Source organism: Novosphingobium sp., assembly GCF_036803765.1.
GTDB lineage: Bacteria > Pseudomonadota > Alphaproteobacteria > Sphingomonadales > Sphingomonadaceae > Novosphingobium.
In genome coordinates this window covers 1-57,671 of record NZ_DAIRTS010000006.1, presented here as the reverse complement: position 1 = coordinate 57,671, position 57,671 = coordinate 1, and the positions used below count along the sequence as shown (strand labels likewise).

Genomic DNA, 57,671 nt, shown 5'->3' with positions numbered 1-57,671 from the left:
CATGGTGGCCTCGTAGCCCATGCCGCAGCCGATGTTGATGAAGTTGGGATTACCCACGGCCTTGCCGGCGGCGGTGTTGACCAGCACGATGTCGAGCGGCTGGAGATCGTGGCCGATCCGAGCGAGTTCCGCCTCGACGTCGGCCGCGGTTGCCACGTAGCCGTCGGGGAAATGACGGAAATCGAGCTTCACGCCGCGCTGGAAGCACCATTCGAGCGGCACTTCGTCGATCGTCATCGCCGGCTTGCCGCCGTCCTGCGTCGGGTGGAAGTGCCACGGCGCATCGAGGTGCGTGCCGTTGTGTGTGGTCAGCGTGACCTTCTCCGCCGCTGCAAATCCTGCCTCGTCGGGCAGGTCCTGCGCGGTGACGCCGGGGAAGAAGTGCCCCAGCTCGGTCACGGTCTCGCCATGCGTCTGGTATTCGATATGCGGACGCATGAACGGCGGATCGGTGATCACGTCGTTCTCGAGCATGATCGACAGGTCGACGAAACGACGGCTCATGCGCAGGTACCTCCCAGCGTCTCGGCAAACCAGTCGGACAACAGGTCGAGGCCATAGGCCATGTTGTCGGCACCGACGTGCTCGACACCGCCCTCGCGGCGGGTGAAGATCACCTTCTCGCGGCGCGGCGAATTGACCAGCTGGTCATAGAGATCATCGGCATAGCCGACGCTGATCTGGCGATCTTCCGCGCCATGGGTGACGAGGAAGGGAACCTTGATGCGGTCCATGTGGCCATTGAGGTTCATGTCGGTGCTGCGCTCGAGGAAGTCTTCCATCGTGTCGGCACCGAAAGCCCACATCACGTGCGCCCAGTAATGCGGCACAGGGTTTTCGCCCTCGCGCTTCATGCGCTTGTCCTGCACTTCGCGCCAGTTGTGGTTGGCACCCCACACCGCGCCCGACGCAAACCGCGGCTCGTAGGCGACGGCGCGCGGCGCGAAGTGGCCGCCGAGCGAGATGCCGGTCATGCCGATACGCGCCGGGTCGACTTCGGGCTGCTGCTCGAGCCAGTCGACCGCCTTCGACGCCCAGTTTTCGCTATTCGGGTCGACCGGCAGGTTCTGCAGGCGCAGCGCCTCGCCCGAGCCGGGCTGGTCGACGCAGAGCGTGGAAATGCCGCGGCGAGCCAGTTCCTGCGGCAGCTTGGTCCAGTAGAGCAGTTCCTTGCAGCTATCGAGGCCGTTGCAGAACACCACCACCGGCTTGCGGCCTTCGCCGGGCGCACGGGTGAACAGCGCGGGCATCGTGCCATTCGCCAGCGGCACTTCGACGCGCTCGCGATTGATTGCGCCCAGCTGCGTCGATTTGTCGAACGCGGCGCGCGCCTTGGCATAGGTTTCCTTGCGCCCCGGATGGCCGTGACCCTGCATGCGCTCCGCCGTGAACAGATAGAGCGAGGCACGCTCCAGCTTGTTCGAGGCGGAGAACATGCGGCCCTTGGCTTCGTCCTCCCCGGCCAGGTCCAGCAGCTTCTGGCCCATCTCGGCCCAGCGCGCCATGAACTGCGGCGTACCGGCATCGGCGCCGCTGGCCGCGGCATCACGGATCGGCTGGCACATGTCGATCACCTCGCCGATGCGGCCGCCGCTTTCGAGCGCGATCGCAACGGAGAGGTTCCAGATGTAGTTCGGGAAGTATTCGAAAAGAGCCATGGGATCCGTCAGGGTCTGGAGGAGAAGAGAAGCGCGTGCCGTGTCAGGCGGCAGCGGCCTCGAACAGGCCGGGGTTGGGCGCGGGATGCGGCAGCGTCTGCGGACCGCCGGTGCCGATGCCCCACTGGTCCATCACCAGCGGCGCGGGCACGTGGACCTTGTATTCGTGCGCGTCGAAATCGACCTCTTCCAACTCCGAGGTGTATTCGGTCACGAAGCCGCCCGGGGTGACGAAGTAGCTGAAGGTGTTGTTGCCCGCCGTGTGGCGCCCCGGACCCCAGCCGATGTCGATGCCCTTGAGCTTGAGGCGGTGCGCGCCGCGCATCATGTCGTCCACCGAGAGCATGTCGTAGGCGACGTGATTGAGGCAGGCCGGCCCAGGCAGGATGGCGATGCGGTGATGCGCCGAGCTGCAGCGCAGGAAGCACATGAAATCGCCGAGCCAGTCGGAGATCTTGAAGCCCAGAACATCGGTGAAGAACTTGACCATGTCCTGGTGCTTGGGGCTGTGCAGCACGATGTGGCTGATCTTGACCGGCAGGCCTTCCCAGCGGGCCAGCTCGCGCGCGGCGCCGGTGGCGACGTCGCTCGAGACTTCGAACTCGAGGCCGTCGGGCGAGAAGAAGCGGAAGCCGTAGCCGCCGCCGGGGCTCGTCAGGTCGCGGGGTGCATGGACCACGCGGCAGCCTGCGGCCTCGACCTTGGCGAAGAGCGCGTCGACGTCGGCGCGGGTGTCGGCCGACAGCGCGATCACGTCGATGCGGTTGGCCTCGGCCTTGCGCAGCTGGACGACATGGTGCTCGTCGTCACCGGCGGCCTTGAACCAGGCCATGTCCTCGGTCTCGCCGACCGGGTCGAGACCCCAGACATCGGTGTAGAAAGCCTTTTCGGCGTCGAACTCGGCCACACCGTAGCCCACGTAGCGAATGTCAGTAACGCGGCTCATGCGCGAACTCCTTGGATAAGATCGGATCAGATGGGTTGCGAGACGACGGCGAACATTTCTGCCGTGGCCTTGTGATTGTCGATCGGCGGTCCCTCGCCGATCTGGCCCTTGCAGATGGCCAGGCTGGATTCGACGATGTAGCGGCAGCGCTCGAAGCGGCGATCGCGGTAGGCGGTCAGCGCGGCGTCGACGTCCGCCGCCTTGCCGAGCTCTTCCGCCAGGACGATCGCGTCCTCGATCGCCATCCCGGCCCCCTGCCCCAGATGCGGCGTCGTCGCATGGACGGCATCGCCCAGCAGGCCGACGGCGCCCTTGTGCCACGGCCCGTCGACCAGCATGCCCTCGAGCGGGCGGTAGACCACGCCGTCGTCGTCGGTGATCGACTCGCCCAGCGCGCGGATCTGCTCGGAGCAACCGGCGAGCTTGCCGCGCATCGCCGCGGCGAGGCCCTCGCGCGGGTAGCGCGGGTTGCCCGGCTCGGGCGTGGTCACGAACATGTACATCGTGTCCGCGCTCATCGGCACGAGCCCCGCGCCGATCGGCCCGTTGTAGACCTGCAGCGCGTCGAGATCGGCCGGACGCGGGAAATTGTAGCGCCACACCGCCTGGCCGGTGAACTGAGGCCCGGCGATCTCGGGGAAGAGCGTACCGCGAACCTGGGAGTAGACCCCGTCGGCACCGATCACGAGGTCGTAGTGACCCTTGGTGCCATCGGAGAATGCGACGCCGACGCCATCGGCGGCGCTTCCGCCATCCGCAGGCAGGTCCGTGACCGTGACGCCGAGGCGCAGCGTCGCGCCGAGGTCGCGCACCGCGTCACCGAGCACGCGCTGCAACGCGCGGCGGCCGATGCCGACATTGGCCGGACGCCCGTCGACGAGGCGAGGCGACGGGACGCGCGCGACCTTCGTGCCGTTGGGCAGGAAGATCTCGACTGCATCGAAACCGCAGGCCGCATCGATGAACTGGTCGATGAGGCCCAGCTGTTCCATCGCGCGGACCACGTTGGCCTGCTGGATGATGCCGACGCCATAGACCGACCATTCGGGATCACGTTCTACCAGCGTCACGGCGTGGCCGGCACGACGAAGCGCCACGGCTGCGGACAGGCCGCCGATACCGGCGCCCACGATCAGGATGTTGCAATTGTCCATGGTTCATGCCGGACGGACCCGGCTCTCTCCCGAAGATTGTGATGGGCCCTATGTATGCCCCGCCCGTTCATCAACAAAACCATTTGTTTGGATCGAAGATCATTCACGAAGGAAATGGATTAGGACGGTTCACCCCGCCCGGTCGATCAGCGCAAGTCGACAGGTCAGGCTGCAGGCGAACCGGATGTTAACCCATGTTGCTGCAAGCTGCTGTACGGGCGGCTGCGTCTGTCCCCGTAATGAACGGTATGACTTCATTCACTAATGTCCGCGCATATTCCCGGCGGATTAGGCCATAGGGGCAGGGAATATGGCGATGCGGGCTGCGCGTGCCTGGCGTTGGTTTACACAAGTCGGCAGCGATCCCGCTTTGGCCGTGGCCCAGTCGATCAACCTGCGTCGGCAGGTCCCGCTGCTCTACGGCCTGCTGCTGATCAACTCGCTCGCCGTCGCCATCACGCATCGCCAGACGGCGCCGGCGACACTGACCATCAGTGCACCGGCTTTCCTGTTCACGATCACCATCATCCGCATGGTCAAATGGCTGCGCGAGGCCCGCAAGGGTCCGCCCACGCCGCTGCAGGCGCGCCAGCAACTGCGCACGATCACCGCGGTCGCCGGGCCGATCGCCCTCGCTTACATCGGCTGGTCCCTGGCCCTTGCACCCTATGGGGGGCCGTTCGAGCAGGCACACGTGGGGCTTTACATCTCCACGACGGTGATCGGCTGCATCTTCTGCCTCATCGTTCTGCCGCAGGCCGCGCTGATCGTCGCGCTCGCGGTGCTGCCCGCGTTCATCATCATGTGCCTCGTGCGCCAGCAGCTGACCTTCGTGACGCTCGGCATCAATGTCGCGCTGGTGCTCGTGGTGCTGCTGCGCGTGCTGTTCAACACCTTCGAATACTTCCGCCAGCAGATCCTGGCGCGCACCATGCTGGCCCGCCAGCACGAAGAACTGCAGCGGCTCAACGAGGAGAACCGGCTGCTCGCGCTGACCGACAGCCTGACTGGCCTGCCCAACCGGCGCCGCTTCTATGCGGATCTCGACGCCTGGACCGCCAGCCCGGACTTTCCCCCCTTTGCGGTCGCCGTGCTCGATCTCGACCGGTTCAAGCCGGTCAACGACACCTTCGGCCACAAGATCGGTGACCGGCTGCTGCAGGAAATCGGCACGCGGCTCCAGGCGAGCGCCGGTGCCGCCGCCCATGTCTATCGCCTCGGCGGCGACGAATTCGGGCTGATCGACTTCAACCCGGCCGCGTTCGACAAGACGTGCGAGCGCGTGCTTCAGCAGATCGGCACGCCAATGCGGCTGGGCGAAGTCGTGCTCTGCGTGGGCGGCTCCATCGGCATCGCGCATTTCCCCGAGGCGGGCGCGGGCGCGGCGGACCTGTTCGACCGGGCCGACTATGCCCTCTATCACGCCAAGCACGTCGAGGGCGGCGGGGTCTGCCTGTTCACTGCCGAGCTCGATACCGCCGTCCGTGCCGAGCAGGCCATCGACGTTGCATTGCGCGCGTGCCGGTTCGACGACGAGATCTCGATCATGCTGCAACCGATCGTCGAGCTGGCCACCGGGCGCCTGCAGGCGGTCGAGGTCCTCGCGCGCTGGACCAATCCGCATCTCGGCGAAGTATCGCCCACGAAGTTCATCCCGATCGCCGAACGCTCGAATGCCATTCACGGCATCACCCGCACGGTGTTCCGCAAGGGCCTCGACGCCGCGCGGCAACTTCCCGCCAATATCGAGGTGTCGTTCAACATCTCGGCCTGCGACCTCAATTCTGCGACGACGCTCGCCTTCATCCGCAGCGAGATCGAGGCCGCAGGCGTCGACCCGCGTCGCATCTGGATCGAGGTCACCGAGACCGCGGTGATGCGCAATGCCGAAGCCGCCGCGCAAGTCCTCCAGGCCTTTCGCGACCTCGGAGTCCGCGTGGCGCTCGACGATTTCGGGACCGGCTATTCGAGCCTCGGCTATGTGCAGCGCCTGCCGCTCGACAAGGTAAAGATCGACCGCAGCTTTGTCGCCGATCTCGACCGCGCCGGTGGCGGCACCGTCACAATCGCGGTCGTCACGCTGTGCCACACCATCGGGCTGCAATGCGTTGCAGAGGGGGTCGAGACCGAAGCGCAGCGCGCACAACTGTTCAAGGCGGGCTGCGAACAGGCCCAGGGCTTCCTGTTCAGCCGGCCGGTCGAACTGGCGGAATTGCGCACCCAGTATCCGGTCGTCGGCCACCGCATCGCCCATTCCGCGGCCGCCTGAGCGCTTGGCGCGGCCCGATGCGGCGTAAATTTCGGGCGATCCGCAGGTGGGCCGGACCCAACCGGCCACTTGCGGCTTTTGGGGACAGACAGCAGGCTGCAAACGCGTGCTGCTCCCCGAACATCGCCACAGGAGTTTTGCATGACCACCGATCTCGTCGCGGCCGCCCGCCAGCGACACACCGTCAAGGCCTATCAGCCCGGCCGCCGCATCAGCGACGAGGATTTCGCCTCGCTGTGCGAACTCATCCGCCTCAGCCCGTCCAGCGTGAACCTGCAGCCGTGGCATGTCGTCATCGCATCGACCGACGAGGGCAAGGCCCGCGTAGCCAAGGCGGCAGAGGGCGACTACAGCTATAACGGCCCCTCGATCCGCGCCTGCTCGCACGCCTTCGTCTTCGCCAGCCGCGTTAACGCCGACGAGGCCTTTCTCCAGCAGTTGCTGGACCAGGAAGAAGCCGATGGTCGCTTCGCGGCCGACCCGGAGGCGTTCAAGAGCCGCCAGCGTGCCGCTCGCAAGCTCTATACCGACATCCACAAGTTCGACACGCGCGACCTGCAGCACTGGATGGACAAGCAGGTCTATCTCAACCTTGGCCAGTTCCTGCTCGCCGCCGCAGTGCTCGGTCTCGACGCGACGCCGATGGAAGGCGTCGACCTCAAGGTGCTGGATGCCGAACTGGGGCTGCGCGAAAAGGGCTACACCAGCCTGTTCGTGGTGACGGTCGGGTATCGCGACGAAGAAGGCGATTACAACGCCAAGCTGCCCAAGTCGCGCCTCCCGCTCGAGACGATCACCACCATGCTGTGATCACCAGGCCCGTCAGATAGAGTTGATGTCGACGACGGTGGGGATCGTATCGTTGAGCAAGGTCACGACTTTGCGCGCGATGCGCCACGCCCCCCCCTCGTCGACGAGACGGTAGAGATAGCGCCCGAAGAAGCAGTCGCTACGGTTCATGCGAACATCGTGGCGATGGCAGGTGAAGGCCGCCGACACCTCCGCCACGCCTTCGGCCGCCTCGAGCACCAGGACATTGGTGACCTGGTGGACGACGCGCGGGAGCGGCTCCGACGCCACCGAAAGCCCGGACGTCAGGCGCATGACGCGGTCTTCGAGATTGCGGCGCCCCTTGTAATAGATCAGCGATAGCTCGCTATCGGGGTCCTGCGTCGTCGTGGTCTCGTCGCGCCAGGCCGGCATCCAGAATTCGACATCGGCCGTGAACAGCGCCAGCCAGTCGGCGAACCGGCCGGTGTCGAGCAGCAGCGCCTCGCGGTAGAGCAGGTCCTCGGCATCGGCCCGGGTGAGCGTCGCGGTCATGCGTCGTCTCCGCCGGCCATGCGCGCGGCCCATGCTCTATAATAGCTGTGATATAGCGTTTCGTCGCAGAGCTGCGCATCGGCCAATACGCTGCGCTCTGGCTGCATGCCCAGCACGTCGGAAAAGCGGTTGCCGCCCGCGACGCTCGCCGTCATGCCACGCGCATGGCCCTGCAACCAGGGGTTCACCGTGCCCGCGAACCCTGCCTGGCAATTCTCGTAGGACACCGTGTCGTCCGGCGTGGCCATGCCGGTGGGGTTGAAGAAGTCCTCGTACTGGCGGATGCGCTGGCGCCGCGCCGCCTTGCTTTCGCCCTTGGGCGCGATGCACCAGGTCCGCATTTCCGTGAGGCCGGGGCCGAGCGGGCGGATGACGCGCAATTGGCTCGATGCGTTTTCCGCCACCTGAAGATTGGGAAAGATCGTCAGGTTGCGCATGTTGAACATCCAGTCGCGCCGCGCCTCGCCATGCCGTTCCGCCAGAACTTGCGCACTTTCATAGAGCGGGATCGCCGGCGTCACCCCGAAAATGCCCCAGTTCAGCACGTGGCCGTGGGCAAAGCTGTAGCTGCCGCCCGCGACGCCTTGCGCCTCCTCTTTCCAGAAGTCGCTGCTCTCCCAGACCGAGGCGACGACATCGGCACTGATCTCCTGCTGCCGCCGCTCGAGCACGCGGATGTAGGACGGGTGCGCCGAGGTGAAGTGATAGGCGTCCGAGCAGTTCTCGAGCTGGAGCTTCCAGTTCGCGGCATAGGTAAAGGTCACTTGCCCCGGCACCAGTTCCAGCCCTTCCGCGCTCTGGTCGGCAACGAGATCGAGCAGGTGTGCCGCCTCGCCCAGGTATTCCGAGAGTCCAGGAACATCGGCGGAAAGGCTGCCGAACAGGAAGCCACGATGGCCGGCAAACCGCGGCAGTTCGGCGAGCCCATGGTCGTCCTGTGCAAAGGCCGCATCATAGCACCCGGCGCGCTGCCATTTGATCGCCTTGCTGCGCCCGGCGCTGTCGAAGCTCCAGCTGTGATAAGGGCATACGTGCAGCCGCGCGTTGCCTGCCTGCGTCTGCGCCAGCCTCGCGCCCTTGTGCGGGCAGGAATTGACGAAGGCGCGCAAGTGCCCCTCGCCGTCGCGCTGCACCAGGATCGGGACGCGGCCGGCAAAGGTCGTGAAGAAATCATGCGGCGCGGGCGCCTGCGACTCCATGCCGAGGAAGACCCAGCCCCCCTCGAAGAGCCGCGCCAGTTCGCGGTCGAACACGGCCTGGTCGGTAAAGATCGCGCGGTTGACGCGAAACGCGCCGTCCTCTGGGCGATCGTCGATGTAGCGGGTGACGTCCATGGCCCTGCCCTCCTCGCTGCTCAGTCGATCGCCGCTTCGACCAGCGTAGGCCCAGTTGCCTCCAGCGACCACGCCAGCGCAGCATCCAGCGTCGCCGCGTCGGTCGCCAGGCGCGCCGGCACGCCATGGCCCTGTGCCAGCGCGCAGAAATCGAGTTCGGGGAACTGGGTCCCGACGAGCTGCTGCATGCCGAAGTGGCGGCCGAAGCTGTGCAGCGCCTCGTAGCGCCGGTTTTTGAGGATCACGAAGCTCACCGGAACCTGCCACTGCGCTGCGGCGTGCAGCCCCTGGATGGCATACATCGCCGACCCGTCGCCGAGCACGGCGATGACCTTGCTCTGCGGCCGGGCGAGCGCCATGCCCACCGCTGCCGGCAGGCCGTGGCCAAGGCCGCCGCTGGCCGTTGTATAGAACGTGTCGGGCGCCACGATCGGCAGGTGCTCGTGCATCGGGCCGCGCGCCGACGGCGCTTCCTCGACGATCACGCTGTCGGGCGAACGGAGTGCGGCGAGGCGGTGCAGCACGTAAGCGTCGGTCATGGCCCTGCCGTCGGGCTGCGGCGCGGTTTGCCGGGCGGCGGGCCGCGCGCGCTCGGGCGTGCCGGTCAGCGCCAGCAGCGCGCGGACCGCCAAACGGGTGTCGGCAACGATGGCCGTGCCGACCGGCGCCCAGGCGGCATGGACGGGATTGTCGCCGATCAGCCAGACGTCGGTGCCGTCGGCGATATGCGGCCCCGCGCCTTCGACATGATAGAGGCTCATCGGCCCGCCCAGCGCCAGGACATGATCGTGGTCTGCCAGGGCGGCGACGATCGCTTCGCGCCCGGCCGTCAGGAAGCCGGCAAACAGGGGGTGATCCTCGGGGAAGCTGCAGCGCGCCGACATCGGGGCGACATGGACCCGCGCCTGGTGCCGCTCAGCCAGCGCCACGACCTCGTCCCATGCCCCATCGCGCGCGACACCCGCACCGACGACGATCGCCGGGCGCTCGGCCCGGTCCAGCGCGGCGGCGCAGGCCTCGATCGCGGAAGGGTCGACGCCACGCGCGGCATGCACGGTGCGGTGGTGAAACGGCTCACCGGGACGGTCCCAGTCGTCGATCGGGATCGAAACGAAGGTCGGGCCGTACGGCGGCTCCATCGCGACATGCCAGGCGCGGGCGATGGCCGCCGGGACGTCCTCCGCGCGCGCCGGCTCGCAGGCCCACTTGACGAAGGGCTGGGGGAAATCGACCGCCCGTTCGGCAAACAGGAACGGCTCGAACGGCAGGATCGAGCGCGCCTGCTGGCCAGCGGTCACGACCAGCGGGGTTTGGTTCTTGCGGGCGGTGAACAGGTTGCCCAGCGCATGGCCGACGCCGGCCGAGCTGTGCAGATTGACGATCGCGGCGCGCCCCGTGCCTTGCGCAAATCCGTCGGCCATCGCCAGCACGACGCTTTCCTGCAGGCCCATGACGTAGCGGAAATCGTCCGGGAAATCGCGGAACATCGGCAGCTCGGTAGAGCCGGGATTGCCGAACACCGTCGTCATGCCAAGCTCGCGCAGCAGGCCGATGGTGATGTCGCGCACGGTGGGCATCGCATTCTCCCGTTGGTGCCCGCTTATCGTCGGGCTGGGCGCACTGTGACGGCGCACCGCGATAGGATCAATTGCAATTCCGGCGCGAAGTCATACGCTGGATGCATGGAATTCGACGAACGCCAGCTTCGCGCTTTTCTCGCCGTCGCGGACACCGGCAGCCTCGGCCGTGCGGCGGCAGTGGTGAACCTGACCCAGCCTTCGCTCAGCCGACTGATCCAGGCGATGGAGCAGCGGCTCGGCCATCGCCTGTTCGAGCGGCGCAGCAAGGGCATGGCGCTGACCCCGGCGGGCGATGTCCTGCTGCCGCACGCCCGGTTGCTGGTGTTCGAGATGCGTGCCGCGCGTGACGAACTCGACGCGCTCAGCGGCCTGCGCCGCGGCGTCGTGCGGATCGGTGCGGTCGCCGCCGCGATGCGCACGCTCGTTGCCGAAGCGCTGGGGCGCCTGCTGGCCGCGCACCCCGCCCTCACCGCCGAAACCATCGACGGCGTCGACGGCGAATTGCGCGATGCGCTGCTCGAGCGGCGCATCGACCTTGCCGTCACGGCCGCGCCCATCGACCATCCCGAAGCCGAGTGCCTCGGCGCCTGTGCCTACAGCGACCAGTTCGGTGTGTTCGGCGCGGCGACGAACCCGCTTCCCGATCGGCCCGGCCTGAAGGCGCTGGCGAAGCAAGTCTGGACCATGCCCGCCGAGGGCGCTGCCCCGCGCCTGCAATTCGAAGCGGTGTTCCGCGCCCACGGCCTGCCCTCACCGACCGTCGCGGCCGTGACCGCCTCGGTCGAGACGATGATCGCGCTGAGCGCTGCGGGCCCGATGCTGTGCTGGTTGCCCTTACCGCTCGCCGCCGCTCACGTTGCCAACGGCAGCCTGCGCCGCTTCATCGTGCCCGAGATGGAGCCGGTGCGCCGCCTCCTGCTCTACAAGCGCCGCGCCGGCTTGCTGCCCGATGCGGCGCGCCAGTTCCTGCGGCACTTCCCGCTCGCGCCGTAACGCAGATCGCTGGTTGACCGATCGAAACCGGGCCGGGACACTCGCGCGTGTACGTACGGGAGCAGGTTCATGCACAAGCACATCGTCATCACCGGCGCCGGCGCCATGGGCTGCCTTCTTGCCGCGCGGCTCGCCCTTGCCGGGAACAGGGTTACGGTCGTCGACGTCGATCGCCAACGGCTCGACAGGATCGTCCGCGAGGGCATCGTGCTCGAGGACGACACCGGATTGCGCATCGCCCGGGTCGCGGCCGGCACGGCCGACGAGGTGACCGCCGATGGCCCTCAGGGACCGATCGACCTGCTCATCCTGATGACCAAGGGCATGCACAGCCGCGCCGCCGTGCGCTCGGTCGCGCACCTCGCCGCAAGCGGATGCTGCGCACTGACGCTGCAGAACGGGCTCGGCAATGCCGAGGTCCTGGCGGAAACCTTCACCCCCGATCGTGTCCTGTGGGGCGTGACCGACCTGCCCGCCGATCTCGACGGGCCGAACCGCGTCGTGTCGCATGGCGTCGGGCATATCCAGCTCGGCGGATGGACCGGGGCTGCGCAGGCCCATGCGGCCGCCATTGCCGCCATGCTCGACGCGGCCGGGCTCAACGCGGTTGCCGACGCGGATGTCCGCATCGCGGTATGGGAAAAGGTCGCGTTCAACGCCGCTCTCAACGCGCTGGCGACGATCACCGGGCTCACCGTCGGCGGGATGGACAGCCCCGAAGGCCGCCGTATCGCCGGCGCCGTCGCCGATGAAACCGTCGCCACCGCCGCCGCTCTCGGGATAGCGGTCGACCGCGTGCGGCTGCAGGCGCGCATCGATCATGCCCTGGCCCACCACCGCGCGCACAAGGCCTCGATGCTGCAGGATCGCCGGGCCGGCCGCGCGACCGAGATCGAATCGATCAACGGCGCTATCGTGGCACAGGCCGATCTTGCCGGTGTCGCGGCGCCGGTCACGCGCACGCTCGCCGATCTGGTCCGCATGGGCGAGCCTGGACGCACCTGACAGGCCAAACGAACAGGAAAATTTCACCGACAAACCGCGCTCTGAGCCCACGCTTGCGATTGCAAAGATAGCGCTATCATGCCATCGTTGTTGCAACGGAACATAAGCGAGGATGCCTGTCGATGAAGGATACCCAGAACGCACGCCGCGCGGCCGTGGCCCTGCGCCCCAGCGGCAGGCGCTCGCAGCTGGCTTGTGCGACTGCCCTGGCCGCGGCACTGATCGCGACGCCGGCCTGGGCTGCGGACACGCCCGCTCCGGGCGGCGCGCCGGCCAGCGCGTTCCGCGACCAGCCGCTGGTGTCGAGCATCTACACCGCCGATCCTTCCGCGCATGTCTTCAACGGCAAGATCTACGTCTACCCCTCGCACGACGTGCCGACCACGATCCCCGATGACGACCTCGGCAGCGAATATGCGATGCACGACTATCGCGTGCTCAAGATGGATCGCATCGGCGGCCCGGTGACCGTCGGCCCGGTCGCGCTCGACGTAAAGCAGGTACCCTGGGCGTCCAAGCAGATGTGGGCGCCCGATGCCGCCTACAAGAACGGCACCTATTACCTGTACTTCCCTGCGCGCGACAAGGCGAAGGACAAGCATGGCCTGGGCACGTTCCGCATCGGCGTCGCCACCTCGAAAAGCCCGATGGGTCCGTTCAAGGCAGAGCCCAAGCCGATTCCCGGCAGCTTCTCGATGGACCCGGCGGTGTTCACCGACACCGACGGCAAGACCTACATGTACTTCGGCGGGATCTGGGGCGGCCAGCTCCAGCGCTGGGCCAAAGGCACGTTCGACCCCAACGGTTCGGACACCGACCTGCTGCAGGACGACCAGCCCGCGCTGTCGGGCAAGGTCGCGCGCATGAACCCCGACATGAAGACTTTCGCCGAAAAGCCGCGCGATGCGGTGATTCTCGACGAGGCTGGCAAGCCGATCCTGGGCGGGGATCACGAACGCCGCTTCTTCGAGGCCTCGTGGATGTTCAAGCGCGGCGGCAAGTATTATTACACGTATTCCACCGGCGACACGCACTTCCTGAACTACGCCATCGGCGACAACCCCTATGGCCCGTTCCGCTATACCGGCCATATCCTCAGCCCCGTGCAGGGCTGGACCACGCATCATTCGATCATCGAGTGGGGCGGCAAGTGGTGGCTGTTCTATGCCGACAACCAGCTGTCGAACAAGAATCACCTGCGTAACGTCAAGGTGACGGAACTGACCTTCAACGCCGATGGCACGATCCCCACGATTGACCCGATGAAGGCGCGCTGAGCCGATGTTCCTGGGAATCGATATCGGCACCAGCGGGGTCAAGGCGGTCATCACCGCGAGCGACGGGCAAGTCGTGGCGCAATGCGCCGCAGCGCTCTCGGTCTCGCGCCCGCACCCGCTGTGGTCCGAACAGGCGCCCGACGACTGGGTCGATGCGACGAACCGTGCCGTGCTCGGCCTCGATGCCGGGTTGCGCCGCGCGGTGGCGGGCATCGGCCTTGCCGGCCAGATGCACGGCGCCACCCTGCTGGGGGACGACGACCGGCCGCTGCGCCCCGCGATCCTGTGGAACGACGGGCGCAGCCACGCCCAGTGCGCCACGCTCGAGGCCAACGAACCGCGCAGCCGCGCGATCACCGGCAACATCGCCATGCCCGGCTTCACCGCGCCCAAGCTGCAATGGGTGCGCGAGCACGAGCCGGAGATCTTCGCCGCGACCCGCACCGTCCTGCTGCCCAAGGACTATGTCCGCCTCGCGCTGACCGGCGAGAAGGCGAGCGACTTGTCAGACGCGGCCGGCACGCTGTGGGTCGATGTCGCAGAGCGCACCTGGTCCGACGCCATGCTGGCCGCGACGGGCCTGACCCGCGACCATATGCCCTCGCTCCACGAAGGCCCGGATGTGACCGGAACCTTGCGCGCCGAAGTAGCCGCGCAATGGGGCATGGAACCCGTCCCGGTCGTCGCCGGCGCAGGTGACAACGCAGCCGGCGCGCTCGGTGTCGGCGTCACCGGCGAGGGCCAGGGCATGCTCTCGCTCGGCACCTCGGGCGTGATCTTCGTGGCTGGCGATGCCTTCCGCCCCAACCCGGCGCGTGCCGTACATGCCTTCTGCCACGCGCTGCCCGGCGTGTGGCACCAGATGAGCGTGCACCTCTCGGCCGCCTCGTGCATCGACTGGGCCGCCAATGCCTGCCGCGTCGGCAGCCCGGCCGAATTCTTCGCGCTGGCCGAAAGCGCCGGTGCAGCCGCGGGGCCCGAGCTGTTCCTGCCCTACCTCTCGGGCGAGCGCACCCCGCACAACGACCCGCACGTGCGCGCCGCGTTCCTCGGGCTGGGCAACGAGACCACGACCGCGCGCCTTGCTGCCTCGGTGCTCGAAGGCGTCGCCTTCGCCCATGCCGACGGCATTGCCGCGCTGCGCGAGGCCGGCACGCAGATCGAGGAACTCGCGGTGATCGGCGGCGGCTCGCGCTCGCTGCACTGGGGGCATATCCTTGCCAGCGTGCTCGGCGTGCGCCTGCTCTATCTCGAAGGCGGCGAAGTCGGCCCCGCGCTGGGCGCCGCCCGCCTGGCCCAGCTCGCCAGCGGCGCTTCGGTCGCCGAGGTCTGCACCCGCCCGCCCGTGCGCGCCGCGATCGAACCCGACGCCGCGCTCGCCGCCCGCCTCGCCCCCAAACAGGACCAGTTCCGGCGCGCCTATCGCGCCCTGCACGATCTCCAGGAGAGCAACTGACCATGTCTGCCGACTATTTCGCCCAATTCGAAACCGTCCGCTACGAAGGCCCCGACGCCACCAGCGACCTCGCCTATCGCTGGTACGACAAGGACCGCGTGGTCTTCGGCAAGCGCATGGAAGACTACCTGCGCTTTGCGGTGTGCTTCTGGCACACCTTCTGCTGGCCCGGCAGCGACGTATTCGGCGCCGGCACCTTCGACCGCCCGTGGCTCAACGGCCCGCAGGACGAGGCAGCCGCCCGCGCCAAGCGTGAAGCCGCGCTCGCCTTTGTCGAAAAGCTCGACCTGCCGTTCTACTGCTTCCACGACGTGGACGTGATGGCGCCCGCCGAAACCATCGGCGAATTCCGCGCCAGCTTCGCGCGCGCCGTCGACCATCTGGAAGAACTGCAGGAAAAGCACGGCCGCAAGCTGCTGTGGGGCACGGCCAACCTGTTCAGCCACCCGCGCTACCTCGCCGGTGCCGCCACCAGCCCGCGTCCCGAGGTCTATGCCTGGGCCGCCAGCCAGGTGCGCGACGCGCTCGAGGCCACGCACCGCCTCGGCGGCGCCAACTACGTGCTGTGGGGCGGCCGTGAAGGTTACGACACGATCCTCAACACCAACCTCGCGGTGGAGCAGGAGAATTTCGGTCGCTTCCTGCAGCTGGTGGTCGAGCACAAGCACAAGATCGGGTTTGCCGGCACGATCCTGATCGAGCCCAAGCCGCACGAGCCGACCAAGCACCAGTACGATTTCGACACGCAGACCGTGTACGGCTTCCTCAAGCGCTTCGGCCTCGAGAACGAGGTCAAGGTCAACATCGAGGCCAACCACGCCACGCTGTCGGGCCACACCTTCGAGCACGAAATCGCCATGGCCGGTGCGCTGGGCGTGATGGGTTCGATCGACGCGAACCGCGGCGACCCGCAGAATGGCTGGGATACCGACCAGTTCCCCAACTCGGTCGAGGAACTGACCCTCGCGCTGATCGAGCTCGAGCGTGCCGGCGGCTTCACCGACGGTGGCTTCAACTTCGACGCCAAGGTCCGTCGCCAGTCGGTCGACGCGGCCGACCTGTTCCACGGCCACATCGGCGGCGTCGACGTGATCGCCAAGGCGCTGCTGCGCGCCGAGGCGGCTATCGCCGACGGCCGCCTCGATGCCTTCCGTGACGAGCGCTACGCCGGCTGGAAGGCCGAGCTGGGCCAGACCATCAAGGGCAGCGACCTCGCCGCCATCGCCGACCTGGCGATTGCGCAGGACCTCGCGCCCAAGCCGGTCTCGGGCCGGCAGGAATGGCTGGAGAACCTCATCAACCGGTTCTGATCCAACGACAAGAAGGGGCGCTGCGGCGCCCCTTCGCATAGAAGCACAAGAGAGGCTGTCCATGGTTCCCCCCTTCGTCCGCGCGCTCCTGCTCGCGGCGGCCGCCACCGGCGTGCCCGCCGCCCCCGCTCTCGCCGCGCCTGCGCTTGCCGATACCGACGCGCAGCGCCTGGCCCCCTATTTTGCGCCCGCCACCGCGACGCCGGCCAAGCCCGATGCCGATGGCTTCTTGCGCCGCTGGCTGGTGCTCGAACCGTTCGCCAAGCCCAATCGCACCAACCAGGGCTTCACCCGCGCCTACGTCCGGGACGCATTTGCCCAGACCACGCCGCCCGGCCCCGCGCTCGCCGTGCCGCGGGCCGGGCAGACCGTGACGATCGCCGGCCAGCGACTGCAATGGCGCGCACTCGACAGCCAGCTGTTCGATGCCAAGCTGTTCAACTTCGCGCAGGCGCTCGGCAAGACGACCTACGGCGTGATCTTCCGCGTCACGACCGTGGTCGTGTCGGACCGCGAGATCCCCGAGGCCCATCTGGCGGTTGGCTCCAACTCCGCATCGATCTGGTGGCTCAACGGTCGCGAGGCGACGGCGCTGTTCGGTGATCGCCGCATGGTGATGGACGATGGCGTCTCCCCGGCCGTCACGCTGCACAAGGGCCGCAACGTCCTGCAGGGCGCGATCATCAATGGTCCCGGCCTCAGCGACTTCTGCGCGCGCTTCGTCGACGCCGCTGGCCGCCCGATCACCGATCTTTCGATCACGCTGCGCTGAGCGCGGGAGAGCACCCATGAAAAAGCAGCTTCTGCTGGCATCCGCCATTCTCGGCGCGCTGTGCGCCAGCCCGGCCAGCGCGCAACTGGCGGGCGAACCGTTCATTCACGACCCCTCGACGATCGCCGAAAGCGACGGCCAGTTCTGGACGTTCGGCACGGGCGCGGGCGGTCTGGTCTCCCGCGATGGCTGGACCTGGCACCGCGGCGGCGAGCGTCCCGGTGGCGGCGTCGCGCCTGACGTGATCCACATCGGCGATCGCTACTACGTCGCCTATGCGGTCGGTGGCGGCGGCATGAACGGCGGCCACGCCAGCGACGTCAAGGTGATGTGGACGCACTCGCTCGATTCCAAGTCGCCCAGGTTCGGGTATCACGACGTCGGCGTGGTCGCCTCGAGCGATGGCAAGGAGCCGAACGACGCGATCGATCCCGCCTTCCTGATCGCGGACGGGCACCTGTGGCTGAGCTACGGCACTTACTTCGGCTATATCCGCATGGTCGAGCTCGACCCCGCGACTGGCCAGCGCGTGCCCGGCAACCAGCCCGTCGACATCGCGATCGACCTCGAGGCGACCGCGCTGATGCACCGCGACGGCTGGTATTACCTGCTCGGCACGCAAGGCACCTGCTGCGATGGGCCGAATTCGACGTACAACATCCGCGTCGGCCGCTCGCGCAGCCCGCTCGGCCCCTATGTCGACGATTTCGGTGTGCCGATGCTCAAGGGCGGCGGCAAGCTGGTCTGGGGTGCGCACGGGCGCACGTTCGGCGCCGGTCATTTCGGCCTGATCGACATGGGTGACGGCGTCGAGAAGTTCTCGTTCCATTACGAATCCGACCTCGACCGCACGGCGCGCAGCGTGCTCGCCATCCAGCCGCTGACCTGGCGCGATGGCTGGCCCGAGGGGCAGGAAAACCTGCGCGCCGGGACGTACGAGATCCGCTCGGCGCGCGGGACCGTGCTGGAGCTGGCGGTCGACGAAGTGCGCATGCCGTTCGACTGGAAACGCAGCGGTTTCTTTTCACCCGAAGGTCCTATCGAGCCCCTGCCCGCGCAGACGCTCGAGGAAAACCGCAAGACCTGGCCGACCGGCAACGTCGATGTCGATCTCGGCGACAACATGGTTCGTCCCAACCAGTTGTGGACGATCACCCGGGTCGCCGAGGCGGGCGGATACATGGGCTCGCCCTATGTGCGCATCACGGTCGCCGGCACGGACCGGGCGCTGGCCGTGACGCGTGACGGTGCGGTGATCACGGTGCCTGCCTTCACCGGCGCGCCCGAGCAGCTATGGCGCATCGACCAGCTAAGCGACGGCACCTCGCGCATCGTCCCTCGCACCACCCCCGATCCGCGCGCGCCGCTGGCACTGGCGGCGGTGGGCCGATCGACGCTGCGGCTGATGCGGTTCGACCCGCAGAGCCCGGCCGGGCGGTGGACGCTGCGACTTCCCTGACCCCCCAGACCCTCCCCATCAGCGATGGGGAGGCGTCAGGCGCTCACGCATACGACTGACGGAGCGCCCAACCCTCGCGCACCGACTGGACAAGCGCCGCGAAAACCCCATACGCTGGTATGATGAATTCAGAAGACCGAAACGGGGGCGGCAGCGTGAAGCGCAGGACCGGGGACTACGGCACCGAGCGGCCGGACAAGGCGCTGCGCCTGCACGGCTCGATCGCGCGCGACCTCGGCATCGCCATCGTGACGGGGCGCTATCCACCCGGGCATGTGCTGTCGAGCGAGGTCGACTTTGCCGAGCGCAACCACGTCTCGCGCACCGCCTATCGCGAGGCGATCCGCATCCTTGCCGCCAAGGGCCTCGTCGAAAGCCGGCCCAAAGCAGGCACGCGGATCACCGATCCGATCCGCTGGCAGATCCTCGACCCCGAAGTCCTCGCCTGGGCCTTCGAGGGCGAGCCGAGCCGCGCCTTCATCAACGACCTGTTCGAATTGCGCATGGTGATCGAGCCGGCGGCGGCGGAAATGGCGGCCAGGCGGCGAACCGGCGAACACCTGGCGCAGATGGGCCATGCGCTGGAGGAAATGGCGCGCCACGGCCTGACCACCCCCGCCGGCCGCGCCGCCGACCAGACGTTCCACATCACGCTGCTCAAGGCCGCGCGCAATGCGGCGATGCTGTCGCTGGCGAGCTCGATCGCCGCTGCGGTGCAGTGGACCACGATCTACAAGCACCGCAACAACAAGCTGCCGCGCGATCCCGTCCCCGATCATCGCCTGCTGTTCGATGCCGTGGCCAATGGCGATGCCCCCGCCGCGCATGCCGCCATGCGCCATCTCATCGAACTGGCCCTTGCCGACATCGGCCCGCTGGAAGACGCCGCCGACGAGCCAGCCGGCGGCTGAACGCTTGACCCCGAAGAAACCTCGGATTAACTCGTACATATAAGAACAGACGAGAGGTTTCTTCGTGCCAGCCCCCATCGCCGCCGCTTCGGCAACCGGCCTACCGGTGCCGACCAAGACCCACGCGCGCTCGCTGGCCCTGCTCGCCAGCCTGTTTTTCATGTGGGGTTTCATCACGGTTATCAACAACACGCTGCTGCCGCACCTGCGCAGCGTGTTCCAGCTCGACTATACTCAGACAACGCTGATCGAGTCCGTATGGTTCGTGGCCTATTTCGTGGCCTCGATCCCGGCGGCATTCCTGATCGAGCGGGTCGGCTACCGGCGCGCCATCGTGATCGGTCTCGCCATCATGGCCGTCGGATCGCTCGGCATGGTGCCGGCGGCGCGTCTTCCCAGCTATGGCGTCACGCTGGTCGCGCTGTTCGTGGTCGCGTGCGGCATCGCCCTGCTGCAGGTTGCCGCCAATCCCTTTGTCGCCGTGCTGGGTCCGGCCGAGACCGCGGAAAGCCGGCTGACGCTGGTCCAGGCGTTCAATTCGACCGGCACCTGGCTGGCGCCGTTCTTCGGCGGCTACCTGATCCTTTCGCGCACCAAGGGCGGGACCGCCGCTGCGGGCGCGGCGCAGCTGTCGCAGGCAGACCGCTATGCCGATGCTCTCGCGACACAGTTGCCCTATGTTCTCGTCGCCATCGTGCTGATCGCGCTGGCCGTGGTGTTCAGCCGCGTCCAGTTGCCCGAACCGCAAACCTCGCGCCACCGTGACGGCGAGCGGGTCAAGCGCAGCGCGCTGCTCGGCCACCGCAACCTCGTGTTCGGCGTGCCCGCGATCTTCATCTACCTGATCGCCGAGATCGGGGTCGCCAACCTGTTCATCAACTTCGTCTCGCAGCCCGCGATCGGCAATGTCAGCCAAGCCACGGCGTCGAACTACCTCACACTGCTGTGGGGCGGCATGGCCGTGGGCCGCTTCGGCGGCGCCTTCCTGATGCGCCGCCTGCCCGCCGACCGCGTCCTCGCCGGGTTCGCGCTCGCCGCCTTCGTGGTCATGGTATGCGCCGCCACGTTCCACGGCCCCGCCGCGATGTGGGCGCTGATCCTCGTCGGCCTGTGCCACTCGATCATGTTCCCGACGATCTTCACGCTCGGGATCAAGGGCCTCGGCCCGCTGACCGAGGAAGCCTCGGGGCTGCTGATCATGGCGATCTCGGGCGGCGCCCTCGTCGTCGTGCAAGGACGCCTGGCGGACATGTTCGGCCTGCAGCAGAGCTTCTGGCTGACCGCAGCGTGCGAGATCTACATCCTCTTCTACGCCCTGTGGGGGAGCCGCCCTCGCCCGGCGTGATCGCCCGCCAACAGACAAAAAGAAAACCCGCCGGGGCATCGACACCGGCGGGTTTCTTTATGACAGCTGGACAGCGGCGTCAGAATTCGAACGCCGGTTCCTTGATGACGGTGCCACGGTTCAGCGCCGCGTGTACGAGCTCGAGCGGCCGGGCATCGAAGTCGCTCTCGCCATGGCGCACCAGATCGGCGAAGCGCTGGTAAAGCCGCGCATATTCGCCGTCGCTGGGAACGTCGACGGACTCGCCATCAACCACGAGCGTGTGCCCGCCTTTCCCCATCGCGATCGTCCCCTTGTTGGTGGCGATCACGATGTCCCAGCGATTGATCCCTTGATACAGGAAATCGAGGTCGAGCCGCACCGGCGCGCCGCCGTCGAGCCGCATCGCCACCTGTGCCTTGATCGGCGCGCCGCGGTTTTCCGGGATGCCGAGGCTCGCCTGCTCCACCGCCAGCGCGCCGGGCAGGATGCGCGTAAGGATCGAGACGGCGTTGATCGCCGGATCGAAGACTCCGAAGCCCGTGGCCTCCATCAGCCATTCCTGGCCCGGGTGCCAGTGGCGCACGTCTTCGTGCCAGGTCACGTCGATCGCCTCGACCGTGCGGGTCTTGAGCAGGTCCTCCACCCGATCGACGGGGCCGGTCTCGCGCGAATGCCAGGCAGCAAACAGCGTGCGGCCCTGCGCGCGTGCCTGCTCGGCCAATGCGGCGGCCTCGTCGGGCGTCAGTGCCGGGGGCTTCTCCAGCATCACGGCCAGACCCGCAGCCAGCGCCTCGCGCGCCAGCGCGGCGCGCACCACCGGCGGCGTGCAGATGCTTACCGCGTCGAGTTTTTCCGCGGCGAGCATGGCGCCGAGCGTATCATGCCGGACGACGCCATCCACGCCGCCGTGCGGGTCGGCGACCGCGACGAGTCCAAGACCCGGCGTGCCGGCAATGGCCGCAAGGTGCTGATCGTGAACGATCTTGCCCGCGCCGACGAGACCCAGGCGGATCGGACGATCAGCCATGACTCAGAGCACCGCCACGCGGGCCAGGCCTTCGTCGTCTGCACGTGCCAGCGGATTGGCGAGCGGCAGGGTGAAGGCATCGGCGCTGATCTCGAACACGTCGCCGGGCTGCGTTTCCACCCCATCGGCGCACGACAGCGTGCCGGTGCCGAAGAAATGGATGTGGACGAAGCCGGGACGCCGGAACAGGCCATACTTGAAGTGATGGTGCTCGAGGTTGGCGAGCGTGTGGCTCATGTTCGCCTCGCCCGACAGGAAAGGCTTCTCCCAGATCACCACGCCGTCACGGCGGATGCGGCTGGTGCCCTGCACGCTGGCGGGCAGTTCGCCCAGCAGCAATTCGGGCGCGAGCGCGGCCTGCCGCAGCTTGGAATGCGCCAGCCACAGGTAGTTCTGGCGCTCGGTCACGTGGTCGGAGAACTCATTGCCGAACGCATAGCCGAGCCGATAGACCTTGCCGTCCTGGCCGACGTGATAGACGCCGGCGATCTCCGGCTCCTCGCCGCCATCCTCGGCAAAGGCCGGCATGGTCAGCGCTTCGCCGCTCGCGCGCAGGATCGAACCGTCGCCCTTGTAGAACCATTCGGGCTGGGCGCCGACCGCGCCCTCCGCCGGCTTGCCGCCTTCGAGACCCATCAGGAACATGCGCATCGAGTCGGTCGCCTGGCCCGCCGAGGCGGCCTTGTGCATCTTGTCGCGACCCTCGGCACTGCCGAGATGCGTGAGGCCGGTGCCGGCCACCTGGACATAGGCCGGATCGGCATGGTCGATGGGCAGCAGGAGCGTGACAGCCGACAGGTCGACAACCTCACCGGCCTGCGCGGCGGCGAGCCCGGCAAGGGTGGTCCCTTGCGCGATCGCCTTCCCGGCAAGCTCGAGCGTGGTGGTCACGCCATCGACGCGCCGCGCGGTTCCGTCGGCCGAGAGTGCGGCGACCCCGCGCGTGCCGTCTTGCGCGAACTGGACCAGCGAACGCACGCTCATGCGGCCACCCACGTGCCGTCGATGCGGCGCGGCAGATGCCAGGGGTTCGCGTCCTGCAGCGCGGGCGGCAGGATCGCATCGGGGATCGACTGATAGCACACGGGGCGCAGGAAGCGCGTCATCGCCAGAGTGCCGACCGACGTCGTGCGCGAGTCCGAGGTGGCGGGGAACGGGCCGCCATGGACCATGGCGTGCGACACCTCGACACCGGTGGGCCAGCCATTGGCCAGCACGCGACCGACGCGGTTGCTCAGCACCGGCAGCACTTCCGCGGCCAGTGCGTTGTCCGCCTCGCGCATATGCAGCGTCGCGGTCAGCTGGCCTTCGATCGTGGCGAGCAGCGCCTTGAGTTCGTCGTGGTCACGCGCGGCGACGACGACCGAGCTCGCGCCGAACACTTCGTGGCCCAGCGCGGCGTCGGCCATGAATTCGGCAGCCGAGGTCTTGAACAGCGCGGCGGTGCCGGCGGTCCCTTCGCCCGGCAGGCCGACGGCGACCTGCGTGGCGGCGGGGTTCTGCTCGAGTGCGGCAACGCCCTTGGCATAGGCAGCAGCAATACCCGGCGTCAGCATGACCTGCGGCACGGCGCAGCTGACGGCATCGGCGGCTGCGGCGATGAAGCGGTCGAGATCGGGGCCATCGAGCGCGATGACGAGGCCCGGGTTGGTGCAGAACTGGCCGCTGCCCATGGTGAGCGAGGCCACGAACGCCTTGCCGAGGCCCTCGGCATCTTCGGCGAGCGCGGCAGGCAGCAGTACGACCGGATTGATCGCCGAAAGCTCGGCATAGACCGGGATCGGCTGCGCACGCTTCTGCGCGAGTTCGACCAGCGCCAGGCCACCGCCACGGCTGCCGGTAAAGCCAACAGCCTGGATGGCGGGATGTGACACCAGCGAGCCGCCGAGGTCATGCGTCGTGCCGGGCAGGTACGAGAACACGCCCTCGGGCAGGCCCGACGAGACGACGGCCGAGCGGATCGCGCGGGCGACCAGTTCGCCGGTGCCAGGGTGCGCCGGATGGCCCTTGACCACGACCGGGCAGCCGGCGGCGAAGGCCGAGGCGGTGTCGCCGCCGGCCACGCTGAACGCCAGCGGGAAGTTCGAGGCGCCGAACACCGCGACCGGGCCGAGCGGCACGTTCATGCGGCGCAGATCGGGGCGCGGCAGCGGCTGGCGATCGGACATGGCCGGGTCGATCGTCACGTCGAGCCAGCGGCCTGCACGCACTTCGGCGGCGAACAGGCGTAGCTGGCCGACGGTGCGGCCACGCTCGCCTTCGAGGCGCATGCGCGGCAGGCCAGACTCGGCCATGGCCGTCTCGATCAGCGCGTCGCCGATGGCGAGAATGGCCTCGGCAGCGGCCTCGAGGAACGCGGCGCGCGCCTCGGGCGTGGTCGCGCCGAAGGCCGGGGCGGCGGCGGCGGCAAGGTTTGCCGCGCGGTCGACTTCGGCAGCGCCCGCTTCATAAATCGCAGGACCGAAGGGCTGGCCGGTGGCGGCGTTGAACGCCTGGAAGGTCGACGAGGTGGTGACGTCCTCGTTGCCGATGAGAATGGAGCCGGTGACGGTCATGGTCCTGGATTCCTGGATTGCGTCGGGAGGGGGACGGTCCCATTCCGCCGTGCGATCATGCCGGCGGAATGGGATATTCGCATTACAAATGGGTCGTCAGTGGTTGTCGCGCGGCAACCCGCGTTCCTGGGCGATGCGCTGGTACTTCTCCGCGCCCTCCAGGATCATGCCGGTGCCCATGTCGCCGACCATCGAACGCTGGATTTCCTGCCACGGGGTCTGGCTGGCCGGATAGGCATAGCCGCCCGCCGCGGCCAGATCGGCCTTGCGCTGTGCCAGTTCCTCGTCGGAAATCAGCACGTCGGCCGTGCCCTTGCCCAGGTCGATACGCACGCGGTCACCGGTGCGCAGCAGAGCGAGCCCGCCACTGGCCGCAGCCTCGGGGCTGGCGTTGAGGATCGAGGGGCTGCCCGATGTGCCGGACTGGCGACCGTCGCCGATGCACGGCAGGGCGCGGATGCCCTCGCGCAGCAGATAGGCCGGCGCACGCATGTTCACCACTTCGGCCGCACCCGGATAGCCGATAGGGCCGGCGCCGCGCATGACCATCAGGGTGTGCTCGGTGATACCGGTGGCCGGATCGTCGACGCGCGCGTGATAGTCCTCGGGGCCGTCGAACACCACGACCGGGCCTTCGAACGCTTCGGGATCGGCGGGGTTCGACAGATAGCGGTTGCGGAATTCCTCGCTGATGACGCTGGTCTTCATCACTGCGCTGTCGAACAGGTTGCCCGACAGGACGATGAAGCCGGCGTTCTCGACCAGGGGATCGCCGAACGGACGAATGACCTTCTCGTCCTCGATCATGGCACCACGGCAGTTGTCGCCCATGGTCTTGCCGTTCACGGTCATCGCATCCTCGGCGATGAGACCCTGCTCCATCAGCTGGTTGACCACGGCCGGCACGCCGCCGGCGCGGTAGTAGTCCTCGCCGAGGTATTCGCCCGCCGGCTGGAGGTTGACGAGCAGCGGCACGTCATGGCCGTGCTCCTGCCAGTCGCGGACATCGAGTTCCACGCCCATGTGGCGGGCGATGGCGCACAGGTGGATCGGCGCGTTGGTCGAGCCGCCGATCGCGGAATTGACCTTGATCGCATTGAGGAACGCGTCGCGCGTCATCACGTCGGACGGCTTGAGATCCTCGGCGACCATGTCGACGATGCGCTTGCCGGTCAAATAGGCCACTTCCTGGCGATCGCGATACGGCGCGGGGATCGCGGCGCTGCCGGGCAGGCTCATGCCCAGCGCCTCGGCGAGCGAATTCATCGTCGTCGCCGTGCCCATGGTGTTGCAGTAGCCGGTCGACGGCGCCGACGAGGCAACCAGCTTGATGAAGCCGGCATCGTCGATCTCGCCGCGCGAGAGCATTTCGCGTGCTTTCCACACGATCGTGCCCGAACCGGTGCGCTCGCCCTTGTGCCAGCCATTCAGCATCGGGCCGACCGACAGCGCGATCGCCGGGATGTTGACCGTGGCGGCCGCCATCAGCGCAGCGGGCGTGGTCTTGTCGCACCCGATGGTCAGCACCACGCCGTCGAGCGGATAGCCATAGAGCACTTCGACGAGGCCGAGGTACGCCAGGTTGCGGTCGAGGCCGGCGGTCGGGCGCTTGCCGGTTTCCTGGATCGGGTGAACCGGGAATTCGAGGACGATGCCGCCCGCCTCGCGAATGCCTTCGCGCACGCGCTCCGCCAGCACCAGGTGGTGGCGGTTGCAGGGGCTCAGATCGCTGCCGGTCTGGGCGATGCCGATGATCGGGCGCCCGCTGCGCAGTTCCTCGAGGCTGAGGCCGAAGTTCAGGTAGCGCTCGAGATAGAGCGCGGTCATGTCGATGTTTTCGGGATTGTCGAACCAGGCGGCCGAACGAAGCTTGCGAGTCATGGGTTCACCGTCACGCGATAGATCATGGTATGGGAATAGGGATGCTGGGCATCGATACGGGCCGAGCCGAACGCCGGTTGATTCGGCGTATCGGGGAACTTCTGCGGCTCGAGGGCGATGCCATCACCCATGCGATAGAGATGGCCGTTCTTGCCGCGGATCGTGCCATCAATGAAGTTGCCGGTGTAGAACTGCACGCCCGGCTCGGTCGAGAGAACCTCGAGCACGCGGCCCGATTGCCGATCCTCCAGCTTGGCCAGCAGCTTGGGCGTCTTGGTCAGCCCGGCATCGATGGCGAAGTTGTGGTCGTAGCCATGGCCGGCGACGATCTGCGCATCGCGCGCATCGCGTAGGCCCTCGGCCACGACGCGCCCTTTACGAAAATCGAACGGCGTACCATCCACGGCGCGCAATTCCCCTGTGGGGATCAGCGCGGCGTTGGCCGGCGTGTAGTGGCCAGCCGGGATCGTCAGCACTTCGTCCATCGCATCGCGCTGGCCGCCCTCGCCCGCGAGGTTGAACAGGGCGTGATTGGTCATGTTGACGATGGTCGGCTTGTCGGTCGAGGCTCCAAACGCGATCTGCAGGTTGCCGGCCTCGTCGAGCGAATAGGTCACCGTCACCTTGAGCGTGCCGGGATAACCGCTGTCGCCATCGGGGCTCACATGGCTGAAGACCACCGACGCCACCGGGCCTGACGAGACCTTGTCCACGGTCCACAACTGGCTGTCGAAGCCCTTGCCACCGCCATGGAGGCTGTTGACCTTGTCGTTGAGCGGGAGCTGGTACGTCTTGCCGTCGAGCACGAACTTGCCCCCGGCGATGCGGTTGGCATAGCGGCCTACGGTGACGCCGAAAAAGGTCTGGCGCGCTTCGTAGGCGCCGCCGTCCTCGAGGCCGAGAACGATGTCCGCGACCTTGCCGGCGCGATCGGGTGCCATGAACTTTTGCAGGGTGGCGCCAAAGGCCAGCACGCGCGCGGAAACCCCGTGGCTGTTCGAAAGCACGATCGCCTCGACCTTGCGCCCGTCGGCCAGCGTGCCGCCGTCCTCGCGCTGCGCCGTCGCGGCCCAAACATTTGTCGAGACCAGCGTGGCCACCATGGCCAGCCCGGCCCATCCCTTGCGATTCATGACACGCTCCCTTGCGGGTGGTTGGCGCTTTGTAATCATACCGGACGCTCGGTCAGAACCCGGTCTCGATCGGCAAATGGCCTTCAACCACCTCTGTTTTGTTGAAATTTCACCGATCTCGGCCGCGAGCGGACGCCCGATCGACGCGTTATTTACTCGTACATAATCCGCAGTGCCGAAAACTTCAAGCGTGTTGGGGCCGGGAACCCCACGCAGAAACGGGGCGATAGTCTTGCTACCGCCCCGCCCTGAATCCTGCGAACTCCCGCCCCAGAGCCTGCCTTAAAGAGGCAGGTCGACCGCGTGATCCACCGTGAACCCGCTCGAAACCGCCGGCAAGCCGCTGTCGGGCTGGCCGCCACCCAGCGACAGTGCATACTTGCCCACGAACACCTGGCGGCGCCCGTCCTCGGTCACCGCCGAGAGGTCGCGCGGGCTGAGGTCGAGTGTTACCGTCCGGGTCTGTCCCGCCAGGATCGACACGCGCTGGAAGCCGCGTAGTGCGATCCGCGGGGCGCCCGGCAATTGCGGCACGGTGAGGTAAAGTTGCGCCACTTCGTCGCCGTCACGCGCGCTTGTATTGCGCACGTCGGCGGTCACGCGGATACCGTTCGCAGCATCGCCGCCCACCGGCGCAACCTTGAGGTTGGAATAGCTGAACTTGCTATAGCTCAGCCCATAGCCGAAGCCGTAAACCGGCTTTCCGGTGAAGTAGCGATACGTGCGGCCGGCCATGCCGTAGTTGTCGAAGGCCGGCAGGTCCTTGACGTCGCGATAGAAGGTCAGCGGCAGGCGGCCGGCCGGATTGACCTGGCCCGACAGGACCTGCGCCACCGCAAGACCGCCGGACTGCCCCGGATACCATGCCTCGACGATGGCGGAGGCGTTGTCCTTCGCCCAGGCGAGGTTGATCGGGCTGCCGTTCATAGTCACGACGGCCAGCGGCTTGCCCAGCCCCTTGGCCTTCGCCAGCAGTTCGCGCTGGTCCGCCGGCAGTTCGAGCGAAGTCTTGTCCCCGCCCTCGAAGCCTTCGATCTTGAGCGGCATTTCCTCGCCCTCGAGTTCGGCGGTCAGGCCGACGACCGCAAGCACGACATCCACGTTGGCGGCGGCCTTGGCCATCTCGCCATAAGTGTCGCGCGAGACGCGCTTCCAGAACAGCCCCGGCGAGGCTGCGCCGCCGCCCGGCATGTCGAAGTGCATGCGATAGCGCTCGCCCTTGCGCAGGTCGACGTCGACAAATTCGGGGCGCTCGCCCCACAGCGAATAGTGGTCGGACTTCACTACCGGCTTTCCGCCGACCTCGAGCGCTCCCTTGGCCGCCGTCACGCCGAGGCGATAAGTGCCGGTCTCGGGCGCGACAAAGTAGCCGTCCCATACGACCTGGTAAGCGTCTGCGACCTGCTTGAGTTCGGAAGCACTCGTCGCGAGGTTGCTTTCGATCCGCGTCACCACCGGCTTTGCGGCATAGCGGCGCTGGTCGCGCGGCTGCTTGGGGTCGATCGCGTTGTAATAGGCGGCGCGCAGGCCCGGCTTGCCGTCCGGGGTCACGAAGTGGCCATCGGGCACGAGATCGCCGTCGGTGATCGTCGGTGCAAAGGGCACATGGGTGATCGTCGCCTGCGGGAATGCCTTGCGCAGCCCGTCGAGCACCGAGATCGGCGGCGCGCTGGCGGCGGACGAATAGTTGCCGCGCAACACGCGCGTCGCATCGGCCAGCGGACCGACGACGAGGATGCGCGCATTCGGGCGCAGCGGCAGCACGCCATCGTTCTTGAGCAGGACGAGGCTTTCGGCGGCCGTGCGCAATGCCAGCGCCTGGTTGGCGGGCGTGCCGATCGCGCTGACGGGCACAGGCCCGGACTTGCGCGCCGACAGGCCCGGCAAGTCGCCATTGCGATAGCGCGCAGAAAACAGCCGGACCAGAGCGCGATCCATGTCGGCTTCGGTCAGCAGCCCGCTCTTCAGCGCCGCGACATAGCGATCGCCCAGCCCCTTGGCCTCGCCGATCGTGCCGGTGTGGCACTCGTTATCGACGCCGGTGCGGAACGCGATGGCGACGCCCTCGGCCGGGGTCGTCGCGTACTTGTGGTGATCCGAGATGTCGACGACCGCGTCGCAGTCCGACACGACATAGCCCTTGAAGCCCCAGGCGTCGCGCAGGTGTTCCTTGAGCAGGAGGTTGCTGGCGCAAGCCGGCTGGCCGTCGATGCGGTTGTAGGCGCACATGATCGAGCCGGCCTTGGCATCGACGATCGCGGCACGAAACGCGGGGAGATAGGTATCTTCCAGATCGTGCGCGGAGACGAAGACGTTGGCGACGTGGCGCGTCGATTCCGGGCCGGAATGGACCGCGAAGTGCTTGGGCGTGGCGACGACGTCGGGAAGATCGGGGTTGGCGCCCTGCATGCCGGTGATGAAGGCAACGCCCATGTGCGCGGTGAGGAACGGATCCTCGCCATAGGTTTCCTGGCCGCGGCCCCAGCGCGGATCGCGGTAGATGTTGATGTTGGGCGACCAGGTATCGAGGCCCGTGCCGATCTTGCCGAGGTGCCCGGTCGCACGGCCAAGCGTGTGCAACGCGCGGACCTCGACGCTGATCGTGCCGGCGACATCGTGGATCAGCGCAGGGCTGAACGTCGCGGCAAGGCCGACGGGTTCGGGGAAGTTGGTCGTCGGCACCGCGCCGATCGCGCCGTGCAGCGATTCGGTCCACCAGTTGTAGGCTGGCACGCTAAGCCGCGGGATCGCAGGTGCGACGTTGACGAGCTGCCCGACCTTTTCCTCGGTGGTCATCTTCGCGACGAGGGCGGCGGCCATCCCGTCTGCTTCGGCGACGGCGGCGCTACCCTGTACAGGCGCGACGGACTGCGCCGCAACGACCGACGGGGCGGCAGCAAGAACGGCGCTGCCCGCGAGAAGCGCGCAGGCAAGGCCGGTACGCCGGGTCCGAAGTCGCGACGGGATGCGGAATGGGGACAAGGGGAACTCTCCTGCGGTGCGGGGGGCGTGCCGGCGAGCGGAGGGACGCTCGCCGGCTCGAGATACGATCGCACGGAGGCGACCGGAGGGATCAGATCGGCTGGAGGCCGTATTCGACGATCTTGCTGATGAGGTCGCGATGGCGCGGCAGACGGGTCAACAGGCGCTGCGTGCCGTCATGGTTTTCGCGGAAGGCGCGCTCGGCCTCGCGGGCGTCGTTCGCCAAGTGCACCTTGTTGACGGCCGTGCGGAAGCCCATGCCGTAGAGCACGTATTGATAGGAGGCCGAGGGGAACACCTCGTCGACCCGGTCGAACTCTTCGTGCTGCCACGGCGACTGGTACGACCAGAGCTTGAGCAGGTCCTTCAGCCGGTCGGGAATGCTCGCCGGATCCATGTTGTCGCGCCAGAACTTGGTGTCGCGGCGCTGGCTGAGGACGTAGTGCAGCTTGAGGAAATCGACGATGCGGCCCCAGCGATAATGGGTCTTCTCGTTGTAGCGGCGCGAGACGATGTCCATCACCTCGCGGCAGGCCGGCATCTGATCGGCGATCATCCGCGCCGACAGTTCGATCAGCACGATCGCGGAGGCCTCGAGCGGTTCGAGGAAGCCGGCCGCCATGCCGACCGCGACGCAGTTGTTCTTCCAGAACACCTCGCGATGGCCGGCGCGGATCTTGATCTTGCGCGCCGTCAGGTCGCTGGCGGCCGGGCCGACATAGGCGCGCAGCTCGGCCTCGGCCTCGTCTTCCGAGATATGGCGGCTGGAGAAGACATGCCCGACGCCGCGGCGGGTCGGCAGACCGATGTCCCAGATCCAGCCCGCCGATTGCGCGGTGGAGATGGTATGGCTGGCGATCGGGCTGTCGGGTGCGGGATAGGGCACCTGCATGGCAAGCGCGGTATCGCAGAACAGCACGTCGCGCAGTTCGCGGAACGGCACGCCGAGCGTGCGATCGAGCAGCAGACCGTGCATCCCGGTGCAGTCGATGAAGAGATCGCCCTCGATCTCGCCCGCCGGCATCGTCAGGAGCGAACGGATGTCGCCATTGTCGTGCTGCGTCACGTCCTGCACGTCGGCGGGCACATAGCGCACCCCCAGCTTCTGCGTGCAGTGGCGCTGCATGAACGGGGCGAACTTGCCCGCGTCGAGATGGTAGGCGTAGTTCTGCTGCCCCTCGAACTCGGCGGTGCCGATCGTCTTGGGCGCGAGGCCCTCGTCACAGACCTGGCCCTGGGGGCAGACCGCGTCGCAGAAATTGGCGTTGCTTTCGCCGGCCAGCCAGTGCGGCGCCAGATTGATCTGGCCGAACCGCTGCGGCAGCACGAGCGGGTGGTAATAGGCGTCGTCCTCGGCGCCTGTGGTCCACTTGGCGAACAGCGCGCCCTGCTTAAAGGCGGCATCGCATTCGCGGAAGAAGTCGGTTTCGGAAACGCCGATGGATTTGAGCGTCGAGCGCATCGTCGGCCAGGTACCCTCGCCGACGCCGATGATCGGCACGTCGGGCGATTCCACGACCGTCACTGAAAAATCGTGCGGCATCTTCGCCTGATGCTTAGCCGCGATGATCGCCGCGGTCAGCCATCCGGCCGTGCCGCCACCCACGATCACCACATTGCGGACCGCCTTCACCATCATCCGCTCCGAATTATGTTACCCCAAAGGGCTGGCAGGATCGGTGGCGCCGAACCGATCGGCGCCACCGTCCCGTTCACGTCAGATCAGTACTTGAAGCGGGCGCCGAAAACAAACCGGCGACCGTACGCAAACGTATCGAGCGACTGGTTCGAGAAGCGACCGTAAGTGCTGTACTTCGAGTTGTTGAGATTGGTGCCCTCGGCAAACACGGTGAACTGCTTGGTCACGTCGTAGCTCGCGCTGGCGTCGATCTGCGTCTGCTGGTTCACGTTGACCGGTTCGGCGCCGAAGGTGCCGCCCTGGGTCTGGCCGAGAGCCAGCAGATACGAGTCGCGCCAGTTGAGCGCCACGCGGGCCTGGAAGCCGTGCTTGTCGTAGAACGCCACCAGGTTGGCCGAGTTGGCGAGACCGGTGATCGCGAAGGCCGAACCGCTGATATCGGCGGTATTGAAGTCGCGATTGGTGCTCACCAGCGTGGCGTTGGCGTTGAAGCCGAAGCCGCTGTCGCCGAAGACCTGCTGGATGGCGACTTCGACGCCCTTCACCGTGCCGTCCGGACCGTTGACCTTGCTGTCCACCTGGAACTGCGCGGGCTGGCCGGTGAACGGATCGATCACGCCGTTGATGGTCTGGGTCTTCACGCCGCCAACGATGAAGTTGGAGATGTACTTCAGGAAGAAGTCGACCGAGATGTACGAGTTCTGCTGGTAGTAGAACTCACCGGCGATGTCGAAGTTGTCAGCCAGGTAAGGCTTGAGGTTGGGGTTGCCACCCGAGGCCGCGAGGCTGCCCTTGCGCAACGTGCCGAGCGACAGGTTGGGCTTGAGGTAGCTGAGGTTCGGACGGGTCAGCGTGCGCGACGCGTCGAGACGCAGGACAAACTTGGGATCGATCTCCAGCTTCACGTCGAACGCGGGCAGCAGGTAGTTGTAGGTGGTCGAGTTGGTGATCGGCTGCTGCGGGGTGTAGGTTCCCACGGTGATCAGCGTCGGGTCGTTGTCCGAACGCACCAGGTTGACCGGGAGCTGACCGATCGCGGTCGCTTCGAGCTTGGTGTATTCGTCGCGCACGCCGGCCGAGAAGTGGAACGGCATGCTGCCAAGGTCGGTATCGACCGCAAAGCGGACGAAGCCGGCCCAGGTCTTTTCGGTGACCGTCAGGACCGAGCTGGGATCGAGCGCCGGGCCCACCGTCTTGCCGCTCGGATCGAGCAGGTTGTAGACGGCATAGGGGTTGTACTTGATGATTGCCGGAGCAACCGTGCCCTTGAAGCCGGGGATGAAGTTGTTGGTGTTGATGATGCCCTGGTAGATGTTCGCGGGCAGCGGGGCGATCGACCCGGTGCGGCCCGACGGCGCGCCATAGCCTGCATACCGCGCGAACGTGCCGTTGATGAAGGTGTTCTGGCTTTCCTGGTGGAACTTGTCTTCCGAGTAACGGGCGCCGAAGTCGATCTTCAGGCCGTCCTGCTGCCAGGTACCCACCGCCTTGAACTGCTTGACCAAGTCGGTGTTGTAGGGCGCGCCGCGCACGATGACGTGGTTGCCGATGACCGACTGGTCGGTGAAGCGGGCGATGTTGCCGGCCGGGCCAATGTCATGGATGCTCGGCAGGTTGTTCTTGCTCGGGCCGAGGATCGCGAGGCCGGTGTTGGCGCCCAGGATCGTGCTTGAGGTGCCGTTGGTGGACACGAACGGACCGCCGGGGTTGGTACCGCCGTAGCCGATGTCCATGTTGTCGTTGTAACCGTCGTTGCCCGGATTGAGGATCGAGCGCGAGATCGAGCCGTCAAAGTCGAACTTGAGGTTGCTGGTGGCTTCCCACTTGAGGTTGATGCCGGTGATGTTGGTCTGGTTGATCGTGCGCTGGATGCCGGCGTTGAAATCCATCGGCGTGCCGAACTGGTTGAAGTCGACCACGGTGCCGTTGCCGTCGTACTTCACGTTGCGCAGGTCGTCTCCGTTGAACCATGCGCCATAGCCGTAGGTGTCGGTATGGATGGTCTGGCGGCTGAAGTTGTCGTCGACCGTCAGGACAACGTTTTCACCGGCCTGCCACTGGAACGCGAGGCGACCGTCGAAACGCTCGTCCTTCGAGGTCACCTGGTTGGCGCCGACCTGCTGCGGGAACCAGCCCACGCGGGTCGCATTGTTCGGGTCCAGTTCCGCCGTGGTGCAGGCCGCCTTGACCTGGCAGGGGAAGAACTTCTTGCCGATCCAGCCCGGGATGAAGACCTGGTTGGTGGTGGTGTCGACCCGGCGATAGGCGGCATAGGCCAGCACACCGAAGGTGTCGTCGGCGAAGGTGTTGCTGATCAGCATGGCACCCGAGGGACGCACGTTGCCATTGCGGTTCTGCACCGCGCCCGAGGCCTTGGCGGCCAGTTCGAAACCCTTGTGGTCGAACGGCTTGGGCATCATGACGTTGATCGTCGCACCGATGGCGCTGGCGCCCAGCGTCACTTCCGGCGTCTTGTAGACGCTCATTTCGCTGACGAAGTCGGAGCCGATGGTGCTGAAGTCGACCGAACGCGCGCCCGAGGCGGTCGACAGGTGGCGACCGTCGAACTGGGTGTCGTTGAAGTCGCCGCCGAAGCCGCGCACGGTCACACCGTTGGCTTCGCCGCGCGGGCCCGAACGCTGGATCGACACACCCGGCAGGCGCTGCAGCGAGTCGGCGACGTTGGCATCGGGGAACTTGCCGATGTCTTCGGCCGAGATGGCATCGACGACGCCCGAAGCGGCGCGCTTGATGTCCATGTTGCGCTGGAGCGATCCGCGAATGCCGGTCACGATGATCTCGCTACCAGCGTCAGCGGCCGTGTCGGCCGCCTGCGCGTAGGCCGGCATGGAGCCGACGACGGCAAGCAGGCTGACGCCTCCGCCGATCAACCACTTCGATACGTTGAGCTTGTTCATATCCACTCCCTCAAAACATGCGTGAGGCGGCCCCTCCCCGCCACGGGCTGACGCAGCGAACACACCGATCCCTCGCGGGATGGTTTTCGACCGGACGGAACGGAACTGCGGGAATTGGCCCCAGCGCGGTCCTCTCCTGGCGGGTGCTGCTTCGTCACCTTGCGGATTCCTACTAACCGAGTTAGGTAGCGCTATCAACATCTATTTGTCTGCCTAGATTAGAGCGGCCATTCTAGTGTTGCAGATTGCGCACAGGTCGATCGTCGGTCACTCCGGGCAGGCGGCAGGCGCTTGCCCGCTGCACGCCGATGGCGCAGCATCGGGCGGGCAAGAAGGAGAGGACATTGCAGGATACCCTGGTCGCGCTCGACAGCGTGGCGCACCGCGCACTGCGCATTCACAAGCTGGGCGGCACGCATCCGCACTTCGTCCCGGTCATCCTGGCCGAGGTTGAACGCGCGGCGGCCTGTTGCCCCCTGTTCCTGTCGAAGGACCCCGAGACGGGCCGTTTCGCGCTGGCCGCGCTGTTCGGCTTCGAGGACGGGGAAGTCCTTGTGGAAGGGGCAAACGAGGGCAATGCGGCCTTCATTCCCTTCCACGTCCAGCGCCAGGGATTCTTTGCCAGCGGCGAGGCCATCGCCATCGACATGGCCCATCCCAGGCTGGCCGCGGGCGGGACAGTGCCGCTCTTCGATCCCTCCGGTGAGCCCAGCGATGCGCTGCGCACCATCCAGCGCGCGATCGGCGCCATGGTGCAGCATGTGCCCCCCACCGACGCCTTCGTCGAGGCTCTGGTGCAGTTGCGACTGATCGAGACCGTGGACATCACGCTGACCTTCGACGACGGCCAGCGCCTGTCGCTCGATGGCCTCTACACCGTCAGCGCCGAGGCGCTTGCGGCGCTGGATGATGATGAAATCATCAGACTATTCCGCAAGGGCTGGCTGCAGGCAGCCGTGGTGATCCAGGCCTCGCTGCAGAACCTGGCGGTGCTCGCAAGGCGGCGCAACGAGCGGCTGGCCGGGAACTGAGACCGGCGATGCACGCCAGCGGCACGGGCACGACCGACCAGCCGGTTGCGGAACTGACGCCGGGCGATCCGGCGACCGCCAGCGCAGACGCGTTCCGCGACGCGGTGGCGCGCGCGGGGCGGCCGGTCGTGCTGCGCGGGCTTGCCGCAAGCTGGCCGATGGCGCAGGCCGCCGCCGCATCCGATGCGGCGGTACGCGACTACATCCTGGGCTTCGATGCAGGCCGCCGGCCGCAAGTCATGCAGGCAGAGGCCAGGCTTGGTGGTGGCTATTTCTATAAGCCGGGGCTGGACGGGTTCAATTTCGAGCGGCGCGAGATGCCGCTGTCCGACGCGTTCGCTCAAATGTTCGCGCACGCCGCCGATGCGACCCGGCCGACCACGTACCTCGGGTCGCTGGTTGCGCCGGCCTACCTGCCCGGCCTGGCCGAGGCCAACCGGCCTGCCATCGTGCCCGACGGCGTCGACTTGCGCCTGTGGATCGGCAACCCCTCGACCGTCGCCTGCCACTACGATGCCTTCGACAATCTGGCCTGCGTGATCGCCGGGCGGCGGCGTTTCACGCTCTATCCGCCCGATTGCATTGCCGACATGTACGTCAGCCCGATCGACCACACGATCGCGGGCCAGCCGGTCAGCCTCGCGGCCGCGACAGCGCAGGACGAGGACGATCACGCCCGGCGTTTCCCGCGCTTCGCGGCGGCGGCGGCCCGTCGGCAGGTGGTCGACCTCGCCCCGGGCGACGCACTCTACATGCCCAAGCTGTGGTGGCACCAGGTCGAAGCACTGGCGCCGTTCAACGTGATGGCCAATTACTGGTGGGATGGGTTCCAGCAAGGCCCCGACGCACCGATGCTGGCGATGCTGTTCGCGATGATAACGCTCGCAGAGCGACCCGAGGCCGAACGGGCCGCGTTTCGCGCGTTCTTCGACCACTTCGTGTTCCGGCCCGAGGGGCATCCCCTGGCGCATTTGCCCGAGGCGCAGCGCGGCGTGCTGCGCAATCTTGCCGAAGGCGGCAGCGGCCAGATCCGCGCGATGATCATGCGCGCTTTGCGCGGCTGATCGACGGCACGCGAGCCGGAGTCGCGAGACCGTCGGTGCCTTGACAGTCAACGGTCTTGATCTAGTCTGATTTTTGATTCGTATTCTATTGATACGGTACAAACCGCGTATCAAATGCTTAGTCTTTTCAAGCACGAACCACCACCCTGCAATCTCAATCAAAACAGACAAGTCTGGAGAGCGTCATGACACGCAGTTTGCTGCTTTGCTCCCTTGCCCTGATGGCCGCGCCCGCCGCAGCGCAAGTCGCCACCCCCGGTCCCGCCGCCATCGCCAATGCCCCGACGCTCAAGGTCGAGACGATCCGCGTCCATTCGCGCGCGCTCGAAGGCTCGCTCGAGGGGGACAGCGCCGATCGCGACGTCATCGTGGTTCTGCCGAAGGGCTATGCGACCGCCAAGGCGCGCCGCTATCCGGTGGTCTACGCGCTCCACGGCTATTCGATCGGCGCCCGGCAGTGGACCGGTGAAATCCATGTGCCGCAGGGCATTGCCAATGCCGACACACGCGGCGCACGCGACATGATCTTCGTGTTCCCCGACAGCAAGACGGCGCACAACGGCTCGATGTATTCCAGCTCGGTCACGACCGGCGATTTCGAGACCTTCATCTCCCGCGACCTGGTCGCCTACATCGACAGCCATTACCGCACCCTGCCCCGCCGCGAGAGCCGCGGCCTCGTCGGTCACTCGATGGGCGGATATGGCGCATCGCGAATCGGCATGAAGCATGCCGACGTGTTCGGCGCGCTCTACCTCATGAGCCCGTGCTGCATGTCGGCGCGCGGCCTGTTTGGCGTGACGCCCGAGGCAATGAAGGCCTATGCCGGCATGAAGTCTCCGGCCGAATCGGCCAAGCTGGGCTGGGGCGAACGCGCCACGCTGGCCGCCGCCGCCGCCTGGTCGCCCAATCCGAAGAACCCGCCGCTCTATCTCGACCTGCCGCTGACGCCCGACGGCAAGACGCGCGAGGACGTGCTGGCGCGCTGGGCCGCCAATGCTCCGCTGGCTTTCGTCGACCAATATGCCGGGAACCTGCGCCGCTATGCCGCGATCGCCATGGACGTCGGCGACAAGGACAGCCTCAAGGTCGACACCGCCAAGCTGCACGACATCCTCGACAGCTACGGCATCGCCAACAGCTTCACCCTCTACGAAGGCGATCACACCAATCGCGTGGCCTTCCGGTTCGAGGAACAGGTCGTGCCGTTCTTCAGCGCACACCTCGATTTCGGGGCGCGCAAGTGATCGGAAAGCGCCGTATCACCCGGCTGCGCCATGCCGGCGCAGCGGCCGCGATCGCGTTTGCCCTCATGGCCGGGCACGCGCATGCTGCGCCCGATCCGCTGGCCCCGCACGCAAGCTGGAGCGTGACCACGCGCGGGACCGCCCCCCTGCCCCCGATGGGCTGGAACAGCTGGAATGCGTTCAACAGCGACATCGACGAGGAACGCATCCTCGCTTCAGCGCAGGCGCTGGTGAACACGGGGCTGGCGGCCAAGGGCTATCGCTATGTCGATATCGACGATGGCTGGTGGCTGCGTCGCCGCCAGCCCGATGGCCGCCTCGTGATCCGCGCCGAACGCTTCCCGTCGGCCGTCACCGCGGACGGCGCGGGCAGTTTCCGCCCGCTGACCGACAAGCTCCATGCGATGGGCCTGAAGGCCGGGATCTATTCCGACATTGGCCGCAACAGCTGCGGCCAGGCCTATACCGCGAACTTTGCCAACCAGCCCGAGGGCAGCCAGCTCGAGCGCGAAGTCGGCCTCTATGGCCACATCGACCAGGACATCCGCCTGCTGATGGGCGACTGGAACTTCGACCTCATCAAGGTCGACGGCTGCGGCATCCGCGCCATGACGCCGGCAAACCCGCTGGTGAAATCCGGCGCCTATCGCGCGCTGGGGCCACTGGTCGATTACGACACCTTGTCGCGCACCGACATTCCCGCCGTTCGCGGGCTTTACCAGGAGGTGAGCGATGCGCTCGCCCGCACGCGCCCGGCGAACGACTACGTCTTCTCGCTCTGCCTGTGGGGATCGGCCGACGTGCGCAGCTGGGCACGGCAGGTCGGCAACATGTCGCGCACCAGCGAGGACATCTCGCCCAACTGGGAGCGGATGCTGCACAACCTCGACTCGGTCGCGCGGCGCGAGCTCTATGCCCATGCCAACAGCTGGAACGATCCCGACATGCTCTATGTCGGCACCGGCGAATTCGACATGAGCCACCGCGAGGAAGCCCGCTCGCACATGGCGCTGTGGGCCATGCTCAATGCGCCGCTCATCATCGGCTTCGACATGCGCAAGGCCACGCCGGACCTGCTGGCCTTGCTTGGCAACACCGCGCTGATCGCGCTGAACCAAGATCCGGCCGGTAACCAGGCCGTGCTGGCCTGGGACAGCGACACGGTGCAGATCTTCGTCAAGACGCTGGCCGACGGCAGCAAGGGCGTGGCGGTCTTCAACCGCACCGGTAGCGCGGTCGACGCCACGCTCACCGCCGAACAGCTCAAGCTGCGCACCGACGCGCCGGTCGATCTGGTCGACCTGTGGGAGGGCAAACCCGCCCGCTTCACCGGCGAGACCAGGCTCGGCCTGGCACCACACCAGACGCTTATGTTCCGCGCCACCGGACAGCGCGAACACGCAGGCGGCCTCTATCTTTCGGAGCAGCCGGGCGCGGTCAATCCGGCGATCGATGGCGTCGAGACACCGATGGCCGATCCGATGATCCATCGAGGGCTGCTGCCGTGGAAGAACACCAAGGGCAGCGGCGAGCGCCCGATCTACGGCGGCTGGGGCGGTGCGCGCGCCGATGCCACGCCCTATGGTCAGGCGCTGCGGATCGGCGGGGAGACGTTCACCTCGGGAATCGGCACGCTGGCCAACTCGCGGCTGGAAGTGCGCAACGCCGGGTTTGCGCGTTTCGTCACCCGCGTCGGCGTCGACGATTCCGCATTGTCGGCAACCGCGAAGGTGCGGTTCGAGGTCTTTGCCGATGGGCGCAGCGTGGCGCGCACGGGCTGGATCAAGCGCGGTGATGCACCGATCGCGCTGAGTGCGCCGGTCCAGGGCGCGCGGATCGTCGAACTCGTCGCGCGCGGCGATCGCACCGGGCTGCAGAACGACCTGCCTGTGACCTGGGGTGCCGCAGCGCTCGATCGCTGACCAACAATCAGACGAGAGATTTAAAAACCCCGCCGGTACGCTTTGTACCGGCGGGCTTTTTTACGTTGTCTGGGCGGTGACCGCAGGAGGAGGATTGCGGCCACCGCCGACCGCCCCACCCGCAGGCGGGGCGGTACAAGGTGTGGCGATCAGTTCAGCTTGACCACCGTGACCGAACGCGCGGGCAGGTCGAGCACCACAGCACCGCCTGCCGCCTTGCCCGTGATGGCGCGTGGGGTAACGGCGTTGGGCGCCTCGAACGTGTTCACGGTGTCGACCTTCGCCGCAGTCAGCACCTGGCCGCTGGCCGTCTTAAAATTGCCGAGGCGGACACGGGTCGGCGTCTCGGGATCGACGTTGACCACCGACAGCCACAGCTGGCCCTGCGCATCGCGCGCGGCGATCGCGTCGAGGCGCGGCAGGCGCACGTCGCCATGGACGTATTCGCCGCCGTCGAGACGGATCGGCACGACCCGCGCATTCTGGAACGGCACGTACATGTGATAGACGTGATAGGTCGGCGTCAGGACCATCTGCGGCCCCTTGGTGAAGATCATCGCCTGCAGCACGTTGATCATCTGCGCGATATTGGCGACCTTCACCCGGTCGGCATGGCGCGCGAAGATGTTGAGGTTGATCGCGGCGAGCACGGCGTCCCGCTGCGAATTCTGCTGCATCAGGAAGCCGGGATTGGTGCCCGGCGTCGGCGCCAGCCATGCGCCCCATTCATCGACCGCGAGGAAGATCTTCTTTTCCGGATCGTACTTGTCCATCACCGCCGTCTGGCGATTGATGAGATCGTCCATCCGGTAGGTGTCCTTGATGATCCGCGCGTATTCATCGACCCCGAAGCCGGTGGCCTGGAGGTGCGGCGGCCAGCCATCGACGGTGTAGTTGTGCAGCGAGATGCCCTCGATGTCCCAGCTGTAGACGTGATCCTTCCACGCCTTCATCACCTGCTCGGTGTAGTCCAGCTTGTTGCTGTCCCAGCCCACGGCGATGCGCTTCATCTTGTCGGTTTCGCGCTGTGCCGGGTTGAAGTTGCGGATGAAGTTGGTGAAGCGCTTCATCTCCTCGACATAGTGGTCGGGAGACATCGCACCGCCGCAGCCCCAGTTCTCGTTGCCGATGCCCAGCAGCGGCACGCGATAGGGCGCGACGTGGCCGTTGGCGACACGCTCGTTGGCGTAGGTGGAGCCCTTCTCGGCGGTCATGTACTCGACCCAGGCCGCGGCCTCCGCGGGCGTGCCCGAGCCGACATTGACCGAGATATAGGGATCGGCGCCCACCTGCTGGGCAAAGTCCATGAACTCGTCGGTGCCGAAGGCATTGCTCTCGGGCACGCTGCCCCAGTTGGTGTTGATCTGGACGCGGCGCTTGTCGGCCGGGCCGATGCCGTCGCGCCAGTGATATTCGTCGGCAAAGCAGCCACCGGGCCAGCGCACGTTGGGCACCTTGATCGCCTTGAGCGCGGCGACGACGTCGGAGCGGATGCCACGCACGTTGGGGATGGGCGAGTCCTTGCCGACCCAGATGCCGTCGTAAATGCCCGAGCCCAGATGCTCGGCGAACTGGCCGAAGATGTTGCGATCGATCACGTCGCCGGGCTTGGCAGCGTCGATCGCCACCTCGACCGGGGTGGGTGCCGGGGCAGCCTGGGCGACCGTGGCGGCACCGAGAACGAGGGCGCCGAGCGCGGATGCGGACAGCACCTTGCGAAGCGCCTTGCGCGCAAAACCGGTGTGCATGGGGGGAAACTCCGTTGGAAGGTAAACGGGGGTGTGGAAGGGGTGGCTCAGTGGCCGCCCCAACCTTCCATGTCCTCAAGCTCCATGCCGGCGGTTTCGGGCAGGAAGGCCCGGACCAGGAAGAAGCTGATGAAGGCACTCGCGGTATAGAGCACGTAGGTAGGCGCCAGGCCGAGACCGCTGGCCATGGCCGGGAAGCTCTGCACCACGGCGTAGTTGGCGATCCACTGCGCCAGGCCACAGACCGCCAGCGCCGAGCCGCGCAGCTGGTTGGGGAACATCTCGCCCAGCATGACCCACATGACCGGCCCCCAGCTGGTGTTGAAGAACACGACGTAGATGTTGGCCGCGATCACCGCGATGAGGCCGAGGCTCTGGCTCAGCTGCAGCGCTCCCGAGGCGTCGAGCGTGCCCTTCGAGAAGGCCCAGCTCATCGCGCCCAGCGAGATGGTCATGCCGGCCGAGCCGACCAGCAGCATCGGCTTGCGCCCCACCTTGTCGACCAGCGCCATGGTGATGAAGCACGCCGCCACCGACATGAGGCCCGAGACGATGTTACGCTCGAGTGCCGCCTTTTCCGACACGCCGGCCAGCTTCCACAGCGTCTCGCCGTAGTAGAAGATGACGTTGATGCCGACGAACTGCTGGAACAGCGCGATGATGAGGCCGGCCCACACGACAGGGCGCAGGCCCGTCTTCGGGGCCAGCACGTCGGCAAGGCGCGGGCGGTGGTCAGTGGCGAACGAGGCGCGGATGTCCGAGACCTTGCGCGCGGCGGCTTCGGCGCCGAACAGGCGGGTGAGCACGTCGCCGGCTTCCTCGACACGGCCGCTCGACACCAGATAGCGCGGGCTCTCGGGGATGAACTGCAGCGCGACGAGGAAGACCACGGCGGGCACGGCCTGCGCCAGGTACATCCAGCGCCAGGCCGGAATGCCACCGATCAGGCCAAGCGAGTCGCCGGCCACGTCGGCCAGGACGTAGTTGACGACGAAGGCCAGCGTCAGGCCCGAGATGATCATGACCTGCTGCACGCTGGTGAGACGGCCACGGATCGCGGCGGGCGCAACCTCGGCGATATAGGCGGGTGAAAGGACGCTGGCGGCGCCGACCGCCATGCCGCCACAGATGCGGGCGATGACGAAGAACAGGTGCGAGCCGGTCAACCCTTGCGCCAGCGCCCCGAACAGGAACAGCGCGGCGGCGGCGACCATGATGCGCTTGCGGCCAAAGCGGTCCGCGAGGCGGCCGGCGAGGAAGGCGCCGATCGCGCAACCCATGAGCAGCGAGCCCACGGTGAAACCGAGGCCGGCATCGTCAAGCGCGAAGGCAGCGCGAAGGCCTGCCTGGGTGCCATTGACCGCGCCGCTGTCGTAGCCGAACAGCAGTCCGCCGATCGTGGCGACGGCCACGATGGCGCCCACGAGCGTCATGTTGACCTGGCCTTGTGAATTTGCGTCTAGAGGCTTTACAGCCATCGTCCTCTCTCCCCCTTCGCGGCCAGCCTTGTCGGGGCGCGATTTCGAATTGGTAGCGTTACCTTTAGCTATGCCCGCGTGCGAGGCAAGCCGATTCTCGTGGTCGTTCCCGCGCTTGTCCAGCGAGGGTTGGCTTGGGCGCCGGATGACGGTTGCAAAGCGCGCAAGACGGCGCCAAACCGGCGCAAAGGAAAAGCACAAGCCATGACCGAACCTCGTCCGCGTCGCCGCCAATCCGGCCAGCCCACCGTCAACGACGTCGCTCGGCTCGCCGAATGCTCGCCCATGACAGTGAGCCGGGTCATCAACGGTGGCAGCGGCGTGCGCGAGGAAACCCGCCTCGCCGTCGAGGCCGCGATCCGCGAGCTGAACTATGCGCCCAACCGTGCCGCGCGCAGCCTTGCCGGCGCCTCGCAGATCCGGCTGGCGCTGCTCTATGCCAACCCGTCCGCGGCCTATCTCAGCGAGCTTCTGCTCGGCGCGATCGACGCGGCAAGCCGGCTCGACGCGCATCTCGTGGTCGAGCGGTGCGAAAGTGATGGCGACCAGACCCGCCTGATCAGCCGCCTGGTCAATGCCGGCATGGACGGGTTTGTCCTCCCACCGCCGCTCTGCGACGATCCCGGGCTGCTCGCCCAGCTGCGGCGGATGCGCGCACAGGCGATCCTCATCGGCCCCGGCCGTGCCGAGGCGCATCATGCCGCGGTGATGATCGACGACTACCAGGCCGCCTACGACATGACGCGGCACATCCTCGATCTCGGCCATCGCCGCATCGGCTTCATCATCGGCAATCCCGCGCAGTCGGTCAGCGAACTGCGCCTTGCCGGCTATCGCGACGCCATGGGCGATGCCGGCGCCGACGTCGACGAGACGTTGATCCGCCAGGGTGCCTTCACGTATCGCTCCGGGATGACCGCGGCGAGCGAGTTGCTGGCACTCGACCAGCGCCCGACCGCGATCTTTGCCTCGAACGACGACATGGCCGCCGGCTGCGTCGCGGCCGCACAACGCCGCCGTCTCGACATTCCGCGCGACCTGACGATCTGCGGCTTCGACGACACCGCGCTAGCCTCGACGATCTGGCCCGAACTGACCACGATCCGCCAGCCCATTCGCGAGATGGCCGAAAGCGCGATCGACCTGCTGGTGCAGGACATCCGGCTCGAAAAGCAGAAGCAGCCGCGCAAGCCGCAGCACCTGACGCTCGACTATGCGATGGTCCAGCGCGAGTCCGACGCCGCGCCCGCCTCGGCCTGAGCCGAGGAAGGCGCGTGCGCCATCACCGGCTGATCGGCAACTCGAACCCCGGGATCGGCAGCGCGCGGCCGTCGAACAGGTTGACCACCGGGCTGTCGGCCCAGGCATAGCGCACGCGCGTGGCCGGGCGGCCATCGTCGGTGAGGATCACGCTGTCGCCGTCGATCCGCGCGGCGGCATAGCGGCAGGCCTCACTCGTCTCGCACAGCTCGAAGCCGATCGGCCCGGGCGCGCTCCAGGCCTGCAGGCCCTTCTCGATCCCGGTGAAACGGACGCGAATGCCGCCTGCCTCGCGCATGGCCTCCTGCGGCATGGGCATGGCCTTGCCTTGAGCGGCCAGGGCCAGTCGCATGCCCAGGAGCGGCTTGTTGGCGGGGTGGATATCGGTGCGCTCGCCGATGTCGATTGCACTGACGAGCCGGGTCAGCGGGTCCCCGGCGACGACAGCCCGCTGGTCGTTGCGCAGCCCCGCCCAGCTCGATGCGCCGGGCGTCGTGCCGACAGGGCCGTAATTCGCCAGTTGGACCACCTCGACCGCCAGCCGCTTGCCGAAGCGTGTGCGCCAACCCGCGATCAGAGCCTTGAGGCGATCCTGATAACCCGGCGTGTCGACGTCGCTTTCGCCCTGATACCAGGCCGCACCTTTGAGCGCGAGCGAGCCCAGCGGGGCTATCATGCGGTTGTGCATGACACCGATGCCGGCGTTGGCATCCCACGGCGTGCGGGGCGGATAGCTGGTGGCTGGCGCGATGCTGAAGCGCCAGCCCTCGGCCAGCGACATCGTCTCCCCACCCGTCACCCGCCATTGCAGCTTGTCCGCCGTGCTGGCGAACCCACCATTGGCATAAGTGTTGGTCACGGCGACCATGACTTCATTGACGCCAGCGTGCAGATAAGCCGGCGGCACCTTGTATTCGCGCTCGTAATCCCAGCCGAAGCTGTTGCCGACGACGCGGCCGTTGACATAAGTCGCGTCCATGTCGTCGAGCACGCCGAGCGCGAGGACGCCGCCCGCAGTAGCTTGCGCCGCCGTCAGAGTCACCTGGCGACGTAACCACACCGTGCCGGTCGCCTTGGTCGCCAGCGGCGTACCGTCCCAGGCGAGCCAGCCGCTGATGCGCGGCACTGGTTGCCACGCGATGTCGTCGGGCTTCAGCCAAGGCTGACTGCCGCCGTTCGCGTCGCGATACCAGCTTTCCCAGCGAGGTGCGAACGCCGTGACCGCGCCGAGGGGATCGCTCTCGAACCGTTTGATCGCGGCGACTTCTGCCGCACCATAGAGCGCCGCGCCCGCCTCCGGGCTGAGCCAGGGCCGCAACTGCGATCCGCCCCAGCTGGCGTGGATTGCACCCACCGGCACGCCCAGCGCCTTGCGCAGGTCGCGCGCCATGTAATAGCACGACGCCGAGAAATCGGTGACGCTCGCGCGATTGGCGCCCTGCCACGTGATCGGCGCTGCGAACTGCGTCTGCGGCGCATAAGCGATCGCCTTGGTGACCGTAACCATGCGCAGCAGCGGGTCGTTGGCCATCATTGCGTCCATCTCGCCGTTGAGCGCACGCTTGACCGGAAATTCCATGTTCGACTGGCCCGAGCAGAGCCAGACGTCGCCCACCACCAGATCGTGATAGGCCAGTTGCTGGCCGGCGCTTTCGACCGTCAGGTCGACGCCTTGCGCCGAGGCACTGCGCGGCGCGAAGCGGAGGGTGAACGCACCGGCCTTGTCCGCCCGCGCCGTCGCCTGCTCCGTCCCCAGCACACCGCGTACGGCAGCGCCTGGTGCGGCAATCCCGGAAATGGCGATGGGCGCATCGCGCTGGATCACCGCATGGTCGATCCAGATCGGACCCAGCGTCAGCGTAACCGACGCCGTGCCTGCGGGTGCCGCCGCGGCAAACACCGGCGTGGCTGCAGCTAGAGCGATCCCGACAGCCCAGCGTGCGGCCGACCGGTGGCGGGTCATGCGAGCGGGATCCTGACCGTCGCGACGCCCGCGACCGGGCTGTCGAACGCGAACAGGTGCCCCGCCTCAGGCTGCGCGGCGAGTGCTGCCTCGTCCAGGCCCTTGCGTGCCGTGGTGACGAACACGCGCCGCAGGTCATCGCCCCCGAAGGCGACCTTGGTGACGTTGGCAACCGGGAGTTCGACGTTGCCCAGCAGTGTGCCGTCCGGCGCATAGCGCGCGACGCCCCAGCCGTTCCACAAGCCGGTCCAGACGCACCCTTCGCTGTCGCAGACCGGGCCGTCGGGCCAAGCCTCGGGAAAGTCCTGCGCAGTATCGACAAAAAGCGTGGCCTCGGCGATGCTGCCGTCCGCCCCGATTGCGGCGGTCAGGATGCGCTGGCCGAGCGTGTCGGTAAAATAGATCCGCGTGCCATCGGGCGAGATCGCGGGGCCATTGGTAATGCTGATGGCATCGGGGCCGGCCGGTTCGACCGTTCCGCGCGAAAAGCGATGGAAGCGGCCGCTGAGCTCGGTCTCGGCATCGTCCATCGACCCGAAATGCACGGTCCCGTCAGGCGCGACGCAGGCATCGTTCAGGCGATTGCCTTCTGGTTCACCCTCGATCGGTACGGGGGCGTCCCAAGAGCCGGCCTCGGGATCGAACAGAGCCAGCCCGGCCTGAAGCCCGGCGAGCAATCGCCCGTCGTCGGTCGGCAGGACCCAGCCCACCTGCCCAGGTGCATCGAACCGCGCGTGTGCGCCGCTGGCAGGATCGAAGCGATGGATCGCCTGCTGCTTGATGTCGGTCAGCCACAGGCAGGCGCGCTGCACATCCCATACCGGCCCCTCGCCCAGCGTGCACCCGAGCGCGAGCACCGCTTCGGCACGCAGACCCGGCTCCTGCGTCTGGTTCATCGTCATCAGCGCCATCCTCCATCGACCCAATAGGCGTGCGCGGTGCAGTACCGCGCATCGTCCGATGCCAGGAACATGGCGAGCGCGGCCACGTCAACCGGCTGCAGGCGGGCCTTGATGCATTGCGCGGCGACGATCTCGGCCTCGCTCTCCGGCTCGTACCACTGCATCTGGCGCGGCGTCTGGATGTTACCGGGAATGATCGTGTTGACGCGGATGCCGTCGGGGCCAAGTTCGCGCGCCAGGCTGCGGGTCAGGCCTTCGACACCGGCCTTGGCCGTCTGGTACAGCGTCAGGTCCTCGAGCCCGAGATGCCACGAGATCGAACCGAGGTTGAGGATGACGCCGCCGCCGGCGGCCTTCATCGTCGGGGCCACCGTCTGTGCCGCGAAGAACTGGTGCTTGAGATTGACCGCCATGCGATCGTCCCAATAAGCCGGCGTGACCTCGGCCACGGAGTGGCGATCATCGTTTGCAGCGTTGTTGACGAGAATGTCGCATCCGCCGAGTTCGTCGACCAGTCCGGCGAGCGTTGCCATCAGTTCTTCGGTGCGGGTGATGTCCTGGATGCGGTAGATCGGCGCATGTTCGGCATCGGCATGGCGATCCGCCACCGCGCGCGCGGCCTGGGCCTGGATGTCGATGAAGGCAACGCGGGCACCCTGTGCCACGAAACCGTCGACGATGCCCTCGCCAATGCCCGAGGCGCCCCCGCTCACGATCACCCGCTTGCCGCGAAGGCTCGGATAAACGGCGCCGGTCGGCTGGACTTGAGTCTGTGTCGCCACTGAATTCCCCGATGTATCAATGTGCTTTTGAGGAGGATGGCCCAGCAAGGCCCCCTGCATCGTCGTGTCAGACGCGATCGATCAACCCGCGCTGCGCCAGGTTTCGGATGAACGCTGCGATGCCCACGTCCCACGCCGGCGCATCGCGCGAGGTGGTGACGGTGTTGGTCAGCGCGCCCAGCCGCTTGGAACAGATGGTGACGCGATCGCCCATTTTGTGCGTGAAGCCGGTGCCCGGCACGTCACGATCCTGCGTTGGCGCGAAGAGCGTGCCGCAGAACAGGACGAACCCGTCGGGGTAGTGATGCTCGCTCAGCGTCTGGCGCACGAGATCGAGCGGATCGCGGCTGATCTGCGTCATCAGGTTGACGCCTTCTAGGCGGAAGTTGTCCTCGCCCTCGATCACCAGTTCGACTTCAGCGCTCCGTACGTCGTCGATCGTGAAGCTATCGTCGAAGAGGCGGATGAACGGCCCGATCGCGCACGAGGCGTTATTGTCCTTGGCCTTGGACAGCAGCAGTGCCGATCGGCCTTCGAAGTCGCGCAGGTTGACGTCGTTGCCCAGCGTCGCGCCCACCACCTCGCCATGGGCATCGACCGCCAGCACGACTTCGGGTTCGGGATTGTTCCAGCTGGAATCCGAACGCACGCCGATCATCGCGCCTTCGCCCACGGTGGACAGGACCGGGGCCTTGCCGAACACTTCGGCATCGGGGCCGATGGCCACTTCGAGGTATTGCGACCACATGCCCTCGGCAATGAGCACCTGCTTGAGCGCCTCTGCCTCGTCACTGCCCGGAACGACGGAGCGGATGCCCTGGCCGATACGCTCCTCGAGGCGGGCACGCAGTTCGGCGGCCGCCGCCGGATTGCCCCGCGCCCGCTCCTCGATCACGCGCTCGATCGCGCTCAGCGCGAATGTGACGCCGCATGCCTTGATGCACTGCAGGTCGACCGGCGAAAGCAGCGACCAGCCCTCGGGAAGCCCGGCTTCGATCGGGCCCAGCGCCACGCCGCCGTCGAATGCACGGCGCGCCACGGCTCCGGACGAGGTCGCCACGATGGTGGTGATGTCGAAGATCTGTCCGTCGCGCAGCACGATGACGTGCGGGCCATCCGGCGCCTGAGCACGTCCGAGGAAGCGACCTTCGGCGAAATCCGCCGGAAGGCAGTGTACAAGCGCGCCAGACATCCATCTCACCCTTCGATTGATAGCGCTACCTTATGAGGGTGAACCGGATTCGACAAGGGGCAATCCTGACCAGTGGAAACTGTACAATGCCGACGGCGCAAGGCAGCGCACCCTGGGCCGGGCGTGGCAGGGCAAGCTACTTCGCCAAGGCAGCGCCGGTCAGGCGGAAGGCAAGCAAGCCTCGAAACAGGCGCTAAAGGCCTCACCCGGCATGGGACGAGCGTAGAAGTAGCCCTGCGCCTCGTCGCACCCGGCGGATTCGACATGCGCGCGCTGTTCGGCCGTCTCGACGCCCTCGGCGACGACGTTGATGTTCAGCGAACGTCCCAGAGCTGCAATGCCCCCCATCAGCGGGGCATCGGTGCCCGCAGCATGGATGAACATCTTGTCGATCTTGATCGTGTCGACCGGAAATTGCTGCAGGTACGACAGGTTGGAGAACCCGGTACCGAAGTCGTCCAAAGCGATGCGGAAGCCGGCTTCGTGCAGCAGCGCGATGTTGGTCGAGATAGACTCGTCGGCCTCGAGCAGCGCGCCTTCGGTAATCTCCATCTCGATGAGCGCGTGATCGACGTTGTAGTACTGGCAACGCGCGATCAGCGCCTCGCAGATGGCACGCTTGCGCAGCGAGATCGGCGAGATGTTGAAGGACACGAACGGCGGCGTGGGGATCGTGCGCCCCCAATGCTGGAGGTCGCGACATACCGCATCGAACATCACCAGGGTGATATCGTCGATGAGACCCGCCGCCTCGGCAACGTCGATGAATTGCCCGGGCAGCACGATACTGTCCCCCACGTTCAAGCGACACAGCGCCTCGGCGGCGACGATCTTTTGCGTCCGGGTGCAGATGCGCGGCTGGTAGAACGCGACGAAGCGATCCTCGAGCAGTGCCGAGCGGATCTCGCGCTCCATCGCCACGCGGCGCCTGAGTTCCTTGTTGAAGTCCCCATGCTGGAACTTGAAGGCGTTGCGCACGGCCTTTGCGCTGTAGAGCGCCATGTCGGCGGCGGCGATGAGTTCGTCGACATGCTCGCCGTCATCGGGAAAGATGCTGATCCCGATGCTCATCCCGCAGGTGATGTCCGCGCCGTCGCTGCCGTTGGCGATCACGTCGTCAGAGCGATCGAGGATGCGCTGCGCGACGACCGAGGCGGCTTCCGCGCTGTCGATCGCGGGCAGGAGCATTGCAAACTCGTCTCCGGCCCACCGACAGATGGTGTCGCCCTGGCGGACGCTGCGGCGCAGGCGATCGGCGACGGCCTTGAGCACGTCGTCGCCTGCCATGTGGCCGTGGGCATCGTTGATCCGCTTGAACCGGTCGAGGTCGCAGAACAGCATGGCGCAGCGCTGGCCCGAACGACGCGCATTGGCCAGCGCCATTTCGGCGCGGTCCTTGAACAGCACGCGATTGGGCAGGCTGGTCAGCGCATCGTGATGAGCGAGGAAATCGAGCCGGCTCGACATGGCTCGCCGCTCCGACACGTCGTGAAACACCAGGACGGCGCCGATGATCTGCCCGTTGTTGTCGCGGATCGGTGCAGCCGAATCCTCGACGGGCAGCAGTTCCCCATTGCGGCGCACCAGGCTGCAGTTTTCCTCGAGCAGAACGGTGCCGTTGAAATGCAGGGCCTGCTGGACCGGGCAGGCCGCGCTGTTGCCCTCGCCGTTGCGGACGGCAAACACTTCGCTGATGTGCAGCCCGGTCGCTTCCTCGCAGCCCCACCCGGTCAGTGCCTCGGCAACCGGATTGATGTAGGTGATGACGGCCTTGTGGTCGCAGGTGATCACGGCATCGCCGATCGACCGCAGCGTGACCATCGCGCGTTCGGCCTCGCGCTGCAACTCGGCCTCGGCGCTCTTGCGATCGGTGATGTCCTGGACCTGCGAGATGAAGTATCGCACTTGGCGATCCGCGTCCCGGGCGACGGATACCGACAGGATACCCCAGACGATGCTGCCATCCTTGGCGATATAGCGCTTCTCGATGGTATAATGATCCGCCGTTCCGTCGAGCAGCTTATTCAGCTCCCCCAGGTCGAGATCGAGGTCGTGCGGATGCGTCAGCGCCTGGAAGCCGCCGCTGAGCAACTCTTCGCGGCTGTATTGCAGCATTTCGCAAAACGCGTCGTTGACCTGCATGAACTCGCCGCCCGGCGCCACGATGGCCATGCAGACGGCGGAATTGTCGAAGGCGTCACGGAAAATGCTGCGCAGCGAAACGAGCTCTGCCTCTGCGACGAACTGGCGCGCATTGGTGTAGATGATGATGTGCGAGCCGGATCGGTCACCCGCCTCGTCGGCTTCGTTGATGCATAGCAGGTCGAACCCCTGCCCGTCGTCCGGCGTGTTGCAGGTGACGTTGAACATCGGTGCCGGACAATTCCGAAGTTTTCGGAACTTCGCCAGCGCATCCGGCCCGAAGACACGCGCGAGCACCATCTCGAATTCGACCACGCCATCGCCCATGCCATGGCCCGCCAGCAGCGCGCCGGCCTGTGCGTTGGTCGATACGATGCGACACGCGCGATCGACCTGGAAATAGCAATTTTCGGACCGCTTGAACCCGTCACGCAGCGAACCCGAACCAATGCCAGAGAACATAGATTTCCATCCCCCGGCTTGAGGCCACCCCCGTTGCCTCAATGTGTAGAAAATTATGCTGTTCTATGGCTTTGTCAACGATGCCAGCAAAAACCATCGCTGACCGCGGGCAAGCAATGCATTGAAATGCAAAAGAATCTCATTTTTTGATAACCCCGTAATGTCCGCAAACCGGAATGCTCCACCAGACATTGGGATTCTCTTAAAGGAGGCCGAATCAAGAGTGCGAAGTCGCGTAAAAACCACACGTACTTAAGGACAATTTGAACCGGAATGGTAAATAGTCGCAGATCGGAAGTGTTTATGATCAGCCCAGGGTCGTCACGGGCAGGATCCCGCCCACCGGCAATTCCGAAAGTGCCATCGCCACGCGGTCGCGGCCCGCAGCCTTTGCCTGATACAGCGCGTGGTCAGCTTCGCGCAGCACATCGGCAGGCTGGCGATCGTCGCCGGCATACCCCGCCACCCCGAACGACGCGGTGATCTGCGGGATTTCAGTGCCGTCGGCGCGCAGGCTGGCGCTCTTGATCATTTGCCGCAGCACTTCGGCCCGCTCGGCTGCAGCAGCAGGCTCGAAGTCCGGCATAAGGATGACGAATTCCTCCCCGCCATAGCGACAGGCCACGTCACCCTTGCGCACATGGCCGCCGATCGTTGCGGCCAGGTGGCGCAGGACGATATCGCCCGCATCGTGTCCGAAGTTGTCGTTGATCGATTTGAAATGGTCGACATCGACCATGATGATGCTGAGGGCTGCGCCGCTGCGACGGCTCTTGGCGAATTCGAGGTCCAGCACTTCCTCCAGATAGCGCCGGTTGTGCAGGCCCGTCAGCGGGTCACGCAGGGATTGATAGCGCAGGCTTTCGCGCAGGCGCAGGTTGACGAGAGCGAGCGCCAGGTTTTCGCAAAGCACGCGCATGTCGGCGAGCGCCTTTTGTCCTTCGCTGTCGCTCATCTCGCTCGGCGCGCCTTCGAGATAGAGCAGGCCGACGGTTTCGCCCTGTGCCGTCAACGGCATGCAGACATAACTGCCATGTGCCTCGCTGGTGAGGTGGGCGCACGTCACGTCGGTTTCGGTGTCGTCGACGTGGTGGAGCTGGCCGCGGCGCAGGGCCCAGCACTTGGTCGGCGAAAATTCGGCGTGGCTGGAGGAGCAATCGCCCCAGGTGGCGACGCGCGAGAGGACGGTCGACGAGTTGTTCTGGAAGTATAGCGCGCCGCCCCGGATGTCGAAGATCTGCGGGATGAACCGCTTGGCCAGCGACACCAGTTCCTGCTGGTCGAGGCAGGCGGGCAGTCGATGCGAGATGCGGGCCAGCGTGTCGCTGACCCGGCGCCGGTCGGCGAGTTCCGCCCCGCTGGCATCGAGCATGGTGGCGATGCGCCCTTCGGCCTCGTCGCGCCTGGCGATCTCACGGCGGATGCGATCGCACATCGCCTGGTAGGTATCGCTGAGTTCGCGGAACTCACCTGTCAATTGCGTCGCGATGTCTTCGGGAATGCCAGATGAGTCCGCCTTGCGCATGGCGGTCAGCACGATGCCGAGCGAGCGCTTGAGCGACGCACCGACGATCGCCAGCGCTCCCAGCGAAAAGACGAGACCGATCGCCACCCCGCCGACCGCCAGCCAGCGCCCGACCTTGAGCATGGCCAGAACCTGGTCGCCGCTATGCGCCAGGTCGCCCCGCTGGTTGACGTCGAGTGCCTTGACCGCCTGGCGCAGTTCCTGTGCCTCGAAACGCCCTTCCTGCGTGCGGACCGTGGCGACCGCATCAGCCGCCCCCTTGGTGCGCAAAAGGTCCAGCAACGCGATCTCTTCGGCCGCCGGTCGGAGCACGGCCTCGATCCGTTCGCGCTCGACACGCGACTGCGGGGTGATCAACGCACGGACGACGCCCATCTGCGCCTTGGCGTCGCCGATATACGTCTGGAATTCGCGCAGGTAGGCAGGCTCGTTACTGAGCAGATAGGCCCGCTGCGCGGTTTCCGCATCGATGACCGAGCGTTCGAGCCGCATCGTGGAGCGTTGCACCTCGCGGTGTTCGCGCATCTCCTCGAAATATTCCTGGGCTTCCTGCGACGCGAAGACGATCGCAATCGCAGTCGGAATCATGACAGCCAGCATGATGGCTGCGATGATGGCGAGACGCCTCGAAATCGTCATTGTTCGACGAAGCCCTGTCAGTAATTTCCCCTAGGTGCTCGCTAGGCGGTGATAGTTAACACGGCGTATTTCGCGATTTGTTGTGTCAGCATCGACCACCGCGAAATGGCGAGAGTTTAACCAATTGATTCAAAGTTTTGGCATTCCGTTCCTCACAGACCTTGCCCTTTGGTGCATGGCTGCAATGACATTCACGCCATATCGGACCAAATTCCTCTGGTACTTCGCAAGATAGCGCATCGTGCAAACCCATCGGGAGAATTCGAAATAAAGTACCTTGCTATCTAAATGCATTTTGCATAGCTTGCGACTCAACGGGAAAAAATGCCCGATGAGAGGATGCAGATATGAGGAAGGCGTTTAGTGCCCAGCCTGCGCGCAGGCTCGTTTCCATCGTGGCTCTGGGTTGGGCGACATTGCCTGGTTTGGCGACCGCGCAGGACATGCCCGCCCCGGCTTCGGTGCCGCCGGCCGATGCAGCCGCTGCGCCCGGCACCGTAGCTGCCGACGCGCCGGCCAGTCCCTCCGGTCCGATCGTGGTCACCGGCACGCGCATCGCCAGCGGGTTCGATGCGCCGACGCCCGTTTCCGTCCTGGGCGCCGATCGCCTCGCCGAACGCGGTGCAGGCAACATCGGCGATGCCCTGAACGAACTCCCTGCCTTCCGCTCCACGCAGACGCCCGCCTCGACCGGCCTCTCGGCGGCAGCCGGCTACATCGGCGGACGCATCCTCGACTTGCGCGGGCTGGGCTCGGTGCGCACCCTCACGCTGGTCGATGGCAAGCGCTTCGTGCCCTCGACGACGCAGGCGACTGTCGACACCAACATGATCCCCTCGATCCTGTTGCAGCGCGCCGAAGTCGTCACCGGCGGTGCTTCGGCGGTCTATGGGTCGGACGCGGTCTCGGGCGTGGTCAACCTGCTGCTAGACAAGAAGCTGACTGGCTATCGCTTCAACGCCCAGGCCGGCATCTCGAAGTATGGCGATGCCAGCACCCGCCAGATCGGCGTGGCCGGCGGCTGGGCCCTGGCCGACAACGCCCACCTGATCCTTGGCGGCGAATACGAGGCAAACGACGGGGTCGAAGCCTGCCGGGTGCGCGAATGGTGCCGCGACGGCTTTATCAACTGGGGCCGCAATCCCGGCCAGGCAGGGCTGCCGGCCAACAACATCCTTGGCAACGTCCATCCCTGGTCGGCCTCGTACAACGGCGTGACCACGCCGCCCTCCTCCGCCTATGCCGGCCGTGCCGTCCCGGCGCTGCGCCCGATCGACGGCATCACGTTCGGCCGCGACGGCACGCCGCGCCGCTTCCAGTTCGGCTCGCTGGTCAATTCGCTTTACCAGGTAGGTGGCGAGAGCGACGGCCCCGGCGAGAACATCTACTTCGACTTCCCGATCGTCTCGCCGACCGAGCGCTACAACGCCATGGCGCACGTGACCTGGGAGCCGACGCCGGCCCTCACCCTCGAGCTGAGCGGCAACTACGGCCACTCCGAGGGGCGTCACCGCGCCGTCGCCTATCGCAACACCGCGCTGACGATCCGGTCTGACAATGCGTTCCTGCCGCGCTCGGCCGATCCCACGCTCGACATCCCGACCATTCTGGCCGCCAGCGGCCTCACCAGCTTCACCCTCGGCAAGGGCTTCGACGACATCGGCCCCGGCCAGCTGCAGGTGCGCAACACCGTAATCCGCGCCGTCGCGCAGGCGCGCTACGACCTCGGCGGCGGATGGAAAGCCGATGCCTACTACCAGTTCGGCCGCAACAAATTCCGCAGCGACCTGACCGGCGGAACCGTAACGTCGCGGCTGCTCAACGCGATCGACGCGGTCTCGGTAGGCGGCACGCCGACATGCCGCATCAATGCCGATGCCTCCACCGCCAACGACGACCCGGCCTGCGTGCCGCTCAACCCGTTCGGCTATGCCAATGGCCCGACCTTCGCGGGCGCCAAGGCCTATGTCACGGCCAACGGTTACCAGACCAACATCACCACCGAGCACGTCGTGGCCGCCAACGTCACCGGTTCGCTGTTCGACCTCCCCGGCGGTCCGCTCGGCGTCGCGGTAGGCGGCGAATACCGCAACGATGCGGTCAAGGGTGATGCCGACGCCCTGTCGCGCGGCAATCGCTTCTTCACCGGCGGCGGTTCGCTGATCTCCGGTCGCATCGCCGTGACCGAAGGCTATGGCGAGATCGAGGCCCCGATCCTGCGCAATGTGTCCTTCTTCGACGAGCTGGCGCTGAACGGTGCCATCCGCCGCACGCACTACAACCGCTCGAGTGACTTCTTCCCCTCGAGCTCGCTCAGCGTGACGACGTGGAAGATCGGCGCCACCTGGGCCCCGATCGAGGCGCTGCGCTTCCGCGCCACGCGCTCGCGCGACATCCGCGCCCCCAACGTCTCGGAGCTGTTCGGACCGACCACGCTGGCGCAGGGCATCCTTACCGACCCGGCGCGCGGCGGCGTGCAGACCGTCGCCCCGATCACGCAAGGGTCCAACCCCAACCTCCAGCCCGAAAAGGCCAACACCTTCACCGTCGGTGCTGTGATCCAGCCGCGCGGCGGGTTCCTCGGCCGGTTCCGCGCCTCCGTCGACTATTACCGGATCGAGATCAAGGACGCGATCAGCACGCTGGGCCAGCAGAACATCGTCACCCGCTGCTTCCAGGGCGATCCGCTCAGTTGCTCGCTGGTGACGCGCGACGGCTCGGGCGCGATCACCAACATCGTCGACACCCAGCAGAACGTGAACAAGCTGATCGCGCGCGGCGTGGACATCGAGTTGTCCTATCGCCAGCCGCTGGGCGGCGAGGCCTCGCTCAACACGCGGGTCCTGGCCAGCAACGTGATCGACCTCATCACCGTCGACGCGGTCGGGCCGACCGAGCGCGCCGGGCAGACCGGTCTTCGTGCCGGGACGCCACCGGGCATTCCCGACTGGACGATCGACGGGCTGGTGACGCTCGATCTTGCCGATCGCTTCAGCTTTTCCACCCACGTCCGCTGGATCAACAAGGGCTTCTACAACGCCGCGTTCATCGGGCCGAACCAGGCCGGATACGTGATCACCGGACCGAACAGCTCGAACACGAATTCGGTGCCGTCGAAGACCTACGTCGACCTCGTCGCGACCTTCAAGGTGCGCCAGCAGGGTACGCAGAAGTTCGACGTGTTCTTCGGCGTCGACAACCTGTTCGACACCGATCCGCCGCGCGTTCCCGGCGCCAACGGCTCGGGCAACAACGTGCTGTTCAACCCGGTCGGCCAGTCCTTCAAGGCCGGCGTGCGCGGAACCTTCTGACCCCAGGTCCTCCCTGCCCCGGGGCGCACACCCCCTCCCGTGCGCCCCGGGGATTTTTCCCCCACAGACATGGATTACCCAACCGATGCTCGAC

Annotated in this window: 40 protein-coding genes (1 of these 40 running past the window's edge); 17 read left to right on the top strand and 23 right to left on the bottom strand. The window is 66.7% G+C overall.

Annotated elements, in window-relative coordinates; translation table 11 throughout:
* The 4 genes in view from V7Q48_RS05530 to V7Q48_RS05515 are tightly spaced (at most 43 nt apart) and all read right to left on the bottom strand, a layout consistent with a single transcriptional unit that may run on beyond the window.
* Positions 1 to 504: the 5' portion of a cyclase family protein gene (locus V7Q48_RS05530; RefSeq protein WP_333836775.1), read on the bottom strand. The gene continues 276 nt to the left of window position 1, outside the view; only the first 504 of its 780 coding nucleotides appear in the window; the start codon lies at positions 502 to 504; its stop codon lies off the left edge, out of view.
* Positions 501 to 1,658, bottom strand: coding sequence for an alpha/beta hydrolase family protein (locus V7Q48_RS05525; protein ID WP_333836773.1), 1,158 nt, complete (start codon positions 1,656 to 1,658; stop codon positions 501 to 503). The genes V7Q48_RS05530 and V7Q48_RS05525 overlap by 4 nt, the downstream gene beginning before the upstream one ends.
* 43 nt (positions 1,659 to 1,701) lie before the next feature.
* Positions 1,702 to 2,604 carry a VOC family protein gene (locus V7Q48_RS05520; protein ID WP_333836772.1) on the bottom strand — a complete coding sequence of 301 codons (903 nt, stop codon included), beginning with the start codon at positions 2,602 to 2,604 and terminating at the stop codon, positions 1,702 to 1,704.
* 26 nt (positions 2,605 to 2,630) lie between these two features.
* A complete protein-coding gene (locus V7Q48_RS05515; RefSeq protein WP_333836771.1) occupies positions 2,631 to 3,758 on the bottom strand; it encodes an FAD-dependent oxidoreductase in 1,128 nt (375 codons plus the stop codon).
* A 316-nt stretch (positions 3,759 to 4,074) separates the two neighbouring features.
* Here V7Q48_RS05515 and V7Q48_RS05510 point away from each other — a divergent pair, with 316 nt between their 5' ends.
* Positions 4,075 to 6,027, top strand: a complete 1,953-nt coding sequence (locus tag V7Q48_RS05510; protein WP_333836770.1) for a putative bifunctional diguanylate cyclase/phosphodiesterase — start codon at positions 4,075 to 4,077, stop codon at positions 6,025 to 6,027.
* A gap of 141 nt (positions 6,028 to 6,168) precedes the next feature.
* The gene (nfsB, locus tag V7Q48_RS05505; RefSeq protein ID WP_333836768.1) at positions 6,169 to 6,837 is read left to right on the top strand and encodes an oxygen-insensitive NAD(P)H nitroreductase; all 669 of its coding nucleotides are present in this window, start codon (positions 6,169 to 6,171) and stop codon (positions 6,835 to 6,837) included.
* Positions 6,838 to 6,849: 12 nt separating this feature from the next.
* On the opposite strand, the gene V7Q48_RS05500 is transcribed toward nfsB, so the two are convergent.
* Genes V7Q48_RS05500 through mdlC form a run of 3 tightly spaced genes read right to left on the bottom strand, consistent with a single transcriptional unit; the run spans position 6,850 to position 10,261 of the window.
* On the bottom strand, positions 6,850 to 7,350 hold the full coding sequence (locus tag V7Q48_RS05500; RefSeq protein WP_333836767.1) for an aromatic-ring-hydroxylating dioxygenase subunit beta: 501 nt from the start codon (positions 7,348 to 7,350) through the stop codon (positions 6,850 to 6,852).
* A complete protein-coding gene (locus V7Q48_RS05495; protein WP_333836766.1) occupies positions 7,347 to 8,684 on the bottom strand; it encodes an aromatic ring-hydroxylating oxygenase subunit alpha in 1,338 nt (445 codons plus the stop codon). Before V7Q48_RS05495 ends, V7Q48_RS05500 begins: the two co-directional genes overlap by 4 nt.
* Positions 8,685 to 8,704: 20 nt before the next feature.
* On the bottom strand, positions 8,705 to 10,261 hold the full coding sequence (gene mdlC / locus V7Q48_RS05490) for a benzoylformate decarboxylase (protein WP_333836765.1): 1,557 nt from the start codon (positions 10,259 to 10,261) through the stop codon (positions 8,705 to 8,707).
* A 105-nt stretch (positions 10,262 to 10,366) separates the two neighbouring features.
* Here mdlC and V7Q48_RS05485 point away from each other — a divergent pair, with 105 nt between their 5' ends.
* The 9 genes from V7Q48_RS05485 (at position 10,367) to V7Q48_RS05445 (ending at position 20,792) form a co-directional block, all read left to right on the top strand.
* Positions 10,367 to 11,257: a LysR family transcriptional regulator gene (locus V7Q48_RS05485; protein ID WP_333836763.1), complete on the top strand. Its 891-nt coding sequence runs from the start codon at positions 10,367 to 10,369 to the stop codon at positions 11,255 to 11,257.
* A 69-nt stretch (positions 11,258 to 11,326) separates the two neighbouring features.
* Complete coding sequence (locus tag V7Q48_RS05480; protein ID WP_333836762.1) at positions 11,327 to 12,262, top strand: ketopantoate reductase family protein; 936 nt, start codon at positions 11,327 to 11,329, stop codon at positions 12,260 to 12,262.
* Between the two features lie 122 nt (positions 12,263 to 12,384).
* Positions 12,385 to 13,539 (top strand): glycoside hydrolase family 43 protein, encoded by a 1,155-nt coding sequence (locus tag V7Q48_RS05475; protein WP_333836761.1) that lies wholly within the window; start codon positions 12,385 to 12,387, stop codon positions 13,537 to 13,539.
* 4 nt (positions 13,540 to 13,543) lie between these two features.
* Positions 13,544 to 14,995, top strand: a complete 1,452-nt coding sequence (gene xylB, locus V7Q48_RS05470) for a xylulokinase (protein ID WP_333836760.1) — start codon at positions 13,544 to 13,546, stop codon at positions 14,993 to 14,995.
* A gap of 2 nt (positions 14,996 to 14,997) precedes the next feature.
* Positions 14,998 to 16,305 carry a xylose isomerase gene (xylA, locus tag V7Q48_RS05465; protein WP_333836759.1) on the top strand — a complete coding sequence of 436 codons (1,308 nt, stop codon included), beginning with the start codon at positions 14,998 to 15,000 and terminating at the stop codon, positions 16,303 to 16,305.
* Between the two features lie 61 nt (positions 16,306 to 16,366).
* Complete coding sequence (locus V7Q48_RS05460) at positions 16,367 to 17,077, top strand: acetylxylan esterase (RefSeq protein ID WP_333836758.1); 711 nt, start codon at positions 16,367 to 16,369, stop codon at positions 17,075 to 17,077.
* 16 nt (positions 17,078 to 17,093) lie between these two features.
* Positions 17,094 to 18,536: a family 43 glycosylhydrolase gene (locus tag V7Q48_RS05455; protein WP_333836757.1), complete on the top strand. Its 1,443-nt coding sequence runs from the start codon at positions 17,094 to 17,096 to the stop codon at positions 18,534 to 18,536.
* Positions 18,537 to 18,655: 119 nt separating this feature from the next.
* Positions 18,656 to 19,447, top strand: coding sequence for a FadR/GntR family transcriptional regulator (locus V7Q48_RS05450; protein ID WP_442947094.1), 792 nt, complete (start codon positions 18,656 to 18,658; stop codon positions 19,445 to 19,447).
* 64 nt (positions 19,448 to 19,511) lie between these two features.
* Positions 19,512 to 20,792 (top strand): sugar MFS transporter, encoded by a 1,281-nt coding sequence (locus V7Q48_RS05445; protein WP_442947093.1) that lies wholly within the window; start codon positions 19,512 to 19,514, stop codon positions 20,790 to 20,792.
* Between the two features lie 79 nt (positions 20,793 to 20,871).
* Here the strand turns inward: V7Q48_RS05445 and V7Q48_RS05440 are convergent, their stop codons facing one another.
* The 8 genes from V7Q48_RS05440 to V7Q48_RS05405 form a co-directional block, all read right to left on the bottom strand.
* On the bottom strand, positions 20,872 to 21,801 hold the full coding sequence (locus V7Q48_RS05440) for a Gfo/Idh/MocA family protein (protein WP_333836755.1): 930 nt from the start codon (positions 21,799 to 21,801) through the stop codon (positions 20,872 to 20,874).
* Between the two features lie 3 nt (positions 21,802 to 21,804).
* Positions 21,805 to 22,785 (bottom strand): AraD1 family protein, encoded by a 981-nt coding sequence (gene araD1 / locus V7Q48_RS05435; RefSeq protein ID WP_333836754.1) that lies wholly within the window; start codon positions 22,783 to 22,785, stop codon positions 21,805 to 21,807.
* The gene (locus V7Q48_RS05430) at positions 22,782 to 24,356 is read right to left on the bottom strand and encodes an aldehyde dehydrogenase (NADP(+)) (protein WP_333836753.1); all 1,575 of its coding nucleotides are present in this window, start codon (positions 24,354 to 24,356) and stop codon (positions 22,782 to 22,784) included. The genes araD1 and V7Q48_RS05430 overlap by 4 nt, the downstream gene beginning before the upstream one ends.
* A gap of 96 nt (positions 24,357 to 24,452) precedes the next feature.
* Positions 24,453 to 26,237 carry an IlvD/Edd family dehydratase gene (locus V7Q48_RS05425; protein ID WP_333836752.1) on the bottom strand — a complete coding sequence of 595 codons (1,785 nt, stop codon included), beginning with the start codon at positions 26,235 to 26,237 and terminating at the stop codon, positions 24,453 to 24,455.
* Positions 26,234 to 27,370: an aldose epimerase family protein gene (locus tag V7Q48_RS05420; protein WP_442947092.1), complete on the bottom strand. Its 1,137-nt coding sequence runs from the start codon at positions 27,368 to 27,370 to the stop codon at positions 26,234 to 26,236. The genes V7Q48_RS05425 and V7Q48_RS05420 overlap by 4 nt, the downstream gene beginning before the upstream one ends.
* 282 nt (positions 27,371 to 27,652) lie before the next feature.
* Positions 27,653 to 30,352: a glycoside hydrolase family 3 C-terminal domain-containing protein gene (locus tag V7Q48_RS05415; protein WP_333836751.1), complete on the bottom strand. Its 2,700-nt coding sequence runs from the start codon at positions 30,350 to 30,352 to the stop codon at positions 27,653 to 27,655.
* Between the two features lie 91 nt (positions 30,353 to 30,443).
* Positions 30,444 to 31,988: a tryptophan halogenase family protein gene (locus V7Q48_RS05410; protein WP_333836905.1), complete on the bottom strand. Its 1,545-nt coding sequence runs from the start codon at positions 31,986 to 31,988 to the stop codon at positions 30,444 to 30,446.
* Between the two features lie 86 nt (positions 31,989 to 32,074).
* Positions 32,075 to 34,909, bottom strand: coding sequence for a TonB-dependent receptor (locus V7Q48_RS05405; RefSeq protein WP_333836750.1), 2,835 nt, complete (start codon positions 34,907 to 34,909; stop codon positions 32,075 to 32,077).
* Positions 34,910 to 35,217: 308 nt separating this feature from the next.
* Between V7Q48_RS05405 and V7Q48_RS05400 the strand changes: the two genes are divergently transcribed.
* The 4 genes from V7Q48_RS05400 to V7Q48_RS05385 all read left to right on the top strand — a co-directional run bounded on the left by V7Q48_RS05400 (position 35,218) and on the right by V7Q48_RS05385 (position 40,173).
* Positions 35,218 to 35,940: a SapC family protein gene (locus tag V7Q48_RS05400; RefSeq protein ID WP_333836749.1), complete on the top strand. Its 723-nt coding sequence runs from the start codon at positions 35,218 to 35,220 to the stop codon at positions 35,938 to 35,940.
* 8 nt (positions 35,941 to 35,948) lie between these two features.
* On the top strand, positions 35,949 to 37,004 hold the full coding sequence (locus V7Q48_RS05395) for a cupin-like domain-containing protein (RefSeq protein ID WP_333836748.1): 1,056 nt from the start codon (positions 35,949 to 35,951) through the stop codon (positions 37,002 to 37,004).
* 221 nt (positions 37,005 to 37,225) lie between these two features.
* Positions 37,226 to 38,251, top strand: coding sequence for an alpha/beta hydrolase (locus tag V7Q48_RS05390; RefSeq protein ID WP_333836747.1), 1,026 nt, complete (start codon positions 37,226 to 37,228; stop codon positions 38,249 to 38,251).
* A 65-nt stretch (positions 38,252 to 38,316) separates the two neighbouring features.
* Positions 38,317 to 40,173, top strand: a complete 1,857-nt coding sequence (locus V7Q48_RS05385; protein WP_333836904.1) for an NPCBM/NEW2 domain-containing protein — start codon at positions 38,317 to 38,319, stop codon at positions 40,171 to 40,173.
* 149 nt (positions 40,174 to 40,322) lie between these two features.
* Here the strand turns inward: V7Q48_RS05385 and V7Q48_RS05380 are convergent, their stop codons facing one another.
* Together V7Q48_RS05380 and V7Q48_RS05375 are read right to left on the bottom strand one after the other, a co-directional pair.
* The gene (locus V7Q48_RS05380; protein ID WP_333836746.1) at positions 40,323 to 41,921 is read right to left on the bottom strand and encodes an alpha-N-arabinofuranosidase; all 1,599 of its coding nucleotides are present in this window, start codon (positions 41,919 to 41,921) and stop codon (positions 40,323 to 40,325) included.
* A 47-nt stretch (positions 41,922 to 41,968) separates the two neighbouring features.
* A complete protein-coding gene (locus V7Q48_RS05375) occupies positions 41,969 to 43,399 on the bottom strand; it encodes a sugar porter family MFS transporter (RefSeq protein WP_333836744.1) in 1,431 nt (476 codons plus the stop codon).
* A 204-nt stretch (positions 43,400 to 43,603) separates the two neighbouring features.
* On the opposite strand from V7Q48_RS05375, the gene V7Q48_RS05370 reads away from it, so the two are divergent.
* Complete coding sequence (locus tag V7Q48_RS05370; protein ID WP_333836743.1) at positions 43,604 to 44,659, top strand: LacI family DNA-binding transcriptional regulator; 1,056 nt, start codon at positions 43,604 to 43,606, stop codon at positions 44,657 to 44,659.
* A 22-nt stretch (positions 44,660 to 44,681) separates the two neighbouring features.
* Here V7Q48_RS05370 and V7Q48_RS05365 read toward each other — a convergent pair whose 3' ends face one another.
* The 6 genes from V7Q48_RS05365 to V7Q48_RS05340 form a co-directional block, all read right to left on the bottom strand.
* A complete protein-coding gene (locus V7Q48_RS05365) occupies positions 44,682 to 46,622 on the bottom strand; it encodes a sialate O-acetylesterase (protein ID WP_333836742.1) in 1,941 nt (646 codons plus the stop codon).
* Positions 46,619 to 47,524, bottom strand: coding sequence for an SMP-30/gluconolactonase/LRE family protein (locus tag V7Q48_RS05360; protein WP_442947091.1), 906 nt, complete (start codon positions 47,522 to 47,524; stop codon positions 46,619 to 46,621). Before V7Q48_RS05360 ends, V7Q48_RS05365 begins: the two co-directional genes overlap by 4 nt.
* Complete coding sequence (locus tag V7Q48_RS05355) at positions 47,524 to 48,306, bottom strand: SDR family NAD(P)-dependent oxidoreductase (protein WP_333836741.1); 783 nt, start codon at positions 48,304 to 48,306, stop codon at positions 47,524 to 47,526. The genes V7Q48_RS05360 and V7Q48_RS05355 overlap by 1 nt, the downstream gene beginning before the upstream one ends.
* Before the next feature lie 67 nt (positions 48,307 to 48,373).
* Entirely contained in the window at positions 48,374 to 49,498 is a 1,125-nt protein-coding gene (locus tag V7Q48_RS05350) for a fumarylacetoacetate hydrolase family protein (RefSeq protein ID WP_333836739.1), read from the bottom strand.
* 159 nt (positions 49,499 to 49,657) lie between these two features.
* Positions 49,658 to 52,102 (bottom strand): putative bifunctional diguanylate cyclase/phosphodiesterase, encoded by a 2,445-nt coding sequence (locus V7Q48_RS05345; protein WP_333836738.1) that lies wholly within the window; start codon positions 52,100 to 52,102, stop codon positions 49,658 to 49,660.
* Between the two features lie 307 nt (positions 52,103 to 52,409).
* Entirely contained in the window at positions 52,410 to 54,266 is a 1,857-nt protein-coding gene (locus V7Q48_RS05340) for a diguanylate cyclase (protein ID WP_333836737.1), read from the bottom strand.
* A gap of 443 nt (positions 54,267 to 54,709) precedes the next feature.
* Between V7Q48_RS05340 and V7Q48_RS05335 the strand changes: the two genes are divergently transcribed.
* Positions 54,710 to 57,577: a TonB-dependent receptor domain-containing protein gene (locus V7Q48_RS05335; RefSeq protein WP_333836736.1), complete on the top strand. Its 2,868-nt coding sequence runs from the start codon at positions 54,710 to 54,712 to the stop codon at positions 57,575 to 57,577.
* Positions 57,578 to 57,671: the final 94 nt, after the last annotated feature.

Excerpts from the sequence above, each read along its gene's own strand:
- V7Q48_RS05525 (WP_333836773.1), bottom strand. The coding sequence starts at position 1,658 with ATGGCTCTTTTCGAATACTTCCCGAACTACATCTGGAACCTCTCCGTT.
- V7Q48_RS05520 (WP_333836772.1), bottom strand. The coding sequence starts at position 2,604 with ATGAGCCGCGTTACTGACATTCGCTACGTGGGCTACGGTGTGGCCGAG.
- V7Q48_RS05515 (WP_333836771.1), bottom strand. The coding sequence starts at position 3,758 with ATGGACAATTGCAACATCCTGATCGTGGGCGCCGGTATCGGCGGCCTG.
- V7Q48_RS05510 (WP_333836770.1), top strand. The coding sequence starts at position 4,075 with ATGCGGGCTGCGCGTGCCTGGCGTTGGTTTACACAAGTCGGCAGCGAT.
- nfsB (WP_333836768.1), top strand. The coding sequence starts at position 6,169 with ATGACCACCGATCTCGTCGCGGCCGCCCGCCAGCGACACACCGTCAAG.
- V7Q48_RS05500 (WP_333836767.1), bottom strand. The coding sequence starts at position 7,350 with ATGACCGCGACGCTCACCCGGGCCGATGCCGAGGACCTGCTCTACCGC.
- V7Q48_RS05495 (WP_333836766.1), bottom strand. The coding sequence starts at position 8,684 with ATGGACGTCACCCGCTACATCGACGATCGCCCAGAGGACGGCGCGTTT.
- mdlC (WP_333836765.1), bottom strand. The coding sequence starts at position 10,261 with ATGCCCACCGTGCGCGACATCACCATCGGCCTGCTGCGCGAGCTTGGC.
- V7Q48_RS05485 (WP_333836763.1), top strand. The coding sequence starts at position 10,367 with ATGGAATTCGACGAACGCCAGCTTCGCGCTTTTCTCGCCGTCGCGGAC.
- V7Q48_RS05480 (WP_333836762.1), top strand. The coding sequence starts at position 11,327 with ATGCACAAGCACATCGTCATCACCGGCGCCGGCGCCATGGGCTGCCTT.
- V7Q48_RS05475 (WP_333836761.1), top strand. The coding sequence starts at position 12,385 with ATGAAGGATACCCAGAACGCACGCCGCGCGGCCGTGGCCCTGCGCCCC.
- xylB (WP_333836760.1), top strand. The coding sequence starts at position 13,544 with ATGTTCCTGGGAATCGATATCGGCACCAGCGGGGTCAAGGCGGTCATC.
- xylA (WP_333836759.1), top strand. The coding sequence starts at position 14,998 with ATGTCTGCCGACTATTTCGCCCAATTCGAAACCGTCCGCTACGAAGGC.
- V7Q48_RS05460 (WP_333836758.1), top strand. The coding sequence starts at position 16,367 with ATGGTTCCCCCCTTCGTCCGCGCGCTCCTGCTCGCGGCGGCCGCCACC.
- V7Q48_RS05455 (WP_333836757.1), top strand. The coding sequence starts at position 17,094 with ATGAAAAAGCAGCTTCTGCTGGCATCCGCCATTCTCGGCGCGCTGTGC.
- V7Q48_RS05450 (WP_442947094.1), top strand. The coding sequence starts at position 18,656 with ATGATGAATTCAGAAGACCGAAACGGGGGCGGCAGCGTGAAGCGCAGG.
- V7Q48_RS05440 (WP_333836755.1), bottom strand. The coding sequence starts at position 21,801 with ATGGCTGATCGTCCGATCCGCCTGGGTCTCGTCGGCGCGGGCAAGATC.
- araD1 (WP_333836754.1), bottom strand. The coding sequence starts at position 22,785 with ATGAGCGTGCGTTCGCTGGTCCAGTTCGCGCAAGACGGCACGCGCGGG.
- V7Q48_RS05430 (WP_333836753.1), bottom strand. The coding sequence starts at position 24,356 with ATGACCGTCACCGGCTCCATTCTCATCGGCAACGAGGACGTCACCACC.
- V7Q48_RS05425 (WP_333836752.1), bottom strand. The coding sequence starts at position 26,237 with ATGACTCGCAAGCTTCGTTCGGCCGCCTGGTTCGACAATCCCGAAAAC.
- V7Q48_RS05420 (WP_442947092.1), bottom strand. The coding sequence starts at position 27,370 with ATGAATCGCAAGGGATGGGCCGGGCTGGCCATGGTGGCCACGCTGGTC.
- V7Q48_RS05410 (WP_333836905.1), bottom strand. The coding sequence starts at position 31,988 with ATGGTGAAGGCGGTCCGCAATGTGGTGATCGTGGGTGGCGGCACGGCC.
- V7Q48_RS05405 (WP_333836750.1), bottom strand. The coding sequence starts at position 34,909 with ATGAACAAGCTCAACGTATCGAAGTGGTTGATCGGCGGAGGCGTCAGC.
- V7Q48_RS05400 (WP_333836749.1), top strand. The coding sequence starts at position 35,218 with ATGGCGCAGCATCGGGCGGGCAAGAAGGAGAGGACATTGCAGGATACC.
- V7Q48_RS05395 (WP_333836748.1), top strand. The coding sequence starts at position 35,949 with ATGCACGCCAGCGGCACGGGCACGACCGACCAGCCGGTTGCGGAACTG.
- V7Q48_RS05390 (WP_333836747.1), top strand. The coding sequence starts at position 37,226 with ATGGCCGCGCCCGCCGCAGCGCAAGTCGCCACCCCCGGTCCCGCCGCC.
- V7Q48_RS05385 (WP_333836904.1), top strand. The coding sequence starts at position 38,317 with ATGGCCGGGCACGCGCATGCTGCGCCCGATCCGCTGGCCCCGCACGCA.
- V7Q48_RS05380 (WP_333836746.1), bottom strand. The coding sequence starts at position 41,921 with ATGCACACCGGTTTTGCGCGCAAGGCGCTTCGCAAGGTGCTGTCCGCA.
- V7Q48_RS05375 (WP_333836744.1), bottom strand. The coding sequence starts at position 43,399 with ATGGCTGTAAAGCCTCTAGACGCAAATTCACAAGGCCAGGTCAACATG.
- V7Q48_RS05370 (WP_333836743.1), top strand. The coding sequence starts at position 43,604 with ATGACCGAACCTCGTCCGCGTCGCCGCCAATCCGGCCAGCCCACCGTC.
- V7Q48_RS05365 (WP_333836742.1), bottom strand. The coding sequence starts at position 46,622 with ATGACCCGCCACCGGTCGGCCGCACGCTGGGCTGTCGGGATCGCTCTA.
- V7Q48_RS05360 (WP_442947091.1), bottom strand. The coding sequence starts at position 47,524 with ATGACGATGAACCAGACGCAGGAGCCGGGTCTGCGTGCCGAAGCGGTG.
- V7Q48_RS05350 (WP_333836739.1), bottom strand. The coding sequence starts at position 49,498 with ATGTCTGGCGCGCTTGTACACTGCCTTCCGGCGGATTTCGCCGAAGGT.
- V7Q48_RS05345 (WP_333836738.1), bottom strand. The coding sequence starts at position 52,102 with ATGTTCTCTGGCATTGGTTCGGGTTCGCTGCGTGACGGGTTCAAGCGG.
- V7Q48_RS05340 (WP_333836737.1), bottom strand. The coding sequence starts at position 54,266 with ATGACGATTTCGAGGCGTCTCGCCATCATCGCAGCCATCATGCTGGCT.
- V7Q48_RS05335 (WP_333836736.1), top strand. The coding sequence starts at position 54,710 with ATGCCCGCCCCGGCTTCGGTGCCGCCGGCCGATGCAGCCGCTGCGCCC.